The sequence below is a fragment of the Lunatimonas sp. genome (assembly GCF_020832325.1).
Classification (GTDB): domain Bacteria; phylum Bacteroidota; class Bacteroidia; order Cytophagales; family Cyclobacteriaceae; genus Lunatimonas.
This window is the reverse complement of sequence record NZ_JAFIEU010000026.1, coordinates 1-57511: the sequence shown is the minus strand read 5'-3', so window position 1 is coordinate 57511 and position 57511 is coordinate 1. Positions and strand designations below refer to the sequence as shown.

The 57511-nt window shown below is 48.3% G+C and carries 53 protein-coding genes and 1 riboswitch (1 of these 54 cut by a window edge); of the genes, 33 read left to right on the top strand and 20 right to left on the bottom strand.

Annotated elements, in window-relative coordinates; all coding sequences use genetic code 11:
• Together JJU34_RS09945 and JJU34_RS09940 are read left to right on the top strand one after the other, a co-directional pair.
• Nucleotides 1-640 carry the 3' portion of a hypothetical protein gene (locus tag JJU34_RS09945; RefSeq protein WP_228692205.1) on the top strand. The gene continues 86 nt to the left of window position 1, outside the view, so 640 of the gene's 726 nt are visible here — the last part of the coding sequence; its start codon lies beyond the left edge, outside the window; the stop codon is at nt 638-640.
• Nucleotides 641-675: 35 nt separating this feature from the next.
• Nucleotides 676-1491, top strand: a complete 816-nt coding sequence (locus tag JJU34_RS09940) for a mechanosensitive ion channel domain-containing protein (protein WP_228692204.1) — start codon at nt 676-678, stop codon at nt 1489-1491.
• 293 nt (nt 1492-1784) lie between these two features.
• Here the strand turns inward: JJU34_RS09940 and JJU34_RS09935 are convergent, their stop codons facing one another.
• Entirely contained in the window at nt 1785-2915 is a 1131-nt protein-coding gene (locus JJU34_RS09935) for an acyltransferase family protein (RefSeq protein WP_228692203.1), read from the bottom strand.
• 194 nt (nt 2916-3109) lie between these two features.
• Here JJU34_RS09935 and JJU34_RS09930 point away from each other — a divergent pair, with 194 nt between their 5' ends.
• Both JJU34_RS09930 and JJU34_RS09925 read left to right on the top strand, forming a co-directional pair.
• Nucleotides 3110-3961 (top strand): endonuclease/exonuclease/phosphatase family protein, encoded by an 852-nt coding sequence (locus JJU34_RS09930; RefSeq protein ID WP_228692202.1) that lies wholly within the window; start codon nt 3110-3112, stop codon nt 3959-3961.
• A 158-nt stretch (nt 3962-4119) separates the two neighbouring features.
• A complete protein-coding gene (locus JJU34_RS09925) occupies nt 4120-4932 on the top strand; it encodes an ion transporter (RefSeq protein WP_228692201.1) in 813 nt (270 codons plus the stop codon).
• Here JJU34_RS09925 and JJU34_RS09920 read toward each other — a convergent pair.
• Together JJU34_RS09920 and JJU34_RS09915 are read right to left on the bottom strand one after the other, a co-directional pair.
• Nucleotides 4929-5909: a hypothetical protein gene (locus tag JJU34_RS09920; protein WP_228692200.1), complete on the bottom strand. Its 981-nt coding sequence runs from the start codon at nt 5907-5909 to the stop codon at nt 4929-4931. The two genes, JJU34_RS09925 and JJU34_RS09920, sit on opposite strands and share 4 nt — an antisense overlap.
• Nucleotides 5910-6018: 109 nt before the next feature.
• Nucleotides 6019-7320, bottom strand: a complete 1302-nt coding sequence (locus JJU34_RS09915; RefSeq protein WP_228692199.1) for a voltage-gated chloride channel family protein — start codon at nt 7318-7320, stop codon at nt 6019-6021.
• Between the two features lie 51 nt (nt 7321-7371).
• Nucleotides 7372-7476, bottom strand: a riboswitch (Fluoride riboswitch).
• Between the two features lie 234 nt (nt 7477-7710).
• Between JJU34_RS09915 and JJU34_RS09910 the strand changes: the two genes are divergently transcribed.
• From JJU34_RS09910 to JJU34_RS09900, 3 genes are all read left to right on the top strand, one after another.
• Nucleotides 7711-8607 (top strand): TIGR01777 family oxidoreductase, encoded by an 897-nt coding sequence (locus tag JJU34_RS09910; protein ID WP_228692198.1) that lies wholly within the window; start codon nt 7711-7713, stop codon nt 8605-8607.
• A 20-nt stretch (nt 8608-8627) separates the two neighbouring features.
• Nucleotides 8628-11189: a M14 family metallopeptidase gene (locus JJU34_RS09905; protein WP_228692197.1), complete on the top strand. Its 2562-nt coding sequence runs from the start codon at nt 8628-8630 to the stop codon at nt 11187-11189.
• A 232-nt stretch (nt 11190-11421) separates the two neighbouring features.
• Nucleotides 11422-11925, top strand: a complete 504-nt coding sequence (locus tag JJU34_RS09900) for a hypothetical protein (RefSeq protein ID WP_228692196.1) — start codon at nt 11422-11424, stop codon at nt 11923-11925.
• On the opposite strand, the gene JJU34_RS09895 is transcribed toward JJU34_RS09900, so the two are convergent.
• Complete coding sequence (locus JJU34_RS09895) at nt 11922-12230, bottom strand: DUF4286 family protein (RefSeq protein WP_228692195.1); 309 nt, start codon at nt 12228-12230, stop codon at nt 11922-11924. The two genes, JJU34_RS09900 and JJU34_RS09895, sit on opposite strands and share 4 nt — an antisense overlap.
• A 113-nt stretch (nt 12231-12343) precedes the next feature.
• Between JJU34_RS09895 and JJU34_RS09890 the strand changes: the two genes are divergently transcribed.
• The 11 genes from JJU34_RS09890 (at nt 12344) to JJU34_RS09840 (ending at nt 23090) form a co-directional block, all read left to right on the top strand.
• Entirely contained in the window at nt 12344-13015 is a 672-nt protein-coding gene (locus JJU34_RS09890; RefSeq protein ID WP_228692194.1) for a carotenoid biosynthesis protein, read from the top strand.
• A gap of 40 nt (nt 13016-13055) precedes the next feature.
• Nucleotides 13056-13499: a sterol desaturase family protein gene (locus JJU34_RS09885; protein WP_228692193.1), complete on the top strand. Its 444-nt coding sequence runs from the start codon at nt 13056-13058 to the stop codon at nt 13497-13499.
• Between the two features lie 2 nt (nt 13500-13501).
• Entirely contained in the window at nt 13502-14392 is an 891-nt protein-coding gene (locus tag JJU34_RS09880) for a MerR family transcriptional regulator (RefSeq protein WP_228692251.1), read from the top strand.
• Between the two features lie 244 nt (nt 14393-14636).
• Nucleotides 14637-16421 carry a c-type cytochrome gene (locus JJU34_RS09875; RefSeq protein WP_228692192.1) on the top strand — a complete coding sequence of 595 codons (1785 nt, stop codon included), beginning with the start codon at nt 14637-14639 and terminating at the stop codon, nt 16419-16421.
• A gap of 21 nt (nt 16422-16442) precedes the next feature.
• A complete protein-coding gene (locus tag JJU34_RS09870; RefSeq protein WP_228692191.1) occupies nt 16443-17198 on the top strand; it encodes a carbohydrate-binding family 9-like protein in 756 nt (251 codons plus the stop codon).
• 29 nt (nt 17199-17227) lie between these two features.
• Nucleotides 17228-17767 carry a RidA family protein gene (locus tag JJU34_RS09865; RefSeq protein WP_228692190.1) on the top strand — a complete coding sequence of 180 codons (540 nt, stop codon included), beginning with the start codon at nt 17228-17230 and terminating at the stop codon, nt 17765-17767.
• A gap of 52 nt (nt 17768-17819) precedes the next feature.
• Nucleotides 17820-19043 carry an aminotransferase class V-fold PLP-dependent enzyme gene (locus JJU34_RS09860; RefSeq protein WP_228692189.1) on the top strand — a complete coding sequence of 408 codons (1224 nt, stop codon included), beginning with the start codon at nt 17820-17822 and terminating at the stop codon, nt 19041-19043.
• Nucleotides 19044-19068: 25 nt separating this feature from the next.
• The gene (locus tag JJU34_RS09855; protein WP_228692188.1) at nt 19069-20331 is read left to right on the top strand and encodes an amidohydrolase/deacetylase family metallohydrolase; all 1263 of its coding nucleotides are present in this window, start codon (nt 19069-19071) and stop codon (nt 20329-20331) included.
• 135 nt (nt 20332-20466) lie between these two features.
• A complete protein-coding gene (locus JJU34_RS09850) occupies nt 20467-20739 on the top strand; it encodes a hypothetical protein (protein WP_228692187.1) in 273 nt (90 codons plus the stop codon).
• Between the two features lie 86 nt (nt 20740-20825).
• A complete protein-coding gene (locus tag JJU34_RS09845; protein WP_228692186.1) occupies nt 20826-21539 on the top strand; it encodes an HNH endonuclease signature motif containing protein in 714 nt (237 codons plus the stop codon).
• 441 nt (nt 21540-21980) lie between these two features.
• On the top strand, nt 21981-23090 hold the full coding sequence (locus JJU34_RS09840; RefSeq protein ID WP_228692185.1) for a Fic family protein: 1110 nt from the start codon (nt 21981-21983) through the stop codon (nt 23088-23090).
• Between the two features lie 14 nt (nt 23091-23104).
• Here JJU34_RS09840 and JJU34_RS21805 read toward each other — a convergent pair whose 3' ends face one another.
• Nucleotides 23105-23410 (bottom strand): very short patch repair endonuclease, encoded by a 306-nt coding sequence (locus JJU34_RS21805; RefSeq protein WP_228692184.1) that lies wholly within the window; start codon nt 23408-23410, stop codon nt 23105-23107.
• 316 nt (nt 23411-23726) lie between these two features.
• Between JJU34_RS21805 and JJU34_RS09830 the strand changes: the two genes are divergently transcribed.
• On the top strand, nt 23727-24959 hold the full coding sequence (locus JJU34_RS09830; RefSeq protein ID WP_228692183.1) for a hypothetical protein: 1233 nt from the start codon (nt 23727-23729) through the stop codon (nt 24957-24959).
• Complete coding sequence (locus JJU34_RS09825; protein WP_228692182.1) at nt 24956-27046, top strand: kelch repeat-containing protein; 2091 nt, start codon at nt 24956-24958, stop codon at nt 27044-27046. The genes JJU34_RS09830 and JJU34_RS09825 overlap by 4 nt, the downstream gene beginning before the upstream one ends.
• 5 nt (nt 27047-27051) lie before the next feature.
• Here the strand turns inward: JJU34_RS09825 and JJU34_RS09820 are convergent, their stop codons facing one another.
• On the bottom strand, nt 27052-27480 hold the full coding sequence (locus tag JJU34_RS09820; RefSeq protein ID WP_228692181.1) for a DoxX family protein: 429 nt from the start codon (nt 27478-27480) through the stop codon (nt 27052-27054).
• A 72-nt stretch (nt 27481-27552) separates the two neighbouring features.
• Nucleotides 27553-28281, bottom strand: a complete 729-nt coding sequence (locus tag JJU34_RS09815) for a hypothetical protein (protein WP_228692180.1) — start codon at nt 28279-28281, stop codon at nt 27553-27555.
• A gap of 67 nt (nt 28282-28348) precedes the next feature.
• Here JJU34_RS09815 and JJU34_RS09810 point away from each other — a divergent pair, with 67 nt between their 5' ends.
• Together JJU34_RS09810 and JJU34_RS09805 are read left to right on the top strand one after the other, a co-directional pair.
• Complete coding sequence (locus tag JJU34_RS09810) at nt 28349-29092, top strand: DUF4488 domain-containing protein (RefSeq protein WP_228692179.1); 744 nt, start codon at nt 28349-28351, stop codon at nt 29090-29092.
• 61 nt (nt 29093-29153) lie between these two features.
• Nucleotides 29154-29666: a peptidylprolyl isomerase gene (locus JJU34_RS09805; RefSeq protein ID WP_228692178.1), complete on the top strand. Its 513-nt coding sequence runs from the start codon at nt 29154-29156 to the stop codon at nt 29664-29666.
• 122 nt (nt 29667-29788) lie between these two features.
• Here JJU34_RS09805 and JJU34_RS09800 read toward each other — a convergent pair whose 3' ends face one another.
• Both JJU34_RS09800 and JJU34_RS09795 read right to left on the bottom strand, forming a co-directional pair.
• Nucleotides 29789-31486, bottom strand: coding sequence for a GMC family oxidoreductase (locus JJU34_RS09800; RefSeq protein WP_228692177.1), 1698 nt, complete (start codon nt 31484-31486; stop codon nt 29789-29791).
• Entirely contained in the window at nt 31479-32033 is a 555-nt protein-coding gene (locus JJU34_RS09795) for a gluconate 2-dehydrogenase subunit 3 family protein (RefSeq protein ID WP_228692176.1), read from the bottom strand. Before JJU34_RS09795 ends, JJU34_RS09800 begins: the two co-directional genes overlap by 8 nt.
• Before the next feature lie 265 nt (nt 32034-32298).
• On the opposite strand from JJU34_RS09795, the gene JJU34_RS09790 reads away from it, so the two are divergent.
• Both JJU34_RS09790 and JJU34_RS09785 read left to right on the top strand, forming a co-directional pair.
• Nucleotides 32299-34548 (top strand): TonB-dependent receptor, encoded by a 2250-nt coding sequence (locus JJU34_RS09790; protein ID WP_228692175.1) that lies wholly within the window; start codon nt 32299-32301, stop codon nt 34546-34548.
• A 62-nt stretch (nt 34549-34610) separates the two neighbouring features.
• Nucleotides 34611-35213, top strand: a complete 603-nt coding sequence (locus JJU34_RS09785; RefSeq protein WP_228692250.1) for a nitroreductase — start codon at nt 34611-34613, stop codon at nt 35211-35213.
• Between the two features lie 53 nt (nt 35214-35266).
• Here the strand turns inward: JJU34_RS09785 and JJU34_RS09780 are convergent, their stop codons facing one another.
• From JJU34_RS09780 to JJU34_RS09765, 4 genes are all read right to left on the bottom strand, one after another.
• Nucleotides 35267-35827: an FKBP-type peptidyl-prolyl cis-trans isomerase gene (locus JJU34_RS09780; RefSeq protein WP_228692174.1), complete on the bottom strand. Its 561-nt coding sequence runs from the start codon at nt 35825-35827 to the stop codon at nt 35267-35269.
• A gap of 170 nt (nt 35828-35997) precedes the next feature.
• On the bottom strand, nt 35998-36549 hold the full coding sequence (locus JJU34_RS09775) for an FKBP-type peptidyl-prolyl cis-trans isomerase (protein WP_228692173.1): 552 nt from the start codon (nt 36547-36549) through the stop codon (nt 35998-36000).
• Between the two features lie 26 nt (nt 36550-36575).
• The gene (locus JJU34_RS09770) at nt 36576-37502 is read right to left on the bottom strand and encodes an FKBP-type peptidyl-prolyl cis-trans isomerase (protein ID WP_228692172.1); all 927 of its coding nucleotides are present in this window, start codon (nt 37500-37502) and stop codon (nt 36576-36578) included.
• Nucleotides 37489-38535, bottom strand: coding sequence for a bifunctional oligoribonuclease/PAP phosphatase NrnA (locus tag JJU34_RS09765; protein WP_228692171.1), 1047 nt, complete (start codon nt 38533-38535; stop codon nt 37489-37491). Before JJU34_RS09765 ends, JJU34_RS09770 begins: the two co-directional genes overlap by 14 nt.
• 186 nt (nt 38536-38721) lie before the next feature.
• Here JJU34_RS09765 and JJU34_RS09760 point away from each other — a divergent pair, with 186 nt between their 5' ends.
• From JJU34_RS09760 to JJU34_RS09750, 3 genes are all read left to right on the top strand, one after another.
• On the top strand, nt 38722-39147 hold the full coding sequence (locus tag JJU34_RS09760; protein WP_228692170.1) for a nucleoside-diphosphate kinase: 426 nt from the start codon (nt 38722-38724) through the stop codon (nt 39145-39147).
• Between the two features lie 176 nt (nt 39148-39323).
• On the top strand, nt 39324-41012 hold the full coding sequence (locus tag JJU34_RS09755) for a DUF885 family protein (protein WP_228692169.1): 1689 nt from the start codon (nt 39324-39326) through the stop codon (nt 41010-41012).
• 41 nt (nt 41013-41053) lie between these two features.
• The gene (locus JJU34_RS09750; RefSeq protein WP_228692168.1) at nt 41054-42436 is read left to right on the top strand and encodes a glycoside hydrolase family 140 protein; all 1383 of its coding nucleotides are present in this window, start codon (nt 41054-41056) and stop codon (nt 42434-42436) included.
• Between the two features lie 80 nt (nt 42437-42516).
• Here the strand turns inward: JJU34_RS09750 and JJU34_RS09745 are convergent, their stop codons facing one another.
• From JJU34_RS09745 to JJU34_RS09715, 7 genes are all read right to left on the bottom strand, one after another.
• A complete protein-coding gene (locus tag JJU34_RS09745) occupies nt 42517-42750 on the bottom strand; it encodes a Kazal-type serine protease inhibitor family protein (protein WP_228692167.1) in 234 nt (77 codons plus the stop codon).
• Between the two features lie 77 nt (nt 42751-42827).
• Nucleotides 42828-43013 (bottom strand): hypothetical protein, encoded by a 186-nt coding sequence (locus JJU34_RS09740; RefSeq protein WP_228692166.1) that lies wholly within the window; start codon nt 43011-43013, stop codon nt 42828-42830.
• On the bottom strand, nt 43010-43597 hold the full coding sequence (locus JJU34_RS09735) for an isoprenylcysteine carboxylmethyltransferase family protein (RefSeq protein WP_228692165.1): 588 nt from the start codon (nt 43595-43597) through the stop codon (nt 43010-43012). Before JJU34_RS09735 ends, JJU34_RS09740 begins: the two co-directional genes overlap by 4 nt.
• Nucleotides 43598-43656: 59 nt before the next feature.
• Nucleotides 43657-44337, bottom strand: coding sequence for an ATP-binding cassette domain-containing protein (locus JJU34_RS09730; protein WP_228692164.1), 681 nt, complete (start codon nt 44335-44337; stop codon nt 43657-43659).
• Nucleotides 44330-45007 carry a molybdate ABC transporter permease subunit gene (gene modB, locus JJU34_RS09725; protein ID WP_228692163.1) on the bottom strand — a complete coding sequence of 226 codons (678 nt, stop codon included), beginning with the start codon at nt 45005-45007 and terminating at the stop codon, nt 44330-44332. The genes JJU34_RS09730 and modB overlap by 8 nt, the downstream gene beginning before the upstream one ends.
• A gap of 3 nt (nt 45008-45010) precedes the next feature.
• Complete coding sequence (gene modA / locus JJU34_RS09720; protein ID WP_228692162.1) at nt 45011-45778, bottom strand: molybdate ABC transporter substrate-binding protein; 768 nt, start codon at nt 45776-45778, stop codon at nt 45011-45013.
• Nucleotides 45779-45869: 91 nt separating this feature from the next.
• On the bottom strand, nt 45870-48398 hold the full coding sequence (locus JJU34_RS09715) for a zinc-dependent metalloprotease (RefSeq protein WP_228692161.1): 2529 nt from the start codon (nt 48396-48398) through the stop codon (nt 45870-45872).
• 546 nt (nt 48399-48944) lie between these two features.
• Here JJU34_RS09715 and JJU34_RS09710 point away from each other — a divergent pair.
• The 6 genes from JJU34_RS09710 to JJU34_RS09685 all read left to right on the top strand — a co-directional run bounded on the left by JJU34_RS09710 (nt 48945) and on the right by JJU34_RS09685 (nt 57510).
• Nucleotides 48945-49808 carry an AraC family transcriptional regulator gene (locus JJU34_RS09710; protein WP_228692160.1) on the top strand — a complete coding sequence of 288 codons (864 nt, stop codon included), beginning with the start codon at nt 48945-48947 and terminating at the stop codon, nt 49806-49808.
• Nucleotides 49809-50119: 311 nt separating this feature from the next.
• A complete protein-coding gene (locus tag JJU34_RS09705; RefSeq protein WP_228692159.1) occupies nt 50120-50680 on the top strand; it encodes a transposase in 561 nt (186 codons plus the stop codon).
• 410 nt (nt 50681-51090) lie between these two features.
• Nucleotides 51091-52440, top strand: a complete 1350-nt coding sequence (locus JJU34_RS09700) for a TolC family protein (RefSeq protein WP_228692158.1) — start codon at nt 51091-51093, stop codon at nt 52438-52440.
• 1 nt (nt 52441) lies between these two features.
• Complete coding sequence (locus JJU34_RS09695) at nt 52442-55588, top strand: efflux RND transporter permease subunit (RefSeq protein WP_228692157.1); 3147 nt, start codon at nt 52442-52444, stop codon at nt 55586-55588.
• Nucleotides 55575-56702, top strand: a complete 1128-nt coding sequence (locus JJU34_RS09690; protein ID WP_228692156.1) for an efflux RND transporter periplasmic adaptor subunit — start codon at nt 55575-55577, stop codon at nt 56700-56702. Before JJU34_RS09695 ends, JJU34_RS09690 begins: the two co-directional genes overlap by 14 nt.
• Before the next feature lie 385 nt (nt 56703-57087).
• Nucleotides 57088-57510, top strand: coding sequence for a DoxX family protein (locus JJU34_RS09685; protein WP_228692155.1), 423 nt, complete (start codon nt 57088-57090; stop codon nt 57508-57510).
• Nucleotide 57511 lies beyond the last annotated feature (1 nt).

The window sequence follows — 57511 nt, the reverse complement described above, 5'->3', positions numbered from 1 at the left end:
GTACAATGATGTGCGGATTCCAAATGAAGGCGGAACGCTGTTTAGCTTCAAGAGAGATTTCTCAGTAGATGGTTCCATCGTTCCCATTAGGTTGCGCGTAGGATATACTTGGAACGACCGAAACCATCTTTTTGGCTTGATCGCTCCCTTGTTTATCAATTACGAAGGTGTGGCACCAAGGGATATTGCCTTTCAACAAACAGTCTTTGATCAGGGAGAGCAACTCGCCGGCTTTTATCAGTTTAACAGTTACCGGCTTACCTATCGGAGGGATGTTTATGTGGAGGGGCCCTGGAGGCTGGGACTTGGCTTTACGGCAAAAGTGCGTGATGCCAGTGTACGATTGGATAATGAAATGGGCAAAGCCGACCGAAAAGACGATCTGGGGTTTGTTCCCTTGCTGCACCTATATGGCGAATACACGTTAGCGAATCAGATGAAGGTTTACTTGGACGGTGATGGATTGGCCGGAGGTCCGGGCAGGGCTTTTGACTTTTTTTTAGGCAGCCGGGTTCCACTTACCTCAAAAACCGACGTTAAATTTGGCTACCGGATTCTTGAAGGTGGGGCCAATGTGGACGAGGTTTATAATTTTACGCTGGTACATTTTGCGGTACTAGGCTTATTTCTTACCCTTTAAAAAAACATGGTACTCTCCGATTTGGCCAATTAATAATGAATATACGTGATTCCTTTGACCGCATTAAAGAAATCCTATTAGGTGACCTAGGCAGTGTAGAACGTGTGTCGATTGCCCTTGGATTTGCATTGATAATTGTTTTAGTATCTGTTTTTCTGTCGAAATGGGCCCGTGATCTAACCAAAAGGCGGATTACACGACGCACTAGCGACCCACTTTTAGCCGATTTTATCGGTTCTTTTATACGAATTCTTGTGCTGCTATTCGGACTGACTGTACTGTTTAGGTTTTTGGGACTTTCTGCTGCTGTGGGTGGCTTGCTGGCGGGGGCCGGTATAACTGCTTTTGTAATAGGTTTTGCCTTGAGGGATATAGGAGAAAATTTCCTTGCGGGCATACTTCTCGCCTTCAAACGCCCCTTTCGAGTCGGGGATATTGTAGAAATTAACGGTATTCGCGGTAAGGTATTGGCGCTAAACCTTCGGGATATTCAGCTCAAAACACGGGATGGAAAAGATGTGTTTATCCCCAACGCCAACATCATTAAGTCACCCCTTTTCAACTTTACAATAGATGGCTTTTTGGCATTTTCATTTGAGCTAAATATCCCGATAGCTGCGGATATTTCCATAGTGAAAGGACTGATAATGAATGCCCTCAATGATATACCGGGTATTCTACAGAAGGAACGTAGAGCGGAAGTCCAGGTAACAGACATGGTGGGCAATCAATACAAGCTATCCGTGACCTATTGGGTGAATACCGATAATCCCGATCAAACCCATCCAGCGGTGCGCTCCAACGCCATTCAGGCCGTGGTTAAAAAATTGCAAGAGCACCAAATACTGTGAACCGAGTTATTTTTAGTTACGATCTTTCGGGATTCTTTGCCTCGGTTTGAGAATTTTTTTTCTTGGTTTTGGTAGGATAGGGATCTATGAACTCCTCAATCGCTTCATCTTGTTCATGCTGTGGCCTAGGGTTGGTATCGTTTGTTTTTTCGGCACTTGGACTTCTAGACCGTTTATAAAAAAGTCAGGCAGGTTAGCGCAGCGATTGCGGTAAACTTGTATTTTGTATGTTCCTGTTCATCTTGGCAGCATTAACATTTAATAAATATGCTTTCAGGTACTATCCTATATAGCTAGGCCGGTGCGTTTCCATTATGCGGCTTTAGACCAAACAGGGGTCGGATCGGACTCCAGCGCCTTATTCCAAATTCGTAGATCAACCAGGCCATACCGAAAGTACCTATCGACATCATCGCAAATTTGGACCAAAAGCCAGCTGGTGAATCCATAAGGTAATATCCGATGGCGATGGTGATCGTTTGATGCAGGATGTAGAATGGATATACTGCTTCATTTGCATAGGAAAGCGATTCGCTTTTTCGGTTTAGATAGGTTGCAGCATAGCCAAAAAGCACCAAAATCCAAGCCCAGAGATTGATGACCTTAAATGCGGCTTCAATAAAGTGAACGAGCGTGGAATCAGCAAACAGTTGCCTCAAGGCTACCATCATGCCAAACATGATTACACCTACGTAGAGCAAATTCCTTCTATGTTGTATTGTGGTTTTCCAGAAGGCCTCCTTCACTGAAATAAGCAAGAATCCATACAGAAAAAAGGTGAGGTAGTTGACAAGGTTGAACCAATCGCCTATCAGCGCATGGGTAGACGGAAAAAAGGGTTCGAGAAAACTTTCCCAAAGGTATAAGGGAATCACCAACCCAAACAAACCATATGGGGTGGAGGCAAGCCGACGCATAGCCCTTACTATAATTGATTGGGGGTGGCTGCGTACAAAGAGCAGTAAAGGAATGGAAATGAGAGAGAATAACAAAAGATAAGGCAAAAACCACAGGTGGTGCCAGGAAAGATTACCTTCTGGATAAACTCCTAAGAAGGCATAAGAAGGCCAAAAATCTAAATAAGATCCGCTAAACTGACCTCTGGCCAATCGCTCAAAATAAACCTGCGGGGGAATGATGAGGGCCATGCCTATCGCTAATGGTATCAAGAGCCGCTTGATGCGTTCCCAAGCAAATTGCCCCCCCGATCGCTTTCCCAACGCAATGTAGGTTCCCATACCGGAGATGACAAAGAGAATGGGTAACCTCCATTGATTGACAAACAGCATGGGCCAGCGTGCATCTGGATAGATGACGTTGTTTTTGATATGCCAACCCCAAGGTACAAAAAACATACCTACGTGGTAAAATATGAGCAGGGCGAAAACCAGCACTCTCAGCCAGTCCAGATCGTGTCGGCGCATAGATGTAGCCTAATAGAAAATCTTAAAAACATGCTAAATACAACGATAAGAGGAAATATACAACTTAATTTTGAATGTGAAACGAACGCTTGAGTGGGTGAAAGAGAATATTTTTCCATAACTTCAAAAAAGCGCAGGCGTTTGTTCTTAGCCGGAATCCTTTATCTTTGAATCACAATCAAATCAAAACCCAGATGAACTTTATAAAATCAACCTACTGCCTTTTTTTAGGGCTGTTCGCTTTTGCCTTTGGGGTGCAAGCGCAGTCCGTAAGTTTAAAAGTGGCCACTTTCAATATCCGTTATGCCAATCCTGGCGATGATCCCGATACGTGGGAAAACCGCCGACAGGCTGCCGTGGACCTGATCCGCTTTCACGAGTTTGATATTTTCGGGATCCAAGAGGGACTTCATGCCCAGGTGAAAGATCTTGAACGCATGCTGCCGGGCTTTGCCTATGTAGGTGTGGGTAGAGACGACGGCGCCGAAAAGGGCGAATATTCCTGCATCTTTTACCATGCAGGCAAGTACGATGTGCTAGACAGTGGGACATTTTGGTTGGCCGAGGATACCACCAAACCCAATAAAGGTTGGGATGCTGCACTGCCGCGCATCGTGACTTGGGCCAAGTTTAAGGACAAAGCAACCGGGGATGTGTTCTTCCATTTCAACACCCACTTTGATCACCGTGGCTGGGAAGCACGGGTGCAGAGCGCACAGCTTATCCTGAAAAAGGTAGCTGAGCTATCAGATCCCGCCAACCCGGTGATCGTGACCGGGGACTTCAACGTAGATCAGGACTCTGATCCGTACAAAGTGATGCGCGACGCGCCAGGTTTTTCCGATACCCACGATGTAGCCAGGATTCGGTACGCCAATAATGGCACCTTCAACAGCTTTGACAACACCAAAAGCTCTGACAAGCGCATTGACCATATTTTTGTAAACGACAAAATCAAGGTAAAACGTTACGGTATCCTTACCGACACCTACCATAACCGCTATCCTTCGGATCACTTCCCCGTGATGGCAGAGATCTATTGGTAGCGATCCCGGTTATATAGAATTCAGTCATTTAAGCCACGGCGACCTGCTGTGGCTTTTTTTACAGATTTGATGGAATTAATGGGCCTGTTTGAACATCGGGCTTTTAGGCTATTTGGATAATGTGGGGTATCGCTGTAATTTAGCGTAAATATCTACCTATGCTGCCTTCAAAAAAACGCCTCGCCCATATCGTTTTTGAATCAGATGACAAGGCCTCCAAGGGCTTCGATGTCCTTCTTTTGGTGTTAATATTACTGAGCGTGCTGGTAGTTATTTTGGATTCAGTGGCGGAAATACATGCCCGTTTTGGGACGTTTCTCTATGCGGCTGAATGGTTTTTTACCGCTGTTTTTACGGCCGAGTACTTCCTTCGGATTTGGCTAAGCACCCGGAAGACGGGTTACGTTTTTGGTTTCTACGGATTAGTGGACCTTTTGGCCATTTTGCCAACCTACCTGAGCATCTTTTTCTTTACCAGTCAGTATCTCACAGTAATTCGGGCATTGCGATTTCTGCGCATTCTGCGTATCCTGAAGCTTACGGAATATGTTCAGGAAGCCACTATCCTGAAGAACGCCCTCCGGCAAAGCCGCTTGAAGATTCAGATTTTTTTGGGATCGGTGTTGACTATCGTACTGGTGATGGGCTCCCTAATGTATATCGTGGAGGGTCCGGATCACGGCTTCACTTCCATACCTAGGTCCATGTATTGGGCCATTGTTACCCTCACTACGGTTGGTTATGGTGATATCGCGCCGGAAACAGATTTTGGGCAGTTTATCGCCTCCTTGATTATGTTGACCGGTTATGCGATTATCGCCGTGCCTACCGGCATCGTGTCTTCTGAGCTTACAGCGGCCAAGCAGCGGAGTCAGTATCCCGTTTCTAGACGGATTTGCCATCAGTGTCAGGTGCAGGACCATGAAGCCGATGCCAGATACTGCCGATCCTGCGGTTCCCCACTAGATTAGTCGTCCTGAGTTCCTGATTCCGGGGAATGCTGGGGAGATTTCCTTCGATAGGCCATCACCTCACGCCGAAAAATAAGCAGGTCCTGTTTCATGAGGTCCACGTAGGAGGATACCAAGTCCAGCATGGCGCCTCTAAGGCGCAACTGATCTACATTGTATTGCCCCCCATCTGATAAGCATAGATCAAAACTTCCGGAAACGTCGTAGTTTTCCAGCGAAAGTAGCAGATTCTCCCGCACATTTCCGCCAAGGAAGTGCATATTTTCTTTGTGGATATAGTACCAAACCGAGGGAGGAATTACGTTGCTGTAAGCGTCCTCGTCGTTTTCGAAAACCTCCTTTAAAATGTTGATGTCATGCTCCAATGAGACGGTAAAAGTCTCTTTCTTGTTGATGAGATTGAGGGTGATTTGGGCGAGCGAGGCACCTACTCCCAATAATTGCCGAAAGGTATTGCCATTTGCGGCCCATAGCACGATGGCTGCGGAAACCAAGCTGGCGGAGGCATCCGTTAAAATACCCGCAATGGTGCGCCGGTTGGAGACCTTGGACTCCTCCCGGTCCAGAAACCACGCCAGCTGCTCTACTTTGTCTTCTTCACAATTTAGGGCAGCGCTGAGCGATGAGATTTCCAGCTCGGCCAGTGAGATCTTGTTTACAATTTCCTGGTAATGGATAAAATGCTCCCATTGTTGATCCGGAGAGGAAGGAAGCCCTACCAATTTGGCTAACTCATCGTTGAGGTTAAGCGCATTGGCCATTAGGAGACTTTTTTCACTAAATGTTTCCCGAGCGGTTTCCTCGTAGGCGCCTAGGTCAAACTCATCGGGACGGTTTGCCTCGATGCTGTCCAGAAGGGTGTAACAAGTGACTTGAAAGTCATGCGGTTCATTTTCCGCCAAGCGGGTGGATTTACAGGCAAGGAAAAATACCAGTAGGAATACAAAGCTTGTGGGTTTCCAAAGACTATTTTCCATACCTAATTTACTAAAATCGAGCAGTGCCAGGGAATTTCTGGAAATTCAAGATTGATGAGACCCGACCAAACGAGAAAGGAATTCCCCAAATTGATGCTAAATCAATCGATCAGGACAAGCGACCGAGATTCCTTCCTTTGACCTGTTTCAACCGATGGTGCTTGGGCGAGCCAATGATCTGTGAATGGTAGATACCGGCATGACCACTAAACAGGTATGCCAGGACACAGGCGAGTCCCACATATACCCCACTTTCAGCTCCAAACAATTCAATTCCCATCAACGTGCAGGCGAGCGGGGTATTGGTAGCCCCCGAAAACACACCTACAAAACCCATGCCTGCCAGCAGTGCTACCGGAAGGGGAATGATGCCGGAAAGTGCATTACCCAGCGTGGCACCTGTGTAGAATAGTGGTGTTACTTCGCCGCCTTTGAATCCGGCACCAAGCGTTAGTGAAGTTGTTCCGATTTTTGCCAGGAAGTCGTACCAGGGAAGGTCCTCCGAGAAGGCATCTACGATGGTGGGTACTCCTAGTCCGATGTATTTGGTGCTTCCCGTCAGGTACACAAACAGCGCAATGATCACACCTCCTACCACAGGACGCAGAGGTGGATAGGACAGGTACTTCCCAAACAGGCCACTCCAAAAATGGGTTGCCTTGGCAAATAGCCTACCGGCCAACCCAAAACAAATGCCCGCCGGCATTATCCAAAGCAGCAATGTCAGGGAAAGGTCGGGTACGACTGGAATCTCGTAGTGGGTATGAGGCACCATCCAAAGGGAGGCGCAGGCATAATCGGCAATATAGGCCGCCAAAAAAGCAGGGAGAATGGAATCGTAGCGGATCCTGCCAATGATCAACCACTCTAGTGCAAACACTGCACCCGCCAACGGAGTGCCGAATACCGAGGCGAATCCGGCGGCAACGCCCATGGTGATCAATACCTTTCGATCTTCGGTGGCCAACCGAAACCATTTGGTAAACTGGTCTGCAATCGCACCGCCCATCTGCACGGCCGTACCCTCCCTTCCGGCAGATCCCCCAAACAAATGGGTGGCTACCGTACCGAACAAGACCAAAGGAGCCATACGTAGCGGTATGATTTTGAGGGGGTTGTAAAATTCCTCTAAAAGTTGATTGTTACCTTTCACAACTGACTCTCCGTAGCGGTGGTACACCCAGCCGATAAGCAAGCCACCCAACGGCAGCAGGGCAATGATCCAGAGGTTTTGCTCACGGTAGTTCGTCGCCCATTCCAGAGACAAGAGAAAGATAGCCGACGCCGACCCAGCCAACAAGCCGACGGCAGAGGCTACTAGCAGCCATTTCAGGGTGAAAAGCAGGGTTGGAAGAAATTCCCGAACATTGAATTTGTATAGCGCAAAGATAAATTTGTTCCTCTTCAACATGGGTTATCACGTATTTTTTGCAATGGTTTGTCCGGAACCGGCGTTCCATTTGTTGAAGTAGGAGTCATCAGCATTCCTAAGAAGCGGTTCAAAAAATCAGGCGTCTTGAAAGGCGCACGGCCGATTTTTGGGTGGTACCCCATCACCCATGCGGGCAAATATAGCCAATGGCTTGGAATTTTATTATGGATTGGCGGCAAATTGGATTATTTTTGATCCTATCCAAGTAGGTCTTGGTGGGAAAATGACCGGAATTCGGACTTGATGGAATGCTTTTTGAACAATACCGACCCTACGTAAGTATAACGTTGCATGGCGTGGGATGGGCCAGCGTCAATCGGCGCATGAGGCGATCATCCCATGGGGCAAGTGAAGAGCAAATAAAGACATATGAACAGAATATTGATCACGGGCGGTTCGGGCCTAGTGGGTGGTGAAATCACCCGGCTTCTCGAACAAGAAGGAAAGGAGGTAGCCTGGCTAAGCCGGAGCCCCAACGAAAACAGTCAAAAGTCATTCTTTTGGGACATCGAGAAACAAGAGCTGGATGCGGATGCCCTAACCTGGTGCGATGGCATCATTCACCTAGCGGGTACAGGAGTGGCAGAGAAGCGCTGGACAGCCGAGCGCAAGCGCCAAATCCTGCAAAGCAGAATCCTATCCACGCTGCTATTGTATGACAGTCTTGAAAAGCTGGCTTCCAAGCCAAAGGCTTTTATTTCGGCGAGTGCGGTGGGCTATTATGGGTTTGACACCGGTGAGGTCCTACAGCGTGAGGATAGCCTGCCGGGCATGGACTTTTTGGCTTCCGTTGTTAAAAAATGGGAAGGGGAAACGGAAAAAATCGCTACCTTAGGTATCCGTACGGCAATTCTGCGCATAGGGATTGTCTTGGCCAAGGGTGGAGGTGCCCTGCCTGAGATGTTGAAGCCGCCGGTTGCAGCCCCGCTTGGGCATGGACGCCAATACCTGAGTTGGATACATGTCAGGGATTTGGCGCGGATGTTTTTGCATGCGCTGGAGCATTCTCATGTGCAGGGTGTGTTTAATGCGGTTGGTCCCCATCCAGCTACCAATGCAGCACTGACGAAGGCCGCTGCCAAGGCCGCGGGTAAGCCATTTGTGCCAATTGGCGTACCGGGCTTTGCTTTGAAGTTGGTGTTGGGCGAGATGGCGCAGATGGTGCTAGGCGGCAACAAGGTGAGCAGCGCAAAAATCGAAGCAACCGGCTTTGCGTATACCTACGCCGATCTACCTTCTGCGTTGGCGGCGATTTACCGAGAATGACAATTATAACCAGATAAAGAATGAAGTATTTTTATGTGCTACTAGTTAGCTCCATGTTTTTAGCGGTGAAGGGATTCCCGCAGGCGGAAGGTTTGGACTATTACCTTCCAAGCGGATACACGCACGACCCGAGTATTCCCTCTCCCAAGTCCATCTTGGGTTTTGAAGTAGGCGAGTGGCACGCCAGCCATGATCAGGTGGTGAATTACTTCCGTGTGTTGGCGCAAACGTCTGACCGGGTTAGCTTGGTAGAGTACGGCCGTACGTATGAAAAGCGTCCTTTGGTCATGCTGGTAGTGACCTCTCCCCAAAACCTGCGCAGGCTAGGTGAAATTAAGGAGCAACGCCGTGCCTTGCGGCATAGCCCAGAGGATGCCAATCCTGAAAATACCCCCTTTGTGATGTACATGGGCCACTCCGTGCATGGCAACGAAGCCTCGGCGATTCAAGCCTCCATCGTCAGTGCCTACCATTTTGCGTCTGCAGAGGAGGTGGGCGCCGAACTGGAAAACATGGTCCTGCTCATCGATCCGGCCATAAATCCGGATGGCGTAAACCGTTTTGCCTCCTGGGTAAATTCACATAAAAGCTATAACCTGAACGGGGACCGCAACAATCGGGAGCTCAACGAAGCCTGGCCGGGCGGGCGAACCAACCACTATTGGTTTGATCTCAACCGTGACTGGCTGCCTGTACAGCATCCAGAATCCCGTGGAAGGATCCGACAGATTCAAGAATGGCTGCCTAATCTCGTATTGGACTTCCACGAGATGGGCTCGGACAATACCTTCTTTTTTCAGCCTGGAATCCCCAGCCGCAACAATCCCCTTACTCCCAGACGAAATATCGAGCTCACCGAGCAGATTGCTGAATACCATGCCCGTTTTCTGGATGAGATCGGGTCGCTGTACTACAGCAAGGAAAGTTTTGACGATTACTATTACGGGAAAGGCTCCACCTATCCCGACGTACAGGGGGCCGTGGGTATTTTGTTTGAGCAAGCCTCTTCCCGAGGCCACCTGCAGGAAAACCAATTTGGAGAGATCAGCTTTCCTTTTACCATACGCAATCAGGTGCGTACAGCCCTCTCCTCCTTTGAGGCGGCAAAGGAAATGCGCGTGGAAATGAACCGGTATATGGCGGAGTTTTACCGACAGGCCAAAGAGGAATCAAACAGCGACAGCAACAAGGCCTATATTTTTGGCGTGAATGATGACATAGCCCGCTCCCATCATTTGGCAGATATTCTGCTGCATCACGATATCCGACTTTTCAGTTTGGAGGAGGATATCGTAGTCAATGGGATGTCCTTTGAAGCTGGAAAGTCTTTTATAGTGCCCTTGGAACAACCGCAATACAAACTGGTCAAGTCCATGTTTGAGACCCGCACTGAATTTCAGGATAGTCTCTTTTACGACGTGTCTTCCTGGAATTTTCCGATGGCTTTTCAGCTAAACCATCAGACGCTGAGCAGCCGCATTGTCAATCTGGCCAATGTGGAGGAAATAGTTAAGGAAGTTTCCTTTCCGGAAGGCAGCATGATCGGAGCTCCGGGTGCCTACGCATACGCCTTTGAGTGGAGCGAATACTATGCGCCAAAGGCGGCCTATGCACTGATGGATAAGGGCTACCAATTACGTGTTTCCCATAAACCATTTCGAAGTCAGACCGGTCATGACTTTGCACGGGGCAGTATCTTGGTGGGTAAAGGCAACTCTCAGGTCAGTGATCAGGCGTTTTTCAGCGACATGCAACAGGTGGCCAGAGAGTCGGGTGTGACCATCCATGCGCTGCCATCCGGGTATACAGCTGGAATTAATTTGGGCTCTCCCAGTATGAGTGTGCTGAAAAAGCCCGAGGTTGCTTTGCTGGTGGATCGCGGGGTTTCAGCTTCCGATGCCGGAGAGATGTGGCACCTGTTTGATCAGCGCATGGATATGCCGATCACTCTGATGCCTACCGACCGATTTTCGGGTGTTGATTTGGGCCGATATTCGGTCATCATCTTGCCCACAGGGTCCTATGGAGTTCTAGGCAAAGCCGGCGCGGACAAGCTGAAGGAATGGGTGCAAAGGGGCGGTACGCTCATTGCCCGGGGGTCGGCCATGAGTTGGCTGGCCTCTCAGGAACTGGCTTCTTTTTCTTTTGTCACAGAAGAACCTGCTCCCAGCACGGCCGCACAGCGTCCGTACGAACATCTGGCCGCCGACCGGGGTGCCAAAGTCACGGGTGGGGCGATCTTCAAGGCGACATTGGACATCACGCATCCATTGGGATACGGCTATGCCAATCCCGACCTCTTTGTATTCAAGACCGGAAATCAATTCCTGAATCCATCCAAAAACCCCTATGCCAATCCCTTGGTGTATACCGATAGCCCCTTGGCCAGTGGATATATTCATCCCAGTAACCTGGAAAAACTAAAAAACACTGGGGTAATCCAAGTGGCTACCCTAGGTAGTGGAACCATCATCGGTATGGTGGATAATCTAAATTTCAGAGCATTCTGGTTTGGAACCAATAAGCTGTTTTTAAATGCAGTCTTTTTTGGCCACACCATCGACGCCGCTTCCGGACGCTAGGCGCTGGAAAGAGGTAGATCTACCCCACGGAGAAAGCTGCATGTGGGTTTCTCCGTGGGCTTGTATTTTTTGGTGATTGGCAAATCAGAAAAAAAATGGTGGCCAAAAGCAAATTTTTCTATTCAAACGGGTCTTTGGTTGGGATTTTTATTTGTTAAAAGCAGGGATACAGGGCAATTTATTTTTTTAAATTTCAAACAAATGTTACTTTTGCCATAGTTTCGAGTGCCTTATGATTCAAAAACTATTCCCTTTAGACAAAAATTACATACTCCGGCAGGCTCAGACAGCCGCCCAAGAGGAGGGCATAGCCATCATGGTGGAAGAGTTGAAAGACGCTTACACCCTGTTGTACAATCCTCTACGGTTGCAAGATGACACCTATTTGCAAATATTGACCCATACCGGATTCCCGTTGGAAGGTGTGCGTGTTATTTACCAACAGCTATCCGGGATTTACCGGTACCGCTATGGTTCCAATCAGTTGGAAATTTTGTTTGACGGGCGCTCCCATCTAGAAAAGTACCAAGAAGACTGGCTGGATCAGCTGCGGGTCTGGACCCGGGATCTCGGCATGCACGAGTCCTACGTGAAAACCCTGCTACGCATGACGTTGCTTTACGATGGAGAAAGCCGCGCTACCTTTGCTGAAAACCGCTGCAAATCCTTTATCAACGAGTATTTCCAGCTAAAAATCATCAAGCGGAAGGGTGACTTGCTGCTTAAATTAGCTTAATCTACGGACTCCAGTAGCGACCGGAAAAACACAAAATCACCGGAAAACCGGCCATCCAATTCCTCATGAATCTTCTGAGAGTGTCCCTGCTCAAACGCTATCATGTTTTTCATGTTTTCTGCAAAAAACTGCGTGGCAAAGTTGGTACCCTCTCCTTCCTCGCCCTGATGCAGCAGGCGCATAAAACGGTGCTCGTAAAAACAGCCGGTATTCAGCACCATCGGAATGTAGGTTTCTTTCATCCATTGGATGAATTCCCCTTCCTTCTTGCTGTCTACACTGATGGTTATGTTGTATACAATCATCCGATTTGCGTTTATTTTCTTAATTTTGGCCTAAATAGACCGCTAAGTTAATTTATTTCCTACCGAAACAAAAGCCGTCCCTTTTTGATTGAAGAGGGAAAGTGAGTACCTCTATGCGTAACAATCCTTCTCCCACCATCTCCTTCGGGGCATTTTCAATAGAAAAGACCTTGGTTTTCAAGCTTTGGATAGGCATTTTCCACCTGGTGGGAGTGTTGGGATTATACGTTGAATTCACCCGTACCTACTTTCAGACCCTGACACCATTGCACTTGCTGATGTGTGCCGGTATATTGCTTTATTTCCACACGGACTGGAGCAAGGGATTCTGGTGGTTTGCGATAGCGGCTTTTGGTATAGGGATGCTGGCAGAGATCATTGGCGTGCAGACGGGCCTGCTTTTTGGGGACTATCAATATGGACCGGTTTTGGGTCCTAAATTGGCAGGTGTACCCTTGATTATTGGTGTCAACTGGTTTATTCTCGCGTATTCAGCCGGTCAGTTGTCCCGTAAATTCATCCGCTCCAATTGGGGTGCGGCGGCAGTGGCGGCAGCGCTGATGGTCGTATTGGATTTCGTGATTGAGCCGGTGGCTGTTCAGTTGGATTTTTGGACCTGGGAGCAAGGAGACATACCTGTGGAAAACTACCTCGGTTGGTTTGCCGTAGCGTTTTCGATACAGTTGCTGTATCAAAAGTTGTCATTCGATAAGCAAAATCCGATTTCAACGTTTCTTTTGCTAAATTTGTTTCTCTTTTTCTCCATTTTGGTGTTCATTTTGTAAATTATCGGAACAAAAAGGCCCCTTCAAAGTTTAGCTAGAGATGATGTATGCGATAGGATTTACATTGGTAGGTTTTGCCATGATGGAATTTGCCGGTTGGTTCATTCACAAGTACCTCATGCATGGTCCCTTATGGGGCATCCACAAGACACACCATCAGCATACCGATGGTCCGTTTGAGTGGAACGACCTTTTCTCGCTGTTCTTTGGCAGTGTAGCTGTTCTGCTTATTTTTCTCGGAGTGGCAGACTTTGATTACCGGTTTTGGTTAGGGTTGGGCATCAGCCTGTATGGAATGAGTTATTTCTTCTTGCACGATATGTTGATTCATCGGAGGGTGAAGTGGTTTAAGCGCCCCCGTAAGGGATATCTTGCAGGGATTTTCAAGGCACATCAGGCGCATCATGCCACCAACAAGAAGGATGGCTCAGTGTCATTTGGATTATTTGTAGTGCCTAAACGATATTTTAAACGGAGCGAATAATGGTGAGAAACTACTCGATCAAGGATTTGGAGCAACTGTCTGGTATCAAGGCGCATACCTTGAGAATCTGGGAACAGCGGTACAGCCTGCTATCACCGAAGCGCACGGATACCAACATCCGGTATTACGATGATGCAGACCTCCGGCTGATTCTGAATGTGGCCCTTCTCAACGAGCACGGCTACAAAATCAGCAAGATTGCCAAAATGTCCACAGAGGAGATCGCCCAAGAAGTGCTTCGGCTGACCGAGCGGTCCTTCACATACGAAGATCAGATCCATGCGCTGACCATTTGCATGGTAGAGATGGACGAAGCACGCTTTGACAAGATCATTTCGACCAATATCCTCAAGATTGGATTCGAAATGACCATGATCCACATCATCTACCCTTTTCTGTCTAAGATAGGGGTGTTGTGGCAGACTGGGTCCATACACCCCGGTCAGGAACACTTTATAAGCAATCTGATCCGGCAAAAACTGATCGTCGCCATAGACGGACAGGTACAACAGGAGGGCGGAAAAAAATTCCTGCTCTTTCTCCCGGCCGGAGAACTGCACGAGATATCCCTGCTCTTTTCGTGCTACATCTTAAAAGCAAATGGACACAAGGTAATCTACCTAGGTCAAAACACCCCGGATGTAGACCTGAATGCGGTCTACCAGGTGCATAAGCCGGACTATCTGCTTACTGTGGTGACCACCTCGCCTCCCGCAGAAGACTTGCAGGACTATATTTTTTCCCTGTCGTCGCGATTTAACGAAAGCACCGTCCTAATCTCCGGATATCAAGTATTGGGGCAGGACCTGAATTTTCCGGACAATGTAAGGGTGCTCCATTACCTGAAAGATATCAAAGAATACTTGGCTAGTCAGATACACGTTGCTTCGTAAGCATCAGGCCATTTTGGCCTGATGTTTTAGTTTTTTAGACCGCTTTCGTCAAAACCCTCCCGTTGTAGCGCCGAATCCGGTATACTGACACCCGCTAATTTTCCGTTTAAAAGCTTTTTTCGATTTCTAGTCACTATTTTTAAGCAAAGTATAGGTTGTCTTTGTTATATTTATTGACCGTTTACGTTTCTATCGGTCGGTATCACCCTTTCCAGCTTGTTATTTCTGCAAATAAATTCCATCTATGTTTAGGCACACTTTACGAAAATGTAGGAGCCGGGCAGGCTCACCTATGTGGGCGTTGCTGCTCGGATTATTGATTCAACTGTCCTGTACACCCGAAAGCAATTTGCCCCCGGGGGATCCCGACAATGGCGGCCTGTTCCTCCCTGATGGCTTTGAAGCCGTGGTGGTGATCGACAGCGTGGGACGGGCTAGGCATCTGACGGTAGACCAAAAGGGAGATATCTACATGAAGCTCCGAGTCCCCAACAAAGAAGGCCAAGGGCTGGTAGCACTACGGGATTCGGACAACGACGGCAAAGCAGATGTAGTGGAATATTTCGGAGACTATCCAGATACGGGAAACTATGGTACAGCCATGCGGATCTACAACGAGTATCTTTATTTCAGCACGGCCGGCGAAGTCTATCGGATGAAGATGGACATGGATGCGTTGGTCCCTACGGGAGAGGCCGAGTTGATCGTCAGGGATGATTACAAGAACGCTGAGCATGGGTACGAGCATATAGCCAAGCCGATCGCATTTGACAACGAAGGAAACCTTTATGTTCCCTTTGGTTCGCCGGGAGATGTTTGCCAGGAATTTAACCGACGTCCCGGAGCACCTGGCATGGATCCCTGTCCGCAGCTCGAATGGCACGGTGGCATTTGGCGCTTTGATGCAAACACGCTGAATCAAACGCAGCAAGAGCATGGATATCGCTACGCTACCGGCATCCGAAGTGTGGTGGCCATGGAGTGGAATCAGAAAGAAAATGCACTCTACGTAGTGCAACACGGCAGGGACAATATGAACCGCACCTGGCCGGATATGTATTCCCCTTGGGAAAGCGCCATTTTGCCTTCTGAGGAGTTTTTCCGCGTGGAGGAGGGAACAGATGGCGGATGGCCCTATTATTATTACGATCAGCTTCAGGGCAAAAAGCTCCTGAACCCGGAGTATGGGGGAGACAAGAAAATAGAAGCAGATCCCGCCAAAATCACCTACCCATTGCTGGGTTTTCCCGGACACTTTGCGCCGAATGACCTGCACTTCTACCGGGGCAACCAATTTCCCGACCGGTATAAAGAAGGAGCCTTTGTGGCTTTTCACGGTTCTACTATCCGGGGACCCTATCCGCAGGCTGGGTATTTCGTAGGCTTTGTTCCCTTTCAGGACGGCAAGCCTTCCGGTCCATGGGAGGTCTTTGCCGATGGCTTTGCCCAGTTGGACACTATCGTCAATACCGGTGATGCAGCAGCTCGCCCCATGGGACTCTCCATGGGACCCGACGGATCCCTGTATATCACCGAGAGTGTGCAGGGGAAGGTTTGGCGGGTAATGTACACCGGCAAAAAGGGAGATTTTGGTCAGGAAGCATTGGCCAAACTGGAAGAGCGCAAAAATACCCGTACGAACATCAAGGATCCGCACCCGGAAAAAGACAATCTAGAGGTAGGCCTGTTGGAAGCGGGTGCGGTGGCCTATAATTTGTACTGCGCCACCTGCCATCAGCGGGATGGCAAAGGAGACGGCACCCGATTTCCTCCCCTGGCAGAAACCGATTGGGTGACGGGTAACAAACGTAGGCTGATCGAAATCGTCCTCAATGGCATGGAGGGCCCGATCACCGTCAACGGTGTAAATTACAATCAGATCATGCCAGCTCATAACTTCCTTAGCAACGAAGAAATGGCCTCTGTGCTTACCTATATCCGCAAAAGCTTTGGCAACAATGCCAACAGCGTGTCTCCACTGGAGGTGCAGCGAGTCAGGGAGGAGTTAGCGGCCAATCAACCAAATTGAGGATCATAAACCCGAAAAGCAATGTTGATCACCCATCAAATAGGAGTATGGATCACGGCTTTCGTGACCCTACTGACCATGAATACACACACCATGACAGACGATTTGAAGTTGGAAAATACCTACCGCGTAAAGCCGCTCACAGGCCACATCACCATCGATGCGGACTGGGATAAGGCTGTTTGGGAAAACGTGGAGGCCGTAGAGCTCACGCATTACATGGGTGAAAAGCCCCTGTTCAGCCCGGTTACCCACGCCAAGTTACTCTATGACAAAGACCATATCTATGGGATTTTCAAGGTGCATGACCGGTATGTACAAAGCAAGGTAACTGAAATCAACGGAGCAGTCTCCACGGATTCCTGCGTGGAATTCTTCTTTTCACCCGACTCCGACAGCCCCCTGACCTATTTTAATTTGGAAATAAATGCCGGTGGGGTACCGCTGCTCCACTATGTCACACAGCCCCGAAAGACCTATCAGGTACTGGAAGCGGATCAGATCAAAAAGATAGCGATTGCCCACTCCATGCCTCCTGTGGTGGATCCAGAGATCGTGAAAGACACCGTGTGGACCATCGAGTACAAGGTGCCCCTAGCGATGCTTTCACATCATGGCAAGGTAACTACTCCCGCACCAGGTGTAGAGTGGAAGGCCAATTTCTACAAAACGGGCAGCCGAACCGGCAACCCACACTATTTTACCTGGAATGTGGTAGATAATCCGCGACCTGATTTTCATCTACCCCAGTATTTTGGTACCTTGATCTTTGAATAACAACCTTTCATTTATAAACACAATACACTATGAAACTAACCGTGCTGACCACTATCGCCTTTTTGTTTTTGGGTACTGCCTCGATGCTTTATGCGCAGGGAACCTATGATCCGGAAAAGAAACTTGCCGACATGGGAATAACCTTGGTACCGAAAGGACCTGGAGCCAGCAACATCGTGCCGGCCGTCCGTAGCGGTAACTTGGTATTCCTCTCCGGCCACGGCCCTATGCAGGCGGATGGCACCAATATGACCGGAAAACTTGGTGCGGACCTGACCGTGGCACAAGGTAGGGAAGCGGCGCGCCTCACCGGCATACAGCTGCTCAACGCCCTGAAATACGAGATCGGAGACCTGAAGAAAGTGAAGCGCATCGTCAAGGTACTGGGCATGGTAAACAGCACCCCGGACTTTGTGGAATCCCCTGCGGTAATCCACGGATTCACAGACTTTATGGTGGAAGTATTCGGACCAGAAAGAGGCAAGCATGCGCGCTCAGCCGTGGGCATGGTATCCCTGCCCGGTGGCATCGCCGTCGAAATTGAAATGATTGTGGAGATAGAGGATTAAACCTCCCTTCCTTATAGGCACCGGACCACCGGGCCAAAAATGACCCCAGAACATGTTATCAAGAAGAAAATTACTGAAAAGGCTGTCTGCCCTCCCACTCGTGGGGGGCATGATCGGCACGGGCTTGCCCTTGCAGTCTGCAATGGGAACAACCCTGGAAGAAGCCCCCAAAAGGGACGTGATGAAGGAGCTGGGCATTCGCACATTTGTGAATGCGGCGGGTACTTACACGGCTATGACCGCCTCCCTGATGCCCAAGGAAGTGATGGAAACCATCCAACTCACCGGTACGCAATTCGCCATGCTGGATGAGGTGCAGGACAAGGTGGGCGCTAAGATCGCCGAGCTGTGCCATGCCGAAGCGGCCACCGTAACGGCCGGCTGCTGGTCCGCCATGGTATTGGGCCTTGCTGGGGTGCTTACCGGCACCGACCGCAAGAAGATCGCCCAGCTTCCCAACCTTCAGGGAATGAAAAACGAGGTGATCGTGCAGAAAAGCCATAACGTGGGCTACGTGCACGCCCTGACCAATACCGGTGTCACCATGGTTCCCGTGGAAACGGTGGAGGAACTGGAAGCGGCGATCAACGACCGCACCGCTATGATGTGGTTTCTAAACTATCAGGCGCCGGATGGCAAGATTCAGCACGAAGAGTTCGTAGCCTTGGGCAAAAAGCACGGTATCCCTACCATGATCGATATGGCTGCCGATGTGCCGCCTGTAGAAAACCTGTGGAAATACAACGACATGGGCTTTGACCTGGTTTGTGTATCGGGAGGAAAGGCCATGAGGGGTCCTCAGAGTGCCGGTATCCTGATGGGTCGCAAGGACCTGATCGAAGCTGCCCGTCTCAGTGCTCCTCCCCGTGGCGGTACCATCGGCCGGGGCATGAAGGTAAACAAAGAAGAGATATTGGGCATGTACGTGGCGTTGGAAAAATACATCAACACCGACCACGCGAAGGAATGGAAATCTTGGGAAGACAAGGTATTCCTGATAGCAGAAGCGGTGAAGAAGGTAGGAAATATCACCACCGATGTCACTGTACCTCCCATCGCTAACCATACCCCTTACCTGGAGATCGCTTGGGATCCCAATTATATCCGGATTACCAGACCTGAGCTACAGGAAAAACTGCGTTCGGGGAATCCCTCTATCGAAGTAATCGGAGGCAAAGAGCATGCAATCAGTCTCACCGTGTTTATGCTGAGGCCGGGAGAAGAAAAGGTGGTCGCCAAGCGCCTATCCGAGGTACTCTCAGCGGCCAAAGTTTAGTGAACCATACCCACACATTTACATTATGATGAAGAAACATAGACTTATAGTAGCTCTGATGGCATTTTTTGCCATGGGAGCGTTGCACGCACAAGATTACGATATCGTCATCAAAGGCGGTCACGTAATCGATGCCAAGAGCGGCACGGATGGATTGCGGGACGTTGCGATCAAAGATGGTAAGGTAGCACGCATCGCGGCTTCCATCCCCGGGGACGGCGCCAAGCAGGTGGTCAATGCCAAAGGCATGCTCGTGGTACCTGGGCTGATCGATATCCACGGCCATAATTTCGCGGGAACCCGTGAAAACAGCTACTTAAGTGACGGCCTCACTGCGGTGGATCCGGACGGGTACACTTTCCGCGTTGGGGTGACCACCATCGTGGACTGTGGAGGTCCCGGCTGGAAAAACATCCACATCTTCAAGCAGAACATCATAGATCCTTCCCGTACCCGTGTGCTCGCCTTTATGAACATTGTGGGTGAGGGGATGCGTGGCGGTGCCTGGGAGCAGGATACCACCGACATGGACGCCGAAATCACCGCGCAGGCAGCACTGAAGTACAAAGACCACGTAGTAGGTTTCAAAGTGGCGCACTACGCACGTAGAGACTGGATTCCCATAGACCGTGCCGTGCAGGCAGGCAACATTGCCGACATGCCGGTGATCATCGACTTTGGGGGTTCTATGGCTTTTGCACCCTTGCGACTTCGGGAGCTCTTTTTCGAGCGACTGCGTCCGGGAGATATCTATACCCATACCTTTGCAGAGCTGGGAGGAGCGAGGGAGCCCATCGTAGAGTACGAAACCCGGAAGTTTAAGCCTTTTGTGCGTGAAGCACAGGAGCGCGGGATCGTCTTTGACGTAGGGTATGGTGGAGCCAGCTTTGACTTCCGTCAGGCTATTCCTGCGTTGGAAGCAGGCTTCCTGCCCAATACCATCAGTACTGACCTGCACAAGGGAAGTATGAACGCCGCCATGAAGGATATCTTGAATATCATGTCCAAGTTTCTCGCCATGGGAGTGGATCTGGATAAGGTGATCGAGATGAGCACTTGGGCTCCCGCGCAGGTGATCAACCGCGAAATGCTGGGAAATCTAAGTGAGGGGGGTATTGCGGATGTAGCCATCCTACAACTTCGTGAGGGTGACTTCGGCTTCTGGGACCGTAATGGCTACAAGATCGATGGCGACAAGCGCTTTGAGTGCCAGATGACCATCCGCGACGGCCGCATCGTGTATGACCTCAACGGGATTGCGGATCCAGTTGTCGTGACCCGGCGATAGGGAGCAATAGAACGGCGTAATCCAATACCCTCCAAATCGGACAGTTTTTCGGTTTGGAGGGTATTTTTTTCGGTTGAAGGTTTTTTAATCTGTCCCTTTTCAGGAACTTTGGAAAACGCACTGAATGGCATGTCTATGGAAAAGCAGCAAAACTGTCCGATTTGTAAGCAGGAAGTAGCCTATTACTCCAGGTATCCCAAGTACCTCTGCAAGGCTTGCAGTGACCTGACGACCGATGCCGAGGGCCGTCCCGTTGCCTTTTACAACACCACTGTATTTGGTCAGGGCTGTCAGGGTGAGTACCGCGATACGGGGGAACCCTACGAGGGAGATATCTGCTACGTCCAAGGAGTCACCTGCAAGGCCGAAGAACATCGTTTTGGTGGCATTGTGGTGCAGGCGGTGTGAGGGGTTTCAAATAGCGCGGAGACCAAAAAATATGATAAGGTGTATTAGCTCTGATTTTGAGAAATACGATCTCATTCTAACATTCTATGAAACATGAGTTTGAAAACTGGCTAAGAGCAAACAAAGGATACATTACACAGCCGCTTAAGTATTCGAATACGTTAAAGACTATTTCAAATCATCTCAAGAAAAAAGATGCTCTCGATATAGATGTTTATTCCGTTACGAGTTTTGATGAGCTTTTGAAGTTAAAGGAACTGTACTTTAGCTATGATGAGTTCTTTCAAAAAAATAAGCGGGGCAATAATATGTACAGCCGTTCTTTAGATCTTTATCTAGAGTTTCTTGAGTCATTTTCCGGTAATCCACAAAAACCGGTTGATCCTGAGATTAAGGATATTATCGCGGACCTAACTCTCACTTCACTAGAAAAGGAGAGTATTATTCTAAGTCGACGAGGGCAAGGTCTATATCGAAAAAATGTATTGAAGGTCTGGGGAAAATGTTCCATCTCAGGTTATCCGGACTCTAGACTGTTGATCGCCTCACATATTAAACCTTGGAAAAGATGTACTAGTGCAGAAAAAATAGATAGATACAACGGGCTCCTACTGCTTCCCACGTATGATAAGCTCTTTGACCTTGGTTATATTGGGTTTGAAGGCGATGGAAGAATCCGGATATCCAATCAGGTTTCTGATCCTTCTTTACTTCAACTTAATAGTAACATAAAGTTAAAGGTTCAAAAGGATCACGTAAAGTACCTAGAGTTTCATTTATCTCACGTCTTCAAGATATAAGATGGTAATGATATTGGCCATAGCTTGACTAAATGTTCCCTAGCATCAATTCTGAAGTTTCGTTTATTAATGGGGGAAATTTTTGGTTCGAATTTTGAACAAATAAAAGACTTAGAATTGTCTTATTTTTCGGATTTCTGTCTTTATTATAATAAAAATCCCTATTTCATATAGTGCTGAAATTCCTTCTTTACCTCAAAATCCCAAAATCGTAGCACGGTCCAGCCTTTAGATTGGAAAGAGAGGTTGATTTTGTGGTCGCATTGCCTGTTCCACTGGATCTTGGGGATCAAAATGTCACTGTTGGATTTGATGGTGGACGCAAAACCCTAATATGTCCATTTTTTTTAATAAAATGGACATATATCCGTTTATGTCCACGAAGTTTACGTATATTGCAGATATGTCCAGAAAATGCATCTTTTCTGGACATATTCAAGCATGGTTTACGACAGATCAAAACCTTTTAACAGCCTCCCACTTCTACCCCCTACAGGGATAGAAGAAGATGTCGATATCCTGAAAAAACTCGTTAGTTCCTCCAGAGCACTGGCTTCCGTAGATGGCAATGTCCAAAGGCTACCAAACCCATCCATGCTTGTCAATACCATATCCCTCCAAGAGGCAAAGGCGTCCTCCGAGATTGAGAATATCTTTACTACTGAGGATGAGCTTTACAAAGCTGTTTCCGATACAATCCAAGAAAGGCAAGCCAGCCCTTCCACTAAGGAGGTGTTGCGATACAGGGAATCACTTTGGGAAGGATATCGACGGATTCAAGAAAAAGGAACAATTGATCTGGATGGAATCGTTGCGATTTTCAGAAAGATCAAAAATACCTCAGGAGGAATACGCCCTCCACATTCATTGACAGTAATCAGACGAGGGCAAAGCGAATTTAGGGCAGGAGAAATAATCTATACGCCACCAAGAGGTCCAGGTATCGTGGAACATTTAATGGGGAACCTTCTGGACTATTTGAATGACAACGTAGATCCGAATACTGACCCATTGCTAAAAATGTGTATCTCACATTATCAGTTTGAGGCTATTCACCCTTTTCCTGATGGGAATGGGCGTTCTGGACGGGTCTTGAACTTGTTGTATTTAGTCAACAAAGGACTACTCAATCATCCGATCCTATATCTTTCCAAATATATCATTGTCCATAAGGACGATTATTACCACCACCTTGCTGGGGTTACCCAAGCTGGTAAGTGGAAACCGTGGATCCTTTACATGCTGGATGCTGTGGAACAAACAGCCCAACTTACTAATCAGCTAATTACAAACATATTGGAACAAATGGAATCCACACTTGAGCATGGAAGGGAAACAATCAAATGGTACACGAAAGAAGTTAATGAATTATTGTTCAGCCAACCCTACCTGAAACCAAAGCTGGTGGGTGACCGTCTGAAAATAGCCTCCAGAACAACTTTGAATAAATACTTCAATGAATTACAAGCAGCAGGTATGTTGGCTCAAATCAAAGACGGTAGGGAGGTGTACTATGTCAATAGGGACTTGGTTAAAATTTTAGAAGGATAGGATCCATCCAAAATTCACCCAATCAATATGTCCACCACCCGCTTATACTTGATCAGGCTGATGTCGGGTTTGCCGGGGAGTTTTCGGCTGTTGCTTCGGAATCGGATGCCCGCATGCCATAGCGCCCTGCGGAGCCGTATCTCCGGCTGGGTATTCTTCCCCTTGATCTTGGACATGGTGCTGGAGCGCTGAGGTGTGGTATAAAAGCCCTCCTCCTCGCAAAAGCGGGGCACGGAGATCTTTGGTTCTGGGTAAGGCTTAGGAGGCGGGACCACGGCAATCGGGGATTTCTCTGCGTAAAAATCGCAAAAAGAATCCACATTACACTGGCTTGGGGTAAAGGGTTTGGACTCGGAAGCTGTAGTTAGGGCATTTGCTTTTCTCCTACTGGAAAGTGTCTATTATTTTTTATACAGAAGGGAACCATACCGTAGGAAAATCAAAAATTAATCGTACTTTTCGTGCTATTCTTTCTAAAGCGTCAAATAAGCTTTTTTATGGCGTGGATGGGGCATTGCTATTTTTAAGAAGATCTGACCGGTTTTCGACGGTAGGCTTCCGACAAGTAGATTCTCCTACCTGCTTTTCGAAAGCATTTAACGGGGTCTTTTTGGGATTAAAGCTTCTCATTTATTTATGAAAACATTTCGCCATGCCTTTTTGGGCGTTTGCTGCTGGGTACTTATCGTTTTTGCGGCGGTAGGCCAAGAGGCTGCTTCAGACTATATCGAGACACTGTCGGGCAGCAAAGTCCTGGGTACGATCGTTCGATCCTTTGATATCAACCAAGCGACCTCCATCACCTTTTTGGACAGACAGGGGAATTCCCAAACGCTCTTCCCCAATGACGTAAAAGGATTTGGCCTCTCCAATGGCCGAAAGTTTGAAAGCCGGCCTGTTCCGGGTCGGGAGGAAAGGGGGCCGGTATTTTTTCAGGTGATCTTGCGTGGAAAGGTTAGTCTATTGAGTTACAATGGGAGGTTCTTTGCCGAAAATGAAAAGGAGTTTTTAGAGCTACCCAATGCCATGGTAACCCGGGAGATTCGCGGTAGTGTGGTCATGTCCCGGCGAAAGCAGTATACCGGTGTGCTGAATTACATGCTGTACGGTCCCTGTGGGGTGCAGCTTCAGGAGCGCATCGCGAAGACAAGCTACTCGGAAAGCGGATTCATCAAGCTTATTATGATGTATCACCAATGTGAACAGCTACCCTACGAGCTTTTTGTAGAGCAGGTGCCCGTGTTTCGGGCCTCAGTGGTAGGAACGGTCGGGATTTCTTGGATGGAGTCGCTAATGGAAAGCTCCTCGGATAGATTGCTGCACCGCTTTGATGCGAAGCATCAACCCTTTTTTGCCTTGGGCCTTAAATTGGATCAATGGCGTAGAATGCCGCGAATGGCAGTGGATTTGGGCATAGGGTATAGCAGTGGGACGAATGCCGTCCACCTGGAACTCGACCGGCAAAATCATCGCCTCACGGCTACCCAAGAATACGAATTTCGAAGCATCTTGGTCCCGGTATTTTTTGATTATATGCTTTTCCGATCGCGTACCAACGAGTATTATGTGGGCATGGGCGCTGTAGTAAGAACGCATCACTTGACCAATACCCTTCACATCATTGACTACCGCACGACCTTTGAACCGATCAAAACGGAGCTGTATGAAGCTCCGGTGTATGGACGTGAACTCATTCAGTTTTCGCCAAGCATGAAAGTAGGCGGACACCTTTTTTACCGGGAACGCTGGGGTATTGTCACTGAGGTACAGGTAGAGTACGGGACAAACGGCTATACCCTAAGTCTGGATAACCGACAGGCCACTTACAAACAGTTTATTGGTTCATTCATGGTAGGTTTTAGACTATGAGACAGAAGCTTTTTGTATTCGCCTTGCTGATCGCCTCCATGATCAGTGCCTGTGAACAGGCAGAGCTAGCACCACGTACCAATCCCCGTTTTAGCATGGCCTATGTGCAGGAACTAGACGCTACCGGTGCTCAGTTTGCCTCCAATATATACGACTTTGGCAGCGAGGAAATCCTTGAGTATGGCTTCCTTTACAGTACGCAACAGGTACCCCGCCCTGCAAATTCCGAGGTGATCCGTCAGAGCGGAAAGCCGGATAAATCCTTTTCGCTCAAGGCTGTCCATTCGATGGCCAAAGGCAGGACCTATTTCGTGGTGGCTTTTTTACGCACTGCGGTGGGCGAAGTATATTCAGAGCCTCAGACCTTTGTCAGTCAGGGAGCGGAAGGCTTTTTATTTGACCGGCTGGAGTTTGCCTCGCCTGTCTATTTTGGGGATACCGTCACCGTCCACGCGAGCAAGTTGAGCAACAACCTGACAAACTATAAGGTTGCTTTTCAAGACAAAGAGGCTAGGGTGATCGATCTTCAAGCAGGTTCCTTCAGGTTTATCATTCCGTATTTTGAGAATTTCGATGTATGGGGCTTAGATCCGGATCATTTTGCACTGTCCATGGAGGTAGTGGATAAAAAAATGGAGATGAGTGTTTTCATGCCCTTTCAGGAGCCGCTTTTTGATCAGATGGCTATACAGCGCATCGACTACGGAGGAGCTGTGGAAATCAGAGGCAAGTACCTGAAGGACGCGAACCTAGTCATTGCCAGCTACGGACAACCGGTCGAATACCTGTACAACAGCAACGTCATGGTAGACGTTGTCGGGGAGGAAAGGCTGGTATTTAGACCCTATCCTCAAGATGCGACTGCAACCAATTACGTAGCCCTGAAAATCCGTGGGAAGGAATACCATTTGGGTGCCGAGGTATTTGCATACAATCCAACCGAGATAGATCTGGGACAGACGTTTGTTGTCGATTTTGGAGATTATGTGACGATCACGGGCACCAATTTTAACGTGGAGGGGCCATACATCCACTATGGGGTGCTGAATGGGGTAAAGGTCGAGATCGACCGCAGCGCTTCCGATAGCAAAACACTCACCTTTCCGGCAGGGCAGATGGAATTTGAGTTTCAACGGGTAAATGAGTTCCGCATTCAGACCTTTGATCAGGTTTCCCAACATGCCTTTACGTTTGAATTTACCAATCCGGACATTCCTTATTTCCGAAATACCTATCGGGTGCCAAGGCTTGCGGACTACCTGCCCTATGGAAATATGGTGGGTTACGAAGGGAAAGGCTTTGCACTGGGAAACCGGGAGATCTTTGAATTCGATGTAGCGACCCAAACCGTCAGCACGGTACGCGCCCTACAGATTGGTGCGAACAAGCTGGAGTTTACCTTCGGCGTGGCGGATGGGGAAAACTGGTACATAGGCGGTGGACATACCAATAATCCAAACCCGATTAACCGGTCATTTTTTGTCTTTAACCTGAGGACAAATGAAATCCGCAGGCTTCCGGATCTGCCTTTGGATCAGTGGCGCCCCATGCTGGTACATGCTGTAAACGGGCAGGTGTATGTTGAGGGTGGCTTTGACATTGAAACGCGGGTGGATCACCGGCTTCGGTACAAGTTTGACATTCGATCGGAAACCTGGACCCGCCTGCCCGACAAAACGGAAACAAGGGTATATACTGGCAGAACCATCGCCTTCTCCTACAATGGAAGACACCTGGCGATCGGTGAACCCGTTGGTACGGGAGATGAGGGAACAGGCCTTTTTGAATTTGATATAAACACCGAAACCTGGACGTTGATCAAGCGGTTGGATGAGCTCTACGGGATGGGGTTAAAGTCCGATGACGTCTATGTAGTTGGAAACAAAGCCTATCTCCTAGGCACGCTGATGTATGAACTCAACTTGGAAACGCTCCATCTACGGCAGGTGACCAATTTGATTCACCCCCAGTACTTAACCTGTGAGGTCTATCGGACGCTATCCTTTATGTCTGAGGGTAAAATCTACGTGTGGGACTGTTTCGAAAGGGTCTGGGAGATCGACTTGCAGCGCCTCGCGTTTGATTAACGAATTTACGCCCTAGCCGAAAAGGTTCGGTCTAAGGACCAGGCGCCTCCTCCTCGGATAATTAGGAAGATGCTTCCCAGCAGCATGCTCCAGTCGGTGCGACTGCCATGCATCATTTCCCAAAAGCCCTGATCCTGCAAAACTGCGGACTTGGTAGTAGCAATGGCTACCAACATAATTACCAAGGTGGGCACGGCGGCCAATCGGGTGAAGAGGCCCAGTAAAATCAATATGCCCGAAATGATCTCAAAGGCGCCCACAAAGCTCCCCAAAAACTCCGGATTGGGCAATCCGATCTTGGCAAAACGGCCGGCACCGCGCACTGCGGGAAACAGGAACTTTTGGATGCCTTCAGATAGAAACACGGCCCCCACCATCAGGCGAATCAACAGGGTGGTTGGAGACGCGTCTGTACGTAGAATGGATGAAATCATGGTGTAATGGGTAAGATTGAGTGAATAGTTGACTCCAAGTTACGAAAAATCAACAAACTGCATAGTAACCTGTCAGCGTTTCGGATTTTCCCGGGGTTTTACCCGTTGGATAAAGTCCTTGATGGGAGTGGGTTCGTTTTTGCGTTGTTTTTTTCGTTTGGCTCTGGCCTTTTGGCGTTTGCGTTTATTCTGTTCGGAGCCTTTGACCAGCACGGAACGCACCGAGACACCAACTTGTCCCTGATACCAAGGATCTCGGCCTGTTACGTTGATATTTGGCTTGTAGTCTAGGGAAACTGTCAGGCGCAGCAGCGTCATTTCCACCCCGGCCACCGCATCGATCCCAAAGGTGGGGTTTCCATATGTCTGTATGATTTGCATGGTCTCAGGGATTTTCTCCCGGCTTTCTTCCACCCCCATGGACAGGCCGCCCCCATAATAGTAATTGAACCGCTTCGATATAAGTGGCCGATGCCGGGCCAGCAGCAGGTGGGCGCTGGTATTGGCGCTGAAGTCTGACTGGAGAATGCCCTCTGCGGTAAGGCCTTTGGCAAGACGGTGTTTGGCGGTGAGGCCTACGGTTCGGTAGTGGTTGCTATTGCCCAGGCGGATGCCCGCTGCGGTACCATAACTTTGGGCCTGTGCCCATCCCCCTGAACCAAGTACCAGGCAGAATAGGAGGTAATTTCTTATTGTATGTGTCAGCATGCTGTCATTCAGGTATCCCCTGAGATACGAAAAACCGTACCAAAAGATTTCCTCATCCGGCCAAGAGGCCCTTTGCAGGGATATTTGGCCCAAAAGCAACTAATTTGTTTTAATAGGCGTTAATTTTTTAACTTTAATAAACCAAATAAACCAAAACGACATGAAATACCTCGTGGCACTACTGTTCGGATTGTTCGCTTTTTCGCTGAATGCCCAAACCATCGAAGGGGCTTGGAAGCTCACCCATCAAAACGGAAAGCCGGTTACCAACCAAGAGTTTATTAAGATCTACCAAGATGGCTATTTCGCCTATGGAGCCAAAGAGACCGGAACGAATAAGTTTTTGCAGGCCGGTGGGGGCTTGTTTACGATGGAGGGCAGCGACTATGCGGAGCACCTGGATTTCTACACTGCTGATCCAGACCAAGTCGGAACCAAAAATCAATATAAGATCGACTTTGCCGACAACAAATTGGTGATCTCCGGTAAAGTGAAAGGCAAAGATCTGATAGAGATCTGGGAAAAAGTGGGCAGCCGAGAGGATGACCTGACCCAAAACTGGGTGATTACTGGCAGAAAGGTAGATGGAGAGACCCGTTCCATGACTCCGGGAGCCCGTAGGACGGTTAAGATCCTATCGGGCGGACGCTTTCAATGGATTGCTTTCAATTCCGAAACCAAGGAATTCAGCGGAACCGGTGGTGGAACGTATGAAGCCAAAGACGGCAAATATACCGAGCAAATCACCTTTTTCTCCCGAGACGACAGCCGTGTGGGCGCATCCCTAAGCTTTGACTATGAGGTAAAGGACAATCAATGGCACCACAGTGGACTTAGCTCTACCGGCAATCCCATCTACGAGATTTGGTCTTCGTACCGAGAGGCGTACTTGAACAAAAAATAGGCAAGTCGACATCCGAATGTTGGCTGTTTTCCCGTAATTTCGGCGAAAAATAAGATTGGTCATGATTGCAGAAAAAGATAAAGTGGTTTCCATCACCTACGAATTGCACGTAGACGACGGAGAAAACGGCAAGGAGTTTTTTGAGCGAATAGATGAAACGCAACCCTTTGCTTTTCTATTTGGAGCGCATAATATCCTTCCCAAGATGGAAGAAGCCATTGCCGGCAAGTCGGTAGGAGATACTTTTGAAGTGGAGATCGATTTCGAAAACGGCTACGGCGATTACGACGAAAGCCGCAAAGTCATTGTGCCCAAGTCGGCGTTTAAAGAAAACGGTCAGAAGCAGCGGCACCTGATGAAGGTGGGCAATGTGGTTTCCATGCAGGATGACCAAGGCAACCCCCTGCGAGGAGAGATCCTGCGGATCGATTACCGGGGTGTGTTGATGGATTTTAACCCGCCGCTAGCAGGCTTAGATCTGTATTTTAAGGGCAAGGTGGTGGCCATTCGCGAAGCCGATGCCTCTGAGCTCGAACACGGCCATGCCCACGAACCCGGTGGCCACGCCCACTAAAGTCGATACGGCCCCCAACCAAATTGGTATTGAACGAAAAGACCCCAAGAGCCAACCAACTGGTTTTTCTTGGGGTCTTTTCGTTACTGTTGGCGTAGCCTTGCGCCACCTTCCCACACATTTTATCCTTGTTTCACCGCATGGTCCACCGCACGGGCTGCCAGTGCCATGTAAGTCAACGAAGGGTTTTGGGTGCTGGTGGAGGTCATACAGGCTCCGTCTGTGACGTACACATTTTGACAAGCATGGAGTTGGTTCCATTTGTTGAGCAGGGAGGTTTTCGGGTCATGGCCCATGCGCACCCCGCCCATCTCATGAATATCCAGGCCCGGTGCCCGTTTGTCGTCGCGCGTACGGATATTTTTGAATCCTGCTGCATCAAACATCTCGGAAACCTGCTCGATGTAATCCTTGATCATGGCTTCATCGTTCTGATCGTAGTCCACCGAAACCCGCAGCAGGGGCATGCCCCAAGCGTCCTTTTCATGGGGATCCAACGCCACGTAGCTGGCTTCTTTCGGGATGGTTTCGCCCATCATGTGGGAGCCTACGCGCCAAGGTCCCCACTGTGGGTTTAGGAGGCTGTTTTCCAAATTTTCACCCACATCGGAGTGATCCGTGAGAATGGCCCTGTTTCCACTAAATCCGGCCGCGTATCCGCGCAGGAAGTCGGTTTCCTGCCGCAGCACATTGCGGAATCTGGGAATGTATCCCCCGTTGGGGCGCTTTCCTTGGGTGGTATATTCCTGCAACCCCTCGTACTCGGCAGAAACGCCCGCCCGGTAGTTGTGGAAGGCCACGTATTTACCCAGCAAACCGTTGTCGTTGCCCAGTCCGTTTGGAAATCGGCTAGAGGTAGAATTGAGCAATACCAGGTTGGTGTTTAGGGCACTGGCATTGAGGAAGATTAGATCGGCATAGTATTCGGTAGTCTCTTTGGTGAGCGCGTCAATGACCAAGACACCCTTGGCACGGCCTTTGGTCTCGTCGTAGAGGATGGAGTGAACCACGGCGTTGTTTTGCATGGTAAGGTTGCCGGTTTTCATGGCCCAGGGCAGGGTAGCGGAGTTACTGCTGAAGTATCCTCCGAATGGACAGCCACGCTGACACAATACCCTGTGTTGGCACAGCGCTCGGCCCTGCTTGGCGTAATACTCGGCATTCCCGGTAATGTGGGCGCATCTTCCGATAATGATGTCTCTGCCGGGATAGTTTTCCGCTACAAAACCCTTGAAGTACTGCTCTACCGCAGATAATTCCATGGCTGGCAAAAACTCCCCATCGGGAAGATTCGGGAGACCGTCCCGGTTGCCGGAAACACCCACAAACTTCTCTACGTGGCTATACCAGGGCGCGAGATCCTGGTAGCGGATGGGCCAATCCACGGCAAATCCATCACGTGCCGGCCCTTCAAAGTCAAAGTCGCTCCATCGCTGCACCTGCCGGGCCCAAAGCAGGGATTTCCCTCCGGTCTGATAGCCGCGAATCCAATCGAAGGGCTTGTCCTGCACGTAGGGATGCTCGGTATCCTTCACAAAAAAGTGCTGCGCATCTTCCCGAAAGGCATAGCAACGGCTGACGACGGGGTTTTCTTTCTGTATATCTGCCGGGATGGTCCCCCGGTGTTCAAATTCCCAGGGTTTCAGGTTGGTGGTGGGATAGTCCTTCAGGTGGTCTACCGCTCTTCCGCGTTCTAGTACCAGGGTCTTGAGTCCTTTTTCGGTAAGTTCTTTGGCCGCCCAGCCACCACTCATGCCAGAACCTATGACGATGGCATCAAAGGTATTCTCTTTTGCGTGTTGTATATTTAAATTAGCCATTTGTATTGATTCGTTCGATTTCGGAAACTGGTACACTGCCTCTGTATCCCCCGGGGATCATGGTATAGGGCATTATTTCGGTCATGTAGTAGGCTGAGGTGAGGAAACCCTGCAACGCAAACCGTTTGGTGGTGGACAGAAAGTCTTTAACCTTGGCCGCTTGTCCATCTTCTTTGGCCATCAGCTGCCGGTAGGTAGCTGCAGCCTCCATCGCCTCCATCATCCCCAAGGTCTTTCCGAAGGTTTTTTTGGTATAGGCATCCATTGCTTTCAGCCCTGCTACAAAGCTGCTTTGTTCCTCTTTGGAGAGGCAGTCGTTGGCCATGATCAGTACAAAATCCGGTACGTCTACCTCGTCTCCTTTTTTCAGCTTTATGCCGGGGAATATGGTGTTGACCACGTCGGTGAGTGTGGCTTTGTCAGACGCGGTGATCTGTAGCTTCTTGTAAGCTACTAATGCAGACTCTTGGCTAAAATCACAAGAGGGAATCAGCACGGCACCCCCGGTGAGTAGGGCTAATTGTTTTAGGGCTAACCTTCTGTCCATTGGATAAATTCTTCGAAATGTTGATTGGACAAGTTAGCTTTTTTTGATAAATCCCCGAAGCTTTTTTTGATCGGTACCCTCATACACACATTATTCGGCTAAATTTGCCAAGGTGGAAGCCGGTTTAGATTTTGGTCACTGGAATAGCCTTTGCTAGTCCTGACGTTGCCAACCAAAGGACTGGTAAACGAAATGAAATGCCACTCGTTTGACGGTTATGAAGCCTATTGACGGGTGGAATCCATGATAAAGCTATTATACGTATATGAAAAAATATTTACTTTCGATTATTCTCTTGTATCCGTTGCTACTACAAGCGCAGACCACCGTTCAGTTGGTCGATAGGAAGAGCGGTGACCCCATTCCCTATGTATTTGCGAAGATGAACAATCAACGCAATTTTGTGTCGGATGAACAGGGTAGGATCGAGGTGATGCTCACCCAACCGGATGAGATGGTTCTCACCCATGTGGCATTCCAGACAACTACCGTACAGGTACCCAGCAGTGGGGAGTTGACGGTCCGGTTGGAACGAAGCGACAATACCCTGTCGGAAGTGGTGGTGTCCTCTTTTGAGAGCGAGAGGCCGCTTCTGACACAGGCTGCAGCCATTGTGCGGGTGACCGAGAGCGAGCTTTCCCGATTTAACGAGACCTCGGTCGTCCATGCCTTTAATACCAAGCCCGGGGTTCGGGTGGAGGAGCGTGCGCCTGCTTCTTATCGCATCTCCATCCGGGGCAGTTCCCTACGTTCTCCATTCGGTGTGAGAAACATCAAAGTGTATTGGAACGATATCCCCTTTACGGGGGCCGACGGCACCACGCCACTCAACATCCTGGATCTTTCCAACATCGAAAATACAGAGATTATCAAAGGCCCCGCGGGAAGCATTTACGGTGCAGGGAACGGAGGAGTCATCAGCTTTAGCAGCAAGCAGCAAATAGACGAAAACCGGATCAGTGCGGACTTTTCGGCCGGTGACTTTGGGCTGGTAAGGTATAGGTTAGGCGTGCAGCAGCAATTAGAGAATGGAGGCATCAGTGTCTCTTATGCCAAGCAAAAGGCCGACGGCTACCGCGACCACACGGCCATGGACCGAGAAGTATTTCAGATGGCGGGCACCTTCCGTCCCTCCGAAAAACAACGCATCAACACCCAGGTGCTTTACTCCGATCTGTTTTACCAACTACCTGGCGCCCTCACAGAGGCGCAGCGTGCTGAAAATCCCCGGCAAGCCCGACCGGGATCCGCAGCGCAAAATGCATCAATCGCCCAAAAATCCCTATACGGTACACTCGGACACGAGTACCTCTTTAGCCCACAGACCTCTAACAAGACTTCCTTTTACATCAATACCACGGATTTTGAGAACCCCTTCAACCTAGACTATAAAAAGGAAACGCAGTTTAGCTACGGGGGCCGCACCAGCTTTACGCACAACGGAAGCCTAGGAAACATTCCCATTAGGCTGATTGGTGGAGGGGAATACCAGTTTGCTAAAACCGCCGCCCAAAACTACGGCAACCGAAACGGCTTGGCAGACACCATCCGTTTCAGCGACGACCTAATCACTAGTACGGCATTTCTTTTCCAACAGCTGGAGGCAGAACTGACCGACCGGCTATTGCTTACGTTGGGACTGAGTGAAAATTTTTCAAATTTTAACATATCACGAAATATCGATGCTGTGAGGCGTGTCCCATCTTCGGCGCAGCGACGCTTTGACCCCGTGATAGTGCCCCGAATAGCTCTTTCTGCCCGACTAAGTGAGACTTCGGCCATCCACGGCAGCATCTCCTCAGGCTTTTCTCCGCCCACCATCGACGAGGTACGTACGAATGAAGGCAGTATCAATCTTGACCTGGAAGCGGAAAAGGGCATAAACTACGAGATGGGGTACCGCTCCAGTTATGCCAATGGTCTGGTCAACCTGGATGTCACAGCCTTCTATTTCCGCCTGGATGAGACCATCACCACCTTTACCAACGAGCAGGGTGTGGTGCTCTTCCGAAACGCCGGTGCTACGGACCAAAAAGGGATTGAGGCACAGGTAGATTATGCGCTGATACGCAATCAGATGGCTTTCGTGCAGGAATTGAAGCTTACGCATGCCTATACCGGTCATTATTTTACCTTCAGTAATTTTGTGTCGGGAGGCAACGATTTCAGCGGGAATAGCCTTACGGGCGTATCTCCGCACACCCTGATCAACAAGGTAGATCTTCGGACCCGTATAGGTATCTATGCCAACCTGACCCATCAGTACGTGGATGATATCCCACTCAATGACGCCAACACCGTTTATCAAGAGGCTTACCATTTGGTAAATGCCCGCATAGGCTGGAGAAGTAACCTTGGCGCTAGGTGGGACTTGGAGGTCTTTGCCGGGGCAGAGAATCTCCTAAACGAGTCCTATAGCTTGGGCAACGACCTAAATGCCTTTGGAGGAAGGTTTTACCAGCCTGCAGCTACCCGTAATTACTACGGTGGTGTCAAGATAGGCATGAAGTATTGAGTCCTTAGGGAACAAATTGAGTGCAAAAAATCATTTCTATCTCTAAAGAGCTTGAACGTATGATGAACAGACCCGTATTCAATGTGGAGGAGGTAAACAAAGTGATCCGTAATCGAAGGTCCATGTTTATTGCCCAATTTAAGGAAAACGATCCGGTAGACGACAGCCTGATCGAAGAGATTCTGGAAAATGCCAACTGGGCACCCACCCACAAGCTGACTGAACCCTGGCGTTTTGTGGTGTTCAGCGGAGAAGGGCTTCAAAAGTTTGCGGATTTTCAGGCGGACCTCTACCGGCAACGGAGTGAGAAGAGCGGAAGCTTCATCGAGGCTACCTATCAGAAGTTAAAGGAAAACCCACTAAAAGCTTCTCATATTATTGCCATTATCATGAAACGGGATCTGAAAGCCAACCTTCCCGAGATGGAGGAAGTAGCTGCAGTGGCGATGGCCGTGCAAAACATGTACCTGACAGCCACCGCCCACGGGCTCGCAGCCTACTGGGGTACAGGAGGTCCCACCTTTTGGCCAGAGGCCAGAGAACACTTTGGCTTAGAGGGCGAGGACAAATTGATGGGCTTTTTTTACGTCGCTAAGCCGGCCACCGACCGCTGGCCTCAAGGAAAAAGAAATCCGATAGCAGATAAAGTATCTTGGGTAAAGTAATAAAAAAGGAGGTCGAAAGACCTCCTTTTTTATTTCCTGCCATCTCGGGCGCGTTAGTCCATGCCTAAAAAGTCAACTTCAAAAACGAGGATGGAATTAGCGGGAATATTCGGAATATTGGGGTTGTCTTGGTAGCCCAATGGTGAGGGGATTACCAATAGGCCCTTTGAGCCGCTCCGTAGTCGACGAAAGCCGGTAGAGAAACCTTCTATGGCACCTCCCTGATTGGTAGGCTGACCTACGAAAAAGGTGAAGATGTCGTATGTCCTGTCCTCGTTAAAAATGTCGTTTTCCTGGGCTACCTGTGCGAGATTGGTATCGAAAACCGAGCCGTCTGTCAGCATCCCAATATAATTGGTGTACACGACATTCCCATTCATCGGACGCGATCCCTGCCCCTCTTCCTGCACAATTACTACCAACCCGGAGGGGTCGTGAATGCGGTATAGGCTGTCAAAGGCGGCTGTCTGCAGGTACTCTTTGATACGAACTCGGTCGATTTCCAGGTTTCCTTCGCGGTCATATACCGGACCACCAAACCCGGCAAAACCATCGTCACAGGACTCTAACGTAAATAGCCCGATCAACGCCAGGACACTTATCCAATTTTTCATGTGTCTATAATTGTTTTTCAGTGGTCACATGGAATCTCGCATGGCGGATAGTCATCCCAGTGTGTGTCGCTTGCGTCATGCTCGATTTCATCTTTTAGTACATTTTACACTCATAACCTGCCAATGTTCACCCATTATGAGGACGCCCATTTCGCAGTAGAGGGCTCTGATTAATTTGACTGTGGACCTCTTACGCTTATCAGATCTAGTTCAAAGGCCAGTACCGCATTGGGCGGAATCACTGGAGCACTACCTCTAGATCCATAGGCGTAAAACGAAGGGATCAATGCAATGGCCTTTTCGCCTTCCCGCATTTGGGAAAGGGCAATGTGCCAACCATCGATTACCATAGAGACGCCCAACTCGATTCGAAAGGGTTCATAGGCTCTGTTTTGGTTATACAACCCATTGTCCCTCGCTACCTGTTCGACCGAAGTATCAAAGATAGATCCATCTAGCAGAAAACCCGTATAGTCCACGTAAAGCGTATCCCGTACGGCTGCCTGTCTCCCCTCGGGATTCGTTTCCAAAAACAACAACGTGACACCTGACTCACCCACAGCTTCTCGGCGGAGATATTCCGTTTCATAGTTCTGGATAAAGGATTCTATGGCTTGTTTGTCCCGCTGAAAGATGACTTCCAGGTTTTCCTCATCGGAAACGCACGAAAATGCGAGGGATAGGCCCAAAAAAGCCACTAGGTGTACGCTAAGTTTCTTCATCGTTTTTACGCTTAATTCACTTGTTTTTATTTCTGTACCTCTGTCACTACTACGTCAAACACCAAGATAGAGTTCGGTGTGATTACTTCGCTTCGTTGACTTGGGCCATATGCGAGGGGCGATGGGATGATGAATTTCGCTTCCGAACCTTTTTTCAATAGTTGGAGTCCCTCATCCCAGCCTTTGATCACACGGCCCATTCCGACTTCTATGGTGATGGGCGCGTAGTCACGTCCTTCTTGAAAAGTACCGTTCTCCCGTGCCCTCTCTGCCACGCTGGTATCAAACAGGGTGCCGTCCAAGACATAGCCGGTATAATCAACAGAAACGGTATTTCCCCGCTCCACTTCCGGCCCATTGCCATCCTTTTCTATGACGTAAAATAGACCCGACTCTGTCCTGTTTGCATTCAAATTATTTTCTGCAATGTATTTTTCGATCAGTTCGATATCCGTGTCAAGCTGCATCTCGGCTTTTTTGGCCTGTTTTTCCTGCTCTGCAGCCATCATATCGTTAAAGTAATCCTGAAAAAGTTCTTCTTCGATCACGTTCAAAACCCCGATGGTGATCGTTACGTTTTCTTCGCTTTTCAAAAATGGGGGCACGCCGTTTTCACCAAAGATTTTCTCCGCTGTTGCATTTACCACGATACTGTCCCCTTTTTTCAAATTGAGGAAGATCTCGTCGATCCCACTGGAAGCCGGGGTATTGGAGTTTTTCTGCATGTAAGCCGGCAGCGGTTGGCTGTAGCTGGATATAAACAAGGAATCCTTGGCGTTCTTGGCTTCAAAATGGTAGATTACGTATTCGCCATCCTTTACGGCATCTTTACCCTCTTTGATGTAGGTGTATTCGATACCGTCACTGGTCGTCTCTGTCTTCTTGCAGCCGAGCACTCCAGCACTCACCAGCAATACCAACGCCGGTAAGATTAACTTATTAACATTTTTCATGAATTGTTTCTGGTTGATTTAGTAAGGTATTCCTGTTTTCTTTAATGAGCTGTTCAAATTTTTCTACTGTCTCGGGTAGGGTCAGTCGGGAGATGCCACCTGCTGCATTTTTATGGCCACCCCCGCTGAAGTGGGCCGCAGCGAATTTGTTGATAGCAACTTCTTCTACCGAACGGAAAGAAATCTTAATTCCGTCTTTGCGCTCGGTAAACAAGGCGGCAATTTTGATTCCATCCAGGGAAAGGGCATAGTTTACCAAGCCCTCTGTATCGCCCGTCTGCGATTCGTATTTACGCAGGTCTTTCTTGGTGATGGTGAAATAAGCGGTCTGACATCCTTCCATGATCTGCAGCCTACGGGTGAGGGCAAATCCCAAAAACTTCAGTCGGTTCAGCGAATTGGTGTCATATATCAGCCTAGCGATTTTGGAGTTGTCGGCACCCAGGTCGATCAATTCGGCGGTCACGAGATGTACATTCTTGGTAGTATTGGGATGTTTGAAGCCTCCCGTATCGGTCATAATGCCTGCATACAGGCATTCGGCGGTATCTTTGTCCAGCAGCTCCTTATCTCCTAACATCACGATCAGGTCAAACACCAACTCACAGGTGGCGGCAGCCTTGGTACTCATGAAGCTAAAGTCCGCGAAGTACTGGGGGTTTTGGTGATGGTCAATATTGACCAAAAATGCCTTGGACTGCTTTACTGCCTCTTCCATCTCTTGTAGCCTATTCAGGCAGGAGAAATCCAGGCAAAAAATCAGGTCAGCTTCCGCTATCAGCTGGTCGGCCTGCTCACGAAGGCGCTTGTCTTCGTAGTTGACCACCTCGTCGTTTCCCGTCATCCAAAAGAGAAAAGAGGGGTAGTCCGAAGGGGTGATTACCGTCACTAGGTGATTTTTCTTCTTCAAATATCTCGCCAACCCCAACGAAGAACCCAAGGCATCTGCGTCCGGTTTATGGTGGGTGGTGATGACGATTTTTTTGGGTGAAGCAGAGGAAATCTGTTCTTTAAATCGATCGAATTGCTGCATCGGTAATGTTATAACCTTCGTGTTTTTTTAAAACACAGAGCGCAAAGTTCTACATAATTTTCCAAAAATCCCAACTACCCCCAGGAGGTGCCCTCAGGGCCATTTAACTACATTTCGGTCAATTTCTTCGGGGTTTGCTATAATTGGGTTAATTTTGTGTCTTTCAAACAACACAAACGAATAAAGATGGCGACAAACAGAACCTTTACCATGATAAAACCCGATGCCTTTGGCGCAGGGAACGCTGGTGCAATTTTAAAAATGATCGAAGACTCCGGATTTAAGCTAGTGGCTATGAAGATTGCCCGGCTAACGCCTGAAGCTGCCGGACAGTTTTATGCGGTGCACAAGGAGCGGCCATTCTTCGGTGACCTGTGCGCCTACATGTCCTCCGGCCCCATCATCGCTGCCATCTTGGAAAAAGACAATGCTGTAGCGGATTTCCGTACCCTGATCGGCGCTACCAACCCTGCAAACGCAGCGGAAGGTACCATCCGTAAGTTATTTGCCAAGTCATTGGAAGAAAATGCAGTACACGGTTCGGACTCGGATGAAAACGCCGCCATAGAAGGTAGCTTCTTTTTTAGCGACCTAGAAAAAGTAGGCGTATAAAAGTGTTTCCCTTTCCGTCAACACGCATAAAAAGCCAGTGATTTTCATTGGCTTTCTTTTTTTGGCTTATTTTAGTACATTCATCAGTCTGTAGACTGTTCCTGAAGGGGCTCACACCGGCCGGCTTTTGGTTCGCTTGATTTTATCGGTGACCAATTCACATCCGTTTTACACCTATGAAAAAACCACTGGGATTACTCGTTCTTTTTCTTTTTATCAGCCTGCCTCTTTTAGCCAATCGGATGTATCCATTGATTATGGCGTACCAGGCGGACCGGGCGGCACTTACGCGCACCTATTCCAATCCGCTTTCTGAGGAGTATTTTCAGCGAATGGAGCGGCTTTACACCGACTGGGAGCGGCGCTTACATGCTTTGCCCTATTCGGAATTTGACGAAAACGAGCAGCTCGATTTTCATCTGCTGAACAATCACTTGGAAAAAACGCGGTATTTTCATGCGCTTGAATACCGGGAGTTTCGTGAGATTCAAGATGTGCTGGAGATTCTGCTCCCACTGGAGCCTTTTTACAAAAGCCGAAGACGAGCTGTACTGCCCCAACCGGACCAGCTTTCCCATACATTTTATCAAGTGGAGAAGGCTATTGCAGTGCAAGTGGAAACCCTTCAAGCCCAGACGCCCTACAGCAGTTGGCAACAAGCCGATTTGGCTGCTCAGGCTGTGGAGGCTTTCCGTAATCGGGTACACGAGGCGTACCGTTTTTATGCAGACTACGATCCCGATTTCTCCTGGTGGATGAAGTCCCCCATGGAAACGCTGGACCAGTCATTCGCTGCATACGTGGACTTTTTGCGGCAGCATTTTGTAAATACCGCGGTAAAGGACGATGGCTCCGGAATCATCGGAAAGCCCATGGGCAAGGAAGCCATTGAAAAGGAGCTCCGGTTTAATTATATTCCCTATTCGGTAGAGGAGCTGATACGTATTGGGGAAGCCCAGTATGCTTGGTGTGAGGCCGAAATGATACAGGCCTCCACCGAGTTGGGTTTTGGCAAGGATTGGAAATCGGCGCTTGAGATGGTAAAAGATACCTACGTACCCCCGGGTAAGTGGCCCGAGATGGTGGTGGAACTGGCTGACGAGGCCACCCGGTTTGTAGAAGAGCGGGACCTGATCACCGTGCCGGAGTTGGCGAAGGAAACTTGGAGGACGACCATGATGACGGCCGAAGCACAACGGGTGAATCCCTTTTTCCTGGGTGGGGAGTCCATCATCATTTCGTACCCCACTTCGGAAATGACCCACGAAGAAAAAATGATGAGTATGCGGGGCAATAACCCACACTTTTCCCGATCTACGGTTCATCATGAGTTGATCCCTGGCCACCACCTGCAGCAGTTTATGAATCAACGGCATTTTCCTCACCGAAGATTGTTCAACAATCCGTTTTGGGTAGAGGGCTGGGCACTTTATTGGGAGTTTAATCTGTGGGACAAGGGTTTTCCCCGGAATGCCGAGGACAAGGTGGGCATGCTTTTTTGGCGCATGCACCGGGCCGCTCGGATCATCTTTTCTCTCAACTACCACCTGAATCAGTGGACTCCACAGCAATGCATCGACTTTTTGGTGGATAGGGTAGGGCACGAGCGGAAAAACGCAGAGGCAGAGGTACGACGCTCCTTTGAGGGTAGGTACGGCCCACTATACCAGCTGGCCTATATGATCGGGGGACTACAGTTTTATGCACTGAAGGAGGAGGTTATCGCTTCCGGACAGTGGAGTGAAAAGGACTTCCACGACTTCATTATGACCCAAAACTACCTCCCGGTGGAATTGCTTCGGGCCCGGATGAGGGGAGAGGTCCTTCCCAAAGAAATTGAAACCCACTGGCGTTTTATGGACTAGCCGTACACACCCAATTCCAAAAACCTGAAAAAATCTATCCCATGAAATCTATTGAGCAATTGCGTTCCGTTTTCTTGCTGACCTTCTTTGCGGTTGTTTCTACCCACACCCTGTACGGGCAGTTGCCACGTCTCAAGGTGTCGGACAATCAGCGCTTTTTGGTAACCGAGCAGGGTGATCCTTTCTTCTGGCTGGCGGATACGGCGTGGGAACTCTTTCACAGATGCGATCGGGAGGAAGTTCTTTACTACCTGGACAAGCGTGCTTCCCAAGGATTTAACGTAGTGCAAGCGGTGGCATTGGCCGAAATCGACGGACTTAGGGATCCCAATACTTACGGGCATATACCGTTGGAAAACCTGGATCCGACAAAACCTGTAGAGGCCTATTTTGAGCATGTAGACTTTGCCATACAAGAAGCCGCCAAAAGGGGGATATACATAGCGCTACTGCCGACATGGGGCGACAAAGTATTCAAAAGTTCCTGGGGAGAGGGCCCGGAGGTTTTCACCATTGAAAATGCCTATATATTTGGAAAATGGATAGGCACTCGCTACCGGGAGTACACCAACATCATCTGGGTGATCGGTGGGGACCGTAATCCGAGGCAAAACACTAGAGACGTAGAAATATGGAATCAATTGGCCCTAGGGGTGGTCGAAGGAGTGGGGGGGAATGACCGTGCCCTGATGACCTTTCATCCCCAACCCGCCAAGCCCGGAGGTTCCAGCAACTGGTTTCACGAAGCAGAGTGGCTGGATTTCAATATGCACCAAACGGGGCATTGCCCCAACCAAGCCACTTATCGAATAATTTCCCATGATTACGGATTAACGCCAGCTAAGCCCACGATCGACGGAGAGCCACTATACGAAGATCACCCCAATTGCTTTAATGCTAAAGAGTTGGGTTATAGCATTCCCGAGGATATACGCAGAATCATGTATTGGAATGTCTTTGCAGGTGCCTTTGGACAAACCTATGGATGCCATGCGGTGTGGCAGATGTATACGCCGGAACGAAAGCCTATCAATGCCCCCTTACGTCCATGGAAAGTAGCCTTGGATCTACCCATAGCCCATCAGGTGCAGCATCTCAAAAGCCTGCTCCTTTCCCGGCCCTTTCTCAGCCGCGTGCCCGCTCAGGAGCTCGTAACAAGCGATCAGGGGGACGATAAAACGTTTGTGGCAGCGACGAAGGACGTGAACGGCAGCTACGCCATGTTTTATTTTCCAAGCGGGAAGCCGGTGAGGGTGGATTTGTCTTCGTTAGCTTCTGGAGCGTTGACGCTGACTTGGTTTGACCCGCGCACCGGCAATACCTATTCGGAGGGAACGATCAGCCGAGATGCCAACCCACGTCTGGTTCCGCCTACTGCCGGGGCCATAGGACACGACTGGGTGGCCATCGTAGATGCGAAGTAAAAAATCCACCCGGAAGCTTAGAATTAAACACGTAGAAGTAGCTTCCGGGTGGTAAACACAAAAAAACCACTACCTTTTCGTTACGTACACTCTCCCTCAATCCAGTTTTTCAAGCCCGCATGTGCCGCCTCACAATCGTTGCCGTAGGTTTTTCCATCACAGCCGCACACCGGATCATAGTTTTGGTAACAAGCCGAATCAGTGGCCAATGGAGAAGTTTCCACACAGTCATTTGACGCCTCTACCAACATTTGGTCTTCGCACTGCATTCCCGAAAGAAGGACCAACACGTATGCTAAAATGACTTTCTTCATGAAATACAGCCTTTCCATTGGTTTTGACTCCTAGACGAAGGTGCCGGTAAAAACGCTACAAGAAGGGGCTGTTTTTTTTACTTTTTTTTCTGGAAGGCAAACCAAAAATAGGCGGGAAAGATCAGTGCCCGCAGTCGCCACCGATTCTTTTCGTGAAAACTCAGGGAGGGATGTGCGTTTATTCTTTTGTACATAATCGAAGCCAGCACCAGATGGGCTATAATTGCCAGAAAAAGTAGGGAATAGACGATCAGTTCAGTCATGGCTTTTTCGTAGGGAATAGGGCGGGTACTTGCCGCTGATACTCGCGGTAGCTGGTCCCGTAAATTTCGAGTAGTTTTTTCTCTTCATAGTGTATGCCAAAGGGCAAATAGGAAAACAAAGCCATCAGGTGAACCAGCGAACTCCAAGTAGGCAAATATAAAAAATAGCCCAAAAAGATCAGTATCAATCCGGCATATAGGGGATGCCTCATCCATCGGTATAGGCCATCCACCTTTAAGGTGTCGTGATTGGCGAGGTCGTCCGAGGGAGTCAATCCCACAAAACGGGAAACAGACATGCCTTTCAGGGCCTTGACTGCAAGGATGGTACCGAAAGTAGCCAGCATATAGCCCAGATAGGTGCTACTGGGGGAAATGGCCCATAAATAGACCGGTGGAATACTCCCGGCATACAGCATAATGATGAAAAGAAGAAATACCGACAGCCCGGAATATAGCAAGCGGTACCAACGATAGGCGGTCCCCATGCGGGATTTAATGGTACGTTTTACAGTCAATTTGGCCAAGTAGGTATGGCTGGCGTAAAATACTCCCCAACCCACGAACAGCAGCAGATAGGACATAGCTTCCGGTTTGAGCACGAAGTTGCACAAATAAGCCTAGATAAAAAAGTCGTCGGCCCCTATTCCATGCTGGCGAAAAATTCAACTGGGTTGCCGTCGTAGCCGATTTTTCCTTGTTCCAACACCAGCAGTCGCTTGGTCATTTTTTTGATTTCTGCGGCATCGTGGCTTACTAGGATCGTTGTTAGTTCGAAGTCGGTATGGAATTTAAGCATGTATTGCTGTAGGTTCTTTCGCATTTGCATATCGAGGGCCGAGAGAGGTTCATCTAATAGCAGCAGTGCGGGTCGCCGAATCATGGCCCTGGCCAAAGCTACCCGCTGTTTTTGGCCTCCGGAAAGGATTCCCGGTTTCTGATTGGCAAGTTCCTGCATGCCTATGGAATCGAGCAGGGTGTTTACCAAGTCCCGATCTCTGCGATGATCCAGGGCAAACTCCAGATTTTCGCGTACGGTCATATTCGGAAAGAGGGAATATTCCTGAAATACCATGCCGATATGTCGGTGTCTGGGGGCAAGGTGAAGGGATGATTGAGAATCGTACCAGGTTTCCCCATTCACCTGCACAAACCCAGAATCGGGTAGCAGCAATCCGGCCAGCATACGCAGAATGCTGGATTTGCCGGCACCGGATGGGCCATATATGCCTACAAAATCCCCTTTATCCAACTGTATATCCAGATGCAAGGGAATAGGGCCTGAAGCGCCCTTTAATTTTTTATGTAGGACAATGTCAATCATGGGTCAGCAGTAAGTTCTTTTGACGATTAACATAGTACGTGATGGCCAGCACCAAAAACGAAAAACCCACCAGCAGCAGGCTATATTGGTTGGCCTGTGCGTAGTTCATGGCCTCTACTTCGTTGTAGATGGCTACCGACACGACCCGGGTTTCGCCCGGAATATTTCCACCCACCATCAATATCACACCAAACTCTCCCACGGTATGGGCAAAGGTAAGAACGGACCCTGTGAGAAATGCATTTTTCATGTTGGGGATCAATACCCTGCGCAGGATGGTCCAGTGACTTTTTCCCAGTGTGTGGGCTGCGTCCAACCAAGCCCTCGGTACGGAGGCAAAGCCCGATTTGAGGGGCTGCACCATAAAGGGTAGGCTGTAAATCACCGAAGCTACTACGAGTCCGGGAAAGGTGAACACCAAGCGGATATCGAAATACGTATCCAACAATCGGCCGATCGTATTTTCGGGACTTAGCAAGAGTAACAGGTAAAAACCCAACACCGTGGGAGGGAGTACCAAGGGCAGGCTTACGATGGCCTCGGCGATAAACTTCACCCGATACCTACTAAATGCCAGCCAATACGCCAAGGGTATGCCAACGATCAGCAAAAGCAGCGTAGTGAGCAATGCCAATTTGAATGTGAGGAAAAAGGGGGCTGTCTCCAACATAGGCTACAGGGGCTTGGAAAATCCAAAATGCTGAAAAACGCTCCCTGCTTGGTCTCCTTTCAGGTAGTCAAAAAATTGGTTGACGGAGTCCTTTTCTTTTCCGTAACTGGTGACGACTCCCGCTTGGATTAGGGGTTGATGACTCTCTTCCGGTATCAGGTAATACTGGGGCTGCAGCTGCATCATGGTGGGTGATTTGGCCAAAGAAAGCGCGATGATACCCACATCCGCCGCCCCACTGGAAACAAACTGGGCCGCTTGGGAAATATTTTCTCCGTATACCAGCTTGGAGGACAGCATTTCATACATTCCATAGTGTTGCAACGCCTGCACGGCCTTTTCGCCATAGGGTGCATGTCGCGGATTGGCGATGGCTACCTTCTTGATCGTAGTGGCCTTTAGGGCATCCAATCCTACTGCGTCTGTCCGGACACGTCTGCTCCATAGTACCAGTCTACCCACAGCATACACATAGGGTTGCCCTACGGCATGCCCTGTGTTCACCAGTTTTTGTGGATAGGTGATATCGGCCGATAAAAAAATATCAAAGGGTGCTCCATTGGAGATCTGTTCGAATAGTTTACCGGAAGATCCATAGATGGGATCTATCCGTACACCCGGTACAGAAAAGGTGGAAATGACCGAATCCAATGCAAACTTCAGGTCAGAAGCGGCTGCTACACGTATGGAGGTTGTACGCTGCGCGAAAAGCGGCATCGCCAGCAGCACCAAAAGCCCAAACGTAAGAAGCGGTCTCTGCATACATTCCATAGGAAAAAGGCTTGGAAGGAGAAAGAGGACCGTTGAGCTCTTACTAGTCCTGATTCCACTCCAAGCCTTGTGTTTATTAGTCTAAAGTTAGCTATTTTTTATCTGCGTCCAAAATCTCCCGGATTCTCGCCTGAACATCTTCCAGGTGTAGTTTGGAGATACGCTGGGAGGTGCGGGGCACCGCGGCCGCCACTTGTTGCTGCAAAGCGCTCAGTTCACCCCTAGCCGCAGCCCGGATATCTGATTGAGAGGCATTGATCGAAACGCCCAGTCTGGCTCGCAGTGCAGGAGGAATCGCAGGGGCATTCTCCCGAAGCAAATAGCCCAGCCGTTCCACATGTGCCCGCTGAAGCGCTCTTCGGTGCACATCGATTGGCCTGCCATTTGGCAATTCAGACCATACTCCTTTACGGATGTCTTCCATCAGTTCCAGCAGCCCATAGGCGTTGGATCCGTTCAGCGACTCGTTTTCGATCACCCGGCCTAATCTGCCCCATTCCAGCAGGCCATTGAGCGTGCCTACTTGCACATTGCGGATACTCTCTAAGTAGCCAAAGTCCTGTGTCCGACTGACAATCTCTGCATCCACCAGCCAAGTCGGGGACTGAAAGAGATGCTCGCTGAGAAATTTAACGGCCTCTTTTTGGGTAGCTTTGTCTACATGCGTGTAGACAGGCTCACCCTGCCCGGCCGATTTGTAATTTTCATAGACCCCTCCCACGTTGGTTCTGACATGTCCCATGTATCGGTTAAACTGGGTGACTACCTGTCCATAAAACTCATCAAGGTCGTCGTAGGTTTTAAATGGTTTGTCGGGTTCCGCAGACCATTCCATGAGGTTGGGTACGATACGTTGCAGATTTTTGATGCCGTAGGTGGAAGCTTTCATGGCATTATCGCCTAGGTCTTCACTTTGTGTGCTGGGATCGTACGCATTGCCCTGGCGTCCGTAGCGGTAGACTGGGTCTCCTTGTTTTTCCAGTATCCATTGATCCAGCACGGGTTGTTCTTCTTCCGGCGTGCTGGCTTCGAGGATGGGACGGTATCCCCAGGCAATGGAATAGACATCATACGGACCTATGTCCGGCATTAGGCTGACACCCTCATCCTCCGGCTGTGCGATGTAGTTGAAACGGGCATAGTCCATGATGGAGGGTGCCGTGCCGAACTCTTGGGTAAACGTGGCCGAGCGCAGTGAGTCTACGGGATAGGCAAAGGAAGAGGCAAAGTTGTGAGGTAGTCCAAGTGTGTGGCCCACCTCATGGGCAGACACAAAGCGTACCAATCTTCCCATCACCTCATCGCGGAATTTGGGACCACGGGCCTCCGGGTTGATCGCCGCTGTCTGGATAAAAAACCAGTTGCGCAGCAAGTTCATCACGTTGTGGTACCAACCGATGTCCGATTCGAGGATCTCCCCGGACCGTGGATCCGACACATGGGGGCCGTAGGCATTTTGTATGTCCGATGCAAAGTAGCGGATCACCGAATACCGGGCATCTTCCGGGCTCCAATCGGGGTCTTCCTCCGGAGAGGGGGCGTCTTTGGCAGTGATGGCGTTTTTAAAGCCCGCTGCTTCAAAGGCTTTGTTCCAGTCCTCTACCCCTTGTTTTAGGTAGGGTACCCATTTTTCCGGCGTGGCGGGGTCAATATAGTATACAATTTGCTTTTTGGGCTCTACCAGTTCGCCGCGTTTGAACTTCTCGATGTCTTCCTCTTTCACTTCCAGTCTCCAGCGGTCGAGGTAAGTGCGTTTGGTGGCTTTCTGTTCGTCCAGTCCGTAGTCTGTGACGGTGGTGTTGAACCAGCCTACCCGTCGGTCTGCCAGACGCTGCCTCATGGGTTCTTTGGGCAGCAGCACCATGGAACTGTTCATTTCTACGGTAATCAGTCCAGTGGATGAATTGGAGGGCGGTTCGGTAGCTGCATAAGTCATCACATACCGGGCTTCTATGTTGATGGGAAAGGACTTGACACTTTCGATGTAGGAGCGCTCGTTATCCAATCGGCTAACTTTGTACTGCGTTCGCCTGAACCTCGGCAGGCCGAGTGGTTGTATGTCTTTGGTGAACAGGTCGGTGACTTCGATTACCAGCGTGCCGGCACGTTCGTTGGCAGCTTTGATGTCAAATTTATTCAGGATGGGCTCTAAGTTGGAGCTGCGAACCGCTTGGAAAATCGGCAGCGAATCCGCAGCGGTGTTGCTGTAGGAAACCACTTTCAATAAGATATTGTCACCTTGGCGATCCCAGCGTAGCATTTGGGTGTTCGTACGTTCTCCGCCATACCCAATACCGTCGGCTGTCTTGGCGATGGTGGTTACCATCAACATTTCCCTGCCCAGTAAGGTGTCTGGTATTTCGTAAAAGTACTTGCCTTTGATTTCGTGCACCTTAAACAGTCCATCCCGGGAGTTAGCGTCTTTGGTGATGACCTGACTGTAGGGTTTGAAAGGACCTTTGGTGTCGGTGGTATCCTTTTTAGGCGCTTCTACCGTGGGCTGTTCCTTTTTCAGCCAATTTCTTCTCATTCGCTGCGCCAATGCATCTGCCGACACCATGCTTATGCCTAGTAACAAAACAATGGTAAATCTCAAATAGGTACTAACGTTACGCTTCATGCACATGATTTTTTTATTTCAACCCAAAATAACGGTAAAATTTCCAATAGTTCCGGTTTTGAGGGGTAATTTTCCTTTTGTTGAGGGGTGACTTTTGGATTTGTTTCCTATAAAGACAGTTTTCAAAACCTGACAGGTCTTCATGGTCTATCCATGAATTGCTGGGTCAAAAAATTCTAAATTGGCCATTTTACTGCTTGTATTTATATTCTATTTCTGTGGAAATCATCTGCCAGCATAACGATATCTTCAACTGTCACCTCGGTTTCCTCATTTTTTCCACCGTATTGAACACCAACACTTTCCTGTAGATTGGGAAGGGCATGTTTTCAAGATTGATTTTCAGCTTGAATGGAATTGGGTGAAGGGGGATAATCTTTGTCATCTTATTTTCTAAAACCTCTTTTGACTTGATTGAAAAATAAAGTCAAGGAAAGTTTATAGATATCTGTTTCAATACAAAAACCCAAAAAGCCATAAAGGAATTGACTTACCAATAGGAAATTCATCACCTCCACTCGCCATTACTCAAACTGCTGGTTTTGAATGCCGAGGAAAATACACAATTTGCATATCAAGATGATCCCCGCCACTCCCATATCTACCAAAAACAAACTTGAATCTCAGGAGCTTTTCAAAATCTCCCGATTCAAGCCTTTGATCAAAAAGACAAAACCCCATAAACACGAGGGGTATTTTGAGTTGATCTTTATTGCTGAAGGTGAAGGATTTCATTGGATAGAGACAGAAAGTTACCAGGTTCAAACGCCTGATTTTTATTTTCTAAAGCCGGGCCAATTACATTTTTGGCAATTTACCGCCATACCCAAAGGCTACGTGATGATGTTCAAAGAAGAGTTTATTGATGCCGTCAAGGAGGTCAAAATTCTACAACAAATACAACAATTGGGTGACCTTACCAGAATCCCAATGTGGAAGGATCCCATGGTGGAACATATATTTGAGGATATCCTTAGGGTATTCAAAGAAGATACTCGAAATGCTGACGATGTGATCAAAGGATACCTCAGGGTGCTTTTTGCAAAAATATCGGAGCACTCTACCGACAAACCTTCTCTTGTCGAAAATCCACTCTGCGACCGCTTTTTGAGTTTGTTGTCTCAGCAAAGTCCCATCCTCCACAAAGTTACCGATTATGCTACCTTATTACAGACCTCTCCCCAAAATCTCAATCAGTCCTGCAAAAAGAAAACAGGCAAAACCGCTTCAGAGCATATCAGCGCCCAACTGATCCTGGAAGCAAAAAGAAACATCCTCCACACCGAGCAAAACATCAACCAAATCGCAGATTTCCTACAATTCAACGACGCTTCCTACTTCGTCAAGTTTTTTAAAAAGCATACCGGAGAAACTCCCCATCAGTTTAGGGGGAGGTATTTGGGGGAGTAGAGACCTTTGAGGTTTTCAAAACCTCGAAGGTCTTATTCTTAAACTAGCTTTCAATCTTGAAATCAATTCGTTTACCAAGGATTAAACCTTCGAGGTCAAAAAAAGACCTCAAAGGTTATCGGCCACCTGACCTTTGGGGTTTTCAAATACCCCGAAGGTCTTGTTGTAGGAATCAGCATACGATTAATTGCTTTACATAAAAAACCTTCGAGGTCTGGAAAAAGACCTCAAAGGTTATCGACCACCTGACAGAAGGTCTTTTAGTTTTGATAGGTTTTCTATAAATTGCTGTCAATTAAACTTTTATCAACATGGCAGATATTTTTGAACCTCAAGGAATTTACCACGTCTACAACAGGGCTATTGGAGATGAAAAGTTATTCAAATCAAATGATAACTTTCTTTACTTTTTAGAGAAATTCAACTTTTATTTGGGAGACAAGGTTGAAACATTAGCATATTGTCTAATCCCAAACCACTATCATTTTTTAATAAAAGTCAATTCTGACATCTCTGATGATCACCTTGTAAAAGCCTTTTCAGATTTCCAAAATTCTTACTCGAAGAGCTACAATAAGGTTTTTTCTAGAAACGGCTCACTCGTTCAAAGAAAGTTCAAGCGAAAGAAAATTAAGTCCGAAGAATACCTCACCAGAATAGTCATTTACATCCATCAAAACCCTGTTAAACACCAATTGACCAAAAGACCTTTTGATTGGAAGTATTCTTCTTTTCAAGCCTATCTCTCCGAAAAGCCCTCGAAAGTAAGCAGGAAACTGGTCTTAGAATGGTTTGGAGGATTAGAGGGGTTTAAGACTGCACATCAGGAGAATGTGGAAAACTTTACACCTGAGGATTTTCTGTTTGAGTAGCTTTTTTTTTGAAAACCTTCGAGGTCAGAAAAAGACTTCAAAGGTTAGCCGCACCTGACCTTTGGGGTTTTCTAGACCCCGAAGGTCTTTGACTAAGGTATTATCGTTTTCAAAAAAAGACATCCTTACTTAGAAAACCTTCGAGGTCTGGAAAAAGACCTCAAAGGTTAGCCGCACCTGACCTTTGGGGTTTTCAAGAACCCCGAAGGTCTTTTTTTAAACTAGCTTTCAATCTTGAAATCAATTCGTTTTTCAAGAATTAAACCTTCTAGGTCAAAAAAAGACCTCAAAGGTTTGCCCCCCACTTTCATATTTACCATTTTCCCCACCATTTTTACCACGATCCCTGTATATACATGGGTTATTTTTGTAGCTGGTGAATTATGATTTAGCCTTTCATCCATCAACCTATGTATACAAAAACCGCAACAGGCTGCCTAATGCTGCTGCTCGTGTATCAGACACATGCACAAAGCCAGCTGAGGGAGCTACTTGAAATCAGTACAGCAAACTACCCCGAACTCCTAGCCAAACGTCTGGAAACAGAAGCCGCACAGAGTCAAGTCCGATACGAACGCTCAGACTTCCTTCCCAGTCTCGATGGCTCTTACCAAATGGTCTATTCGACCAACAACAACATCACAGGTATGTTTTTCCCCGGCCAAATACTTCCTATCTCAGGACCTCCTGTAGCAGAGAATACCATGGATTTCACCTATGGGTCAGCCACCTCCCTATTGATGAACTGGAGTCCCTTTACTTTTGGCAAAAGATCCAGCAAAATCCAATCTGCTAAATTCGGACAGGAGCTTGCCCAAAATCAGGAATCCCTGGCCATTTTGGAACATCAGGTACGATTTATCGAAGCCTACCTCAATTATTGGGCAGCAGCTTCCATGGCCATAGCTGCTGAGAAAAATAGGGATCGCTACCAAACCAATCTAGAGCTATCCAAAACTTTGGTGGATAACGGACTGAGGCCGGGAGTGGACTCGGCACAGTTTCGCTCTCTATTTGTCCGTTCCAAAATCGACTACTTACAGGCTCAAAAATCCGCTGAATCCTTTATGGCAAGGGTAAGAGAACTTTTGGGTGAAGACCAAAAAGAAATAGGTATAGATCCCAATCTCCAGAGGCAATTTACACCCCAGGTGGAAGAACCCATGGACAACCATCCGCTTTTGCAAAGCTCTCGCAGTAGAACACTAATGGCAGCAGCCAAAAAAACAGAACTCAACCGATCCTTATTACCTGATCTCAATTTCTGGGGTACAGCCTTTGCAAGGGGATCGGCCATTCTCTTCGAGGGAGGATTCAATGACCCTACTGATGGACTTTCTTTTTCCCGCTATAATTACGGGGTAGGATTTCAGGTTGCCGTTCCAATTTTGCAATTCGCCCGAACCTCCAAATTGGTGCAAAGACAAAATTCCCTGATTTCGGCATCAGAGGCCTATGAAATGCAAGTCGAAAGGGCTTTGGATAAAGACCGAACTGTCGCCAAAGTGACTTTGGAAAAGGCCTTGGAGTCTGCCGCATTGGCACCGGAATATGTGCAGGCTGCGGAATACAGTTATCAGGCACTTCAGGCCAGGTATGATGCCGGCTTAATCAACCTGAACGAATTGGTACAGGGACAGGCTGACTTGGCCAAAGCAGAAGCCGAAAGCATTAAGGTCATGGCCGAAATGTGGAAAGCCCTGCTGTACTATGCGGCAGTGAGTGGCGATATGGATGTTTTCTTACAAAACTTAAATTGATATGGATCTGATAAAATTATCCTTACGCAAACCCATATCGGTCATGGTGGTGATTTTAGCGATTGGATTTTTCTCCTTTCTCACCATCCGCAGCATGCCCATCGACATTTTTCCAAAAGTCGGTGTGCCTACCATCTATGTTGCCCAACCTTATGGAGGACTTTCACCTGAGCAGATGGAAGGTTACCTCAGCTCGGTATATGAACAGCATTTTATCTATATCACGGGCATTTCCTCCATGGAATCCCGCTCGGTACAGGGGATGTCCCTGATCAAACTGCAATTTCACGAGGGTACCGACATGGCAGAATCCATGGCTCAAGTGGTAGCACAGGTGAATCGGGCAGGAGGAAAAATGCCTCCAGGAACCATAGCCCCATTTGTGGTCCGCTATGATGCGGGAAATGTGCCTGTAGGACAGTTGGTATTCAGTTCCGACAGCAGAAGCCTTTCTGAAATTCAGGATTTGGCCGTAAACCGGGTTCGTCCCATGTTTTCTTCTTTGCCCGGGGTATCCTCTCCTCCCCCTGTTGGGGGTAACCAAAAGAGTATTGTCGTGGACATTGATCCCGAAAAATTGCGCAGCTACCGCCTGTCAACCGAAGATGTGGTAGAAGCCATTGCCAACGGCAACAAGTTGGTACCTTCAGGAAGTATCCGGATTGATGATACCGAATACTTGGTCAGGCCCAATACCGTAGTGGAAAATTTCAAGGAATTGGAAAATATCCCACTTCAAAATACAAGAGGTGCAACAGTATATTTGAAAGACTTGGCTGAGGTCAAGAGCAGTGCCGATATTGCTACAGGCTATGCATTGGTCGATGGACAGCGTTCTGTGTACATTTCCGTCAATAAAAGGTCAGACGCCTCCACTTGGACAGTAGTAAAAAACATCAAAAATGCCCTTCCTGCCATGCGGGATGCCGTACCCGAAGACATCAAGGTGGAATATGCCTTTGACCAATCGGGCTATGTGATCAAATCTCTGAGAAATATCCTGACGGAAGGTCTGATCGCATCGGTACTTACCGGATTGATGGTATTGGTTTTCTTGGGCGATTGGCGAAGCAGTCTCGTGGTGGTGATGACCATCCCTTTGGCGCTCTTGACCTCAGTGGTCTTCCTCAACCTTGCAGGACAAACGCTCAATATCATGACTTTGGTGGGCTTGGCTTTGTCTATCGGGGTCTTGGTGGATGAAGCTACGGTGACCATAGAAAATATTCACCGCCATTTAGAGATGGGCAAAAGTCTGCCCAAAGCCATCATTGATGGTACCCGGGAAATCGTCATTCCAAAATTGCTGATCGTTTTCAGTATTCTAGCTGTTTTTGTGCCCTCTTTCTTTATGTCGGGGGTCCCTAGATCTATGTTTATGCCACTATCTTTGGCAGTAGGATTTGCCATGATAGCCTCTTTTGTGCTTTCCCAGACTTTTGTCCCGGTAGTATCCAATTGGCTTTTGGATAAAAAATCATTGGATAAACAGGCTGAAAAGCAAAAAGGAGGCAGGTTTGACCAAATCCAGAAAAGGTATCAAAGTACTTTGGACCGATTGCTGGTGCATAGCAAAATGACCGTCATATTTTATTTTTTATTGTCTCTGCTTTCAGTAGCAGGGCTATACCTTTTGATCGGTACGGAGATTTTTCCACAGGTAGATGCAGGACAGCTTCAGGTTAGGATCAATGCCAAGGAAGGTACAAGGATCGAACAAACTGAGCGGCTGACCCAACGTTTTTTCAAGGAGCTGGAAGGGTTGACAGGAAAAGAAAACATCGAAATCAGTTCTGGATATGTAGGGACCATCCCTTCGGCATATCCGGCCTCTACCACCTCCATTTGGAATTCAGGTCCGCAACAGGCTATTCTTACGGTAAAGCTGAAAGAAGGCAGCGGCATCAAAGTATCCCAACTTAAAGAAGATATCCGGCAAATGGTTTCGGAAAAACTCCCGGAATTGCGCATCAGCTTTGAACCTGCGGATATCGTGGATCAAGTGATGTCTATGGGGGCGAATAATCCATTGGAAGTAGCTGTGACAGGGAAAGACATGAAAGAAACCCGGGCTTTTGCAGAGAAAATCATGTCCAACCTGAAGCAGATCAATTACCTCAGGGATGTTCAGATCGCCCAACCCTTGGACTACCCCACTTTAGATGTGAACATTGACCGCATTCAAGCTGGACAACTTGGGCTCACTGCAGATGATGTAGGCAGGTCCATGATTTCAGCGACCAATTCCAGCCGATTTACCCGACCTGTTTATTGGTTGGATAAAGCCTCCGGAAATGCCTATCAGGTACAGGTGGAAATCCCCCAATACACCATGAATTCCCAACAAGCTTTGGAAAATATTTACCTGCCACGTGTGGGAGAAAGCAATAATCGCCTCGGTGATGTGGCCAGTATCAGCCCAAGCCTGTCACAAGGGGAGGTAGTTCGACTCAATCAGCAGCGGATGGTTTCCGTCACCGCCAACCTCCATGACAAAACCATAGGTTCAGCCAGAGCAGATATCAATAAAGCCATAGCTGCTGCCGGGGAAAAACCCAGAGGACTCAATGTGATTGTAAGAGGTCAGTTGGAGTTCCTGTCTGAAACACTTTCCGAATTGCAGACAGGATTGATCATCGCTGTTTTTGTCATCTTCTTAATGTTGGCAGTCAACTTTCAGTCCCTCAAAGCTGCACTTTCTACCCTTTCCACGATACCGGCGGTAGCATTGGGCTCACTCTTATTCCTTTTACTATTCGGCGCAACGCTCAATATCCAGTCCTATATGGGATTGATCATGGCATTGGGGGTTTCGGTAGCCAACGCGATTCTTTTTACCACCTTTGCTGAGGAGGAAAGAAAAAAACATGGAGATGCGCTAAAAGCAGCCAAAGCCGCTGGAAAGAGCAGGTTGAGACCGATCTTAATGACCAGTATCTCCATGATTGTAGGCCTGATTCCCTTGGCGATTGGCGGAGATCAAACTGCTCCATTGGGCATTGCGGTGATCGGAGGACTCTTGTTTTCCACTTTTACCACCTTGCTGATTATGCCTTCTGTTTATTCCCGCTTGCTGAAAAATGCGAGTATTGAACCTGTTTCTTTAGATCCTTACGATGAAAATTCTTCCCATTATGAACATGGATAAATATACCTTATTACTCAGTTCCCTCTTTTTGGGAGCACTTCTTTCCTGCAATTCTTCTAAAAATTCAGAAGAATCCGGTCAACAGGAAAAAGTCTATGAAAGCCTTGTTATCCAAGCCAGTGATCTGCAAGGAAGCATCAGCCTTCCAGGAGAGCTCAAGTCCTTCGAGTCAGTAGCCATCTTTCCCAAAATCACAGGTTATGTGCAAAGCGTAAAAGTAGATCGTGGTTCCAAAGTCAAAAAGGGAGAGGTGATTGTGCAGATCGAAGCCCCGGAAATCATGGCTGAATTGGCTGCTGCCAAAGCCAAGGTCTTACAAGCTGAGGGTTTTGCTCAATCTGCGGAATCCAAACTTTCCACTGTCAAGGATCAATTCAACCGAATCCAAAAAACCTCCCAGACCCCTGGGACTGTTTCTGCTTCTGATCTCCTACGCATAGAAAACCAACTTAAAGAGGAAGAATCTAATGCAGCATCGGCCAATTCCGCTCTTGAAGCTGCCAGATACCAATTGCAGGCAGCGCAGCAGATGGCCAACTACCTCACCATACGTGCTCCTTTTGATGGAATTGTGACCGAACGAAATGTGCATACCGGAACATTTGTAAGCCATCAGAGCAGCGAAAAACCCATGCTCCGAATGGAAATGAATGAAGTGCTCCGCTTGGAAATCCCAGTTCCGGAATCATATTCGGGTTTGGATTTTGGTAACGACAGCCTTTCCTTTACCCTGAATTCCCAATCAGGTAAAAGCTACAAAGCCATGGTCAGCCGTCAATCCGGAAGTCTTCAGAATGCCAGCCGAACCGAAATCTTGGAAGCAGATGTCCCCAACAAGGATGGTAACTTGAAAGCCGGAAGTTTTGCCCAAGTGAAGGTAAATTATAAAAAAGAAGGCTCGTTGATGATTCCTAATGCAGCTTTGGTGACCAGCATGGAAGACCGTTTTGTGGTCAAAGTAGTCAATGGAGAAGCCCAAAGGATTTCTGTCAGAAAAGGGATTTCCCAAAACGGTCAGACCGAAATTTTCGGTGACCTTCAACTTGGAGACATTATCCTCAAAAACCCCTCAGAGACTATTCAGACCGGGGATAAGGTGAGATTAGACCCTTGAGGTTTTCAAAACCTCGAGGGTCTTTAGAGTTAAATGAATATAGTTTCTCGCGGTGGGCGCGACGGTTTACGCAACGGTTGCTACGAAAAAAAATTACCCATAAATGATAGCCCACGTTGCGATCACTGCGAAAATCTCTGCGTTCGTTGCGTGAAAAATTAAAAACCTTCGGGGTCCAAAAAAGACCCCAAAGGTTAGCGGCACCTGACCTTTGAGGTTTTTAAAACCTCGAAGGTCTAAAAAAAATGAAAACAATATTTTCTCGCGGCGGGCGCGACGATAATGCGGCGACCACGACGAAGAAAGTAACATAAATTGAAAATACACACCACGTTGCGATCACTGCGAATCTCTCTGCGCCCGTTGCGTGAACCAAAAACACACCATGATCAAAAAAATCTTACAAACAGACGAATCGAAAACTACCATTATCATCCGCCTAATGGTAGGAGCAGTGTTTTTATCAGAAGGTATCCAAAAGTTCCTTTTTCCTGCAATAAGAGGAGCAGGAAGGTTTGAAAAAATAGGGCTGCCCAATCCGGAGTTTTTGGGGAGCTTTGTAGGGGCTTTTGAAATTATTTCTGGTATCCTGATCTTATTGGGATTGGTGACAAGACTGGCCTCTATCCCTACCTTGGTTATCATGTTGGTGGCTATTGCTACCACCAAATCAGAAGTCCTGCAAAATGATGGTTTCTGGGAAATGATGCATGGAAGCCGAACGGATTGGAGTATGCTATTGGGGAGCATTTACCTGATTATCCGAGGGGGAGGAAAGTGGTCGATTGACAGGGGTTTGAAGGTCTAAA

What these genes read in the sequence shown, in the direction of transcription:
- JJU34_RS09700 (WP_228692158.1), top strand. Translation starts at nt 51,091, where the DNA reads ATGTATACAAAAACCGCAACAGGCTGCCTAATGCTGCTGCTCGTGTAT.
- JJU34_RS09920 (WP_228692200.1), bottom strand. Translation starts at nt 5,909, where the DNA reads ATGGAAAATAGTCTTTGGAAACCCACAAGCTTTGTATTCCTACTGGTA.
- JJU34_RS09755 (WP_228692169.1), top strand. Translation starts at nt 39,324, where the DNA reads ATGAAAAAACCACTGGGATTACTCGTTCTTTTTCTTTTTATCAGCCTG.
- JJU34_RS09915 (WP_228692199.1), bottom strand. Translation starts at nt 7,320, where the DNA reads ATGTTGAAGAGGAACAAATTTATCTTTGCGCTATACAAATTCAATGTT.
- modB (WP_228692163.1), bottom strand. Translation starts at nt 45,007, where the DNA reads ATGTTGGAGACAGCCCCCTTTTTCCTCACATTCAAATTGGCATTGCTC.
- JJU34_RS09795 (WP_228692176.1), bottom strand. Translation starts at nt 32,033, where the DNA reads ATGGACAGAAGGTTAGCCCTAAAACAATTAGCCCTACTCACCGGGGGT.
- JJU34_RS09870 (WP_228692191.1), top strand. Translation starts at nt 16,443, where the DNA reads ATGTTGATCACCCATCAAATAGGAGTATGGATCACGGCTTTCGTGACC.
- JJU34_RS09770 (WP_228692172.1), bottom strand. Translation starts at nt 37,502, where the DNA reads ATGAAAAATGTTAATAAGTTAATCTTACCGGCGTTGGTATTGCTGGTG.
- JJU34_RS09925 (WP_228692201.1), top strand. Translation starts at nt 4,120, where the DNA reads ATGCTGCCTTCAAAAAAACGCCTCGCCCATATCGTTTTTGAATCAGAT.
- JJU34_RS09690 (WP_228692156.1), top strand. Translation starts at nt 55,575, where the DNA reads ATGAACATGGATAAATATACCTTATTACTCAGTTCCCTCTTTTTGGGA.
- JJU34_RS09910 (WP_228692198.1), top strand. Translation starts at nt 7,711, where the DNA reads ATGAACAGAATATTGATCACGGGCGGTTCGGGCCTAGTGGGTGGTGAA.
- JJU34_RS09860 (WP_228692189.1), top strand. Translation starts at nt 17,820, where the DNA reads ATGTTATCAAGAAGAAAATTACTGAAAAGGCTGTCTGCCCTCCCACTC.
- JJU34_RS09820 (WP_228692181.1), bottom strand. Translation starts at nt 27,480, where the DNA reads ATGATTTCATCCATTCTACGTACAGACGCGTCTCCAACCACCCTGTTG.
- JJU34_RS09750 (WP_228692168.1), top strand. Translation starts at nt 41,054, where the DNA reads ATGAAATCTATTGAGCAATTGCGTTCCGTTTTCTTGCTGACCTTCTTT.
- JJU34_RS09930 (WP_228692202.1), top strand. Translation starts at nt 3,110, where the DNA reads ATGAACTTTATAAAATCAACCTACTGCCTTTTTTTAGGGCTGTTCGCT.
- JJU34_RS09890 (WP_228692194.1), top strand. Translation starts at nt 12,344, where the DNA reads ATGCGTAACAATCCTTCTCCCACCATCTCCTTCGGGGCATTTTCAATA.
- JJU34_RS09825 (WP_228692182.1), top strand. Translation starts at nt 24,956, where the DNA reads ATGAGACAGAAGCTTTTTGTATTCGCCTTGCTGATCGCCTCCATGATC.
- JJU34_RS09710 (WP_228692160.1), top strand. Translation starts at nt 48,945, where the DNA reads ATGCCGAGGAAAATACACAATTTGCATATCAAGATGATCCCCGCCACT.
- JJU34_RS09730 (WP_228692164.1), bottom strand. Translation starts at nt 44,337, where the DNA reads ATGATTGACATTGTCCTACATAAAAAATTAAAGGGCGCTTCAGGCCCT.
- JJU34_RS09780 (WP_228692174.1), bottom strand. Translation starts at nt 35,827, where the DNA reads ATGAAAAATTGGATAAGTGTCCTGGCGTTGATCGGGCTATTTACGTTA.
- JJU34_RS09865 (WP_228692190.1), top strand. Translation starts at nt 17,228, where the DNA reads ATGAAACTAACCGTGCTGACCACTATCGCCTTTTTGTTTTTGGGTACT.
- JJU34_RS09885 (WP_228692193.1), top strand. Translation starts at nt 13,056, where the DNA reads ATGATGTATGCGATAGGATTTACATTGGTAGGTTTTGCCATGATGGAA.
- JJU34_RS09830 (WP_228692183.1), top strand. Translation starts at nt 23,727, where the DNA reads ATGAAAACATTTCGCCATGCCTTTTTGGGCGTTTGCTGCTGGGTACTT.
- JJU34_RS09805 (WP_228692178.1), top strand. Translation starts at nt 29,154, where the DNA reads ATGATTGCAGAAAAAGATAAAGTGGTTTCCATCACCTACGAATTGCAC.
- modA (WP_228692162.1), bottom strand. Translation starts at nt 45,778, where the DNA reads ATGGAATGTATGCAGAGACCGCTTCTTACGTTTGGGCTTTTGGTGCTG.
- JJU34_RS09895 (WP_228692195.1), bottom strand. Translation starts at nt 12,230, where the DNA reads ATGATTGTATACAACATAACCATCAGTGTAGACAGCAAGAAGGAAGGG.
- JJU34_RS09790 (WP_228692175.1), top strand. Translation starts at nt 32,299, where the DNA reads ATGAAAAAATATTTACTTTCGATTATTCTCTTGTATCCGTTGCTACTA.
- JJU34_RS09785 (WP_228692250.1), top strand. Translation starts at nt 34,611, where the DNA reads ATGAACAGACCCGTATTCAATGTGGAGGAGGTAAACAAAGTGATCCGT.
- JJU34_RS09760 (WP_228692170.1), top strand. Translation starts at nt 38,722, where the DNA reads ATGGCGACAAACAGAACCTTTACCATGATAAAACCCGATGCCTTTGGC.
- JJU34_RS09940 (WP_228692204.1), top strand. Translation starts at nt 676, where the DNA reads ATGAATATACGTGATTCCTTTGACCGCATTAAAGAAATCCTATTAGGT.
- JJU34_RS09705 (WP_228692159.1), top strand. Translation starts at nt 50,120, where the DNA reads ATGGCAGATATTTTTGAACCTCAAGGAATTTACCACGTCTACAACAGG.
- JJU34_RS09810 (WP_228692179.1), top strand. Translation starts at nt 28,349, where the DNA reads ATGAAATACCTCGTGGCACTACTGTTCGGATTGTTCGCTTTTTCGCTG.
- JJU34_RS09775 (WP_228692173.1), bottom strand. Translation starts at nt 36,549, where the DNA reads ATGAAGAAACTTAGCGTACACCTAGTGGCTTTTTTGGGCCTATCCCTC.
- JJU34_RS09765 (WP_228692171.1), bottom strand. Translation starts at nt 38,535, where the DNA reads ATGCAGCAATTCGATCGATTTAAAGAACAGATTTCCTCTGCTTCACCC.
- JJU34_RS09900 (WP_228692196.1), top strand. Translation starts at nt 11,422, where the DNA reads ATGATTCAAAAACTATTCCCTTTAGACAAAAATTACATACTCCGGCAG.
- JJU34_RS09875 (WP_228692192.1), top strand. Translation starts at nt 14,637, where the DNA reads ATGTTTAGGCACACTTTACGAAAATGTAGGAGCCGGGCAGGCTCACCT.
- JJU34_RS09685 (WP_228692155.1), top strand. Translation starts at nt 57,088, where the DNA reads ATGATCAAAAAAATCTTACAAACAGACGAATCGAAAACTACCATTATC.
- JJU34_RS09800 (WP_228692177.1), bottom strand. Translation starts at nt 31,486, where the DNA reads ATGGCTAATTTAAATATACAACACGCAAAAGAGAATACCTTTGATGCC.
- JJU34_RS09850 (WP_228692187.1), top strand. Translation starts at nt 20,467, where the DNA reads ATGGAAAAGCAGCAAAACTGTCCGATTTGTAAGCAGGAAGTAGCCTAT.
- JJU34_RS09735 (WP_228692165.1), bottom strand. Translation starts at nt 43,597, where the DNA reads ATGTCCTATCTGCTGCTGTTCGTGGGTTGGGGAGTATTTTACGCCAGC.
- JJU34_RS09845 (WP_228692186.1), top strand. Translation starts at nt 20,826, where the DNA reads ATGAAACATGAGTTTGAAAACTGGCTAAGAGCAAACAAAGGATACATT.
- JJU34_RS09740 (WP_228692166.1), bottom strand. Translation starts at nt 43,013, where the DNA reads ATGACTGAACTGATCGTCTATTCCCTACTTTTTCTGGCAATTATAGCC.
- JJU34_RS09855 (WP_228692188.1), top strand. Translation starts at nt 19,069, where the DNA reads ATGATGAAGAAACATAGACTTATAGTAGCTCTGATGGCATTTTTTGCC.
- JJU34_RS09745 (WP_228692167.1), bottom strand. Translation starts at nt 42,750, where the DNA reads ATGAAGAAAGTCATTTTAGCATACGTGTTGGTCCTTCTTTCGGGAATG.
- JJU34_RS09935 (WP_228692203.1), bottom strand. Translation starts at nt 2,915, where the DNA reads ATGCGCCGACACGATCTGGACTGGCTGAGAGTGCTGGTTTTCGCCCTG.
- JJU34_RS09695 (WP_228692157.1), top strand. Translation starts at nt 52,442, where the DNA reads ATGGATCTGATAAAATTATCCTTACGCAAACCCATATCGGTCATGGTG.
- JJU34_RS09715 (WP_228692161.1), bottom strand. Translation starts at nt 48,398, where the DNA reads ATGAAGCGTAACGTTAGTACCTATTTGAGATTTACCATTGTTTTGTTA.
- JJU34_RS09840 (WP_228692185.1), top strand. Translation starts at nt 21,981, where the DNA reads ATGGTTTACGACAGATCAAAACCTTTTAACAGCCTCCCACTTCTACCC.
- JJU34_RS09905 (WP_228692197.1), top strand. Translation starts at nt 8,628, where the DNA reads ATGAAGTATTTTTATGTGCTACTAGTTAGCTCCATGTTTTTAGCGGTG.